Below are 55,811 nucleotides of genomic sequence, written 5' to 3'. Positions count from 1 at the left end.
ATGTCGTCCCACCGCTCGCTGAGGAGCGCCCGCTTCGTCCGCTCGTACAGTGCCCGGTCGTCGGCGTCGACGCGGAGACGGTCGCGGAGCAGCAGGTAGTCGTGGACCGCGGGCGCACCGCGCTCGTAGACGTGCACGTGGACGTCGCGTTCCGGGGTCCGCACCAGACGGTGGCCCGGTTCACGCACCCGGAGCTCGTAGCCGGTGGCCAGGAGCGGCTCGAGGTACGCGGCCTCGTCGGTGACGTCGGGCACGACGACGACCAGGTCGACGATCGGCTTGGCGGCGAGCCCGGGCACCGAGGTCGACCCGATGTGCTCGATCTGCACGGCGGACGACCCGAGTGCGGCGCTGATCCGTCGTCGGTGTGCCCGGAACGTCTCCGCCCACCTGGGATCAGGGTCGTGCAGTCCGACCCGCAGCGCCTCCGGCCCGCCGACGATCTCGACCGTCGTGACGTCCGGCCGGACGGGAGGCTCGACCCGCGTCCCGGGACCGGGTGCGGCCGTGGAGTCGCGGACCACGAGCGACGTCGCGAGTTCGACCCGGACCGGCCCGTCGTCCGCCGCTGGTCCGGTCCCGCCACCGGCGTGCTGACGGAGCGCCATCCGCGTCGCCCGCTGGGCCATCTCCTGCAGGGGCTGCCGGATCGTCGTCAACGCCGGACGGGCCCACCGGGCCGGTGCCACGTCGTCGAACCCGACGACCGACAGGTCCTCGGGCACCCGGAGACCGGACGCCCGTGCGGCGTCGAGCACCCCGAGGGCCTGCAGGTCGTTGCCCGTGACGATCGCGGTCGGACGGGGCTCGGTCGCGAGGAGCACACGGGCCGCGCGCTCGCCGTCCGCGCGGCTGAAGTCGGCGACGACGACGTGCCCGGCCGTCCGACCCGCCACCGCGGCCGTCCCGGCGGAGCCGGTCCGGGCCTCCAGGCCGGCCGCGGCGAGCGCCGCGCGGTGTCCGGCGAGCCGGTCCGCGGCGCAGCGCATCTCGAGGGGCCCGGCGATCGCGGCGATCCTGCGGTGCCCGAGGTCGAGCAGGTGCTGCGTCGCGGCGGCTCCCCCGGCGGTGTTCGTCGCACCGACCACCGGGACGTCCGCCGGGGGATCGCCGACCGGGTCGACGACGGTGAAGGGGATGCCGCGTGCGCGGAGCTGGTCGCGCCGGCCCGCGGTGAGGGCGGAGAACTGCAGGACCACCGCGACCGGGCGTCGGTGCAGCACACCGGCGATCCAGTCAGCACCGACGGCGTGGTCGGGGCCGAGTGCGGAGAGGGACAGCGCGTACCCGTGCTCCCGCACGACCTGCTCGACACCGCGGACGATCTCGATCGACCACTCGCTGGCCAGGTCCTCGACGACGAGCTCGACGAGGGAGCCCGGCTCGGGCGGACGGCCGCGCTGGGCGTAGCCGGAGGCGGCGAGCAGGTGTTCGACGCGCTCGCGGGTGGGGTCGGACACACCGGGGCGGCCGTTCAGGACCTTCGACACGGTGGCGAGGGAGACCGATGCCTGCCGGGCGATCGCGTCGAGGGTCGGCCGGGAGCCGGACCGGTCCGCAGCGCCGATGCTCATCCGCCGAGTATCGCAGCGTGGACGCTCGTCCGCCGGGTACCGCAGCGCCGAGCCGTCGCTGCCCCGCCTACTGGGGCAGGCACGGAGACCGGTCCACTCACCAGACTGGTGGTGAACAGCCCCGTCCACCCCGGGGGCCGAACGACGAACCGAGGCTGCGATGACCACCGATGCCCGCTCCGCCGACACCGACACCGACACCGGGACGGGGACCGGTACCGGTACCGGTACCGAGACCGTCGGGGCCGACACGGTGCCCGAGACCGAGCTCGACCGGGCTGAGACCGAGCTCGACAGCCAGGCGGAACTCGACAGCGAGACCGGCGCCGACACGGCCGGCGACGAACTCCTCGAGCACGCGCGCCTACGCAAGCACATCGCCGAGGCCGCCATCGACCTCATCCGCACCGGCGACACCCTGACGCCCACCGGTGACGCGGTGGCAGCGGCGGCGGACGTCGACCCGGACCTGCTGCAGCAGCACTTCCCGACCTGGGAGAGCCTGGTCGCGGTCGCGGTGATGCACTGGCACGAGACCCGCTTGGCGCCCCTGCTCGAGGACGCGGTCGACGTCGGCGCGGTCGCGTTCCTCGGCGGGCTCATCGAGGCGAACCTCGCCGACCCCCGGATGATGCGGCTGCTGGTCAGCACGTTGACGGCGGGCACGGACGTGTCGAACCCGGTGGGGCCGTTCTACCGGAACCAGTACGAGGGCTTCCACCGCACGGTCCGTCGCCTGCTCGAGCACGACGTGGCGACGGGGCGTGAACCGGCGGCGCTCGACCCGAAGCGGGCGGCGGTCCAGCTCCTCGCCCTGTACGAGGGGCTGCAGCTGCAGGCCCTGCTGCGGGACGGCATCGACGTCCTGGCCGCCTTCCGCGAGTCGACGTCGTTGCTCCGGCGTGGCTGGACGGCCGGGCCGGCCGTCCGACAGGAGGCCGCCGACGGCGTCTACGACCTCTGACCGGTGACGGACGGGAGGCGCGGTGCGAGCTCGCACCGCGCCTCCCGTCCGTCCGGGGGTTGCGCTCGGGCCGGTGCAGCGCATATGTTCTCGCTGACAACAAATCCGCTCGACGACGATCGGCAGACCCCATGGCAGTGCAGCCCACCCGCGACGACAAGTTCTCCTTCGGTCTCTGGACCGTCGGCTACAACGGCACCGACCCCTTCGGCGGCCCGACCCGCCCCCAGCTCGACGTGGTCGAGGCGGTCGAGAAGCTCGACGAGCTCGGCGCCTACGGCCTCACCTTCCACGACGACGACCTCTTCGCGTTCGGTTCGACCGACGCCGAGCGCCAGACGCAGATCGACCGCCTCAAGGGCGCCCTCGAGTCGACCGGCCTCGTCGTCCCGATGGTGACGACGAACCTCTTCTCCGCCCCGGTCTTCAAGGACGGCGGCTTCACCTCGAACGACCGCGAGGTCCGCCGCTTCGCCCTCCGCAAGGTGCTCCGCAACATCGACCTCGCCGCCGAGCTCGGCGCCGAGACGTTCGTCATGTGGGGTGGCCGCGAGGGCGCCGAGTACGACGCCGCCAAGGACGTCCAGGCCGCGCTCGAGCGCTACCGCGAAGCCGTCAACCTCCTCGCCCAGTACGTCACCGACAAGGGCTACGGCCTGAAGTTCGCGATCGAGCCGAAGCCGAACGAGCCCCGCGGCGACATCCTGCTCCCGACGCTCGGTCACGCCATCGCGTTCATCGACACCCTCGAGCGCCCCGAGCTGTTCGGTGTGAACCCCGAGGTCGGCCACGAGCAGATGGCGGGCCTCAACTTCACCGCCGGCATCGCCCAGGCGCTGTACTCGGGCAAGCTCTTCCACATCGACCTCAACGGTCAGCGCGGCATCAAGTACGACCAGGACCTCGTCTTCGGTCACGGCGACCTGCAGAACGCGTTCTCGCTCGTCGACCTGCTCGAGCACGGCGCCCCGCAGGGTGGCCGCGCGTACGACGGCCCGCGTCACTTCGACTACAAGCCGTCCCGCACCGAGGACATCACCGGCGTGTGGGAGTCGGCCGCCGCGAACATGCGCATGTACCTGCTCCTCAAGGAGCGTGCGCAGGCGTTCCGTGCCGACCCCGAGGTGCAGGCCGCACTCGAGGCCTCGAAGGTCGCCGAGCTCTCGCAGCCGACGCTGAACGCGGGCGAGTCGTACGACGACTTCCTCGCCGACGCTTCCGCGTACGAGGACTTCGACGCCGACGCGTACCTCGGCGGCAAGGGCTTCGGTTTCGTCAAGCTCCAGCAGCTGGCCGTCGAGCACCTGATGGGTGCTCGTGGCTGAGTTCGCCTCCAGCGCGACCGACCCCGGTGACGACGTGCTCGTCGCCGGGGTCGACTCGTCCACGCAGTCCTGCAAGGTCGTCATCCGTCGTGCCACGACGGGCGAGGTCGTCCGTTCCGGCCGGGCCTCGCACCCCGACGGCACCGAGGTCGACCCCGCAGCGTGGTGGACGGCCCTCGGCACCGCGGTCGCCGACGCCGGCGGCCTCGACGACGTGGCCGCGATCGGCATCGGCGGGCAGCAGCACGGCATGGTCGTGCTCGACGCCGACGGTCGCGTGATCCGCCCGGCCCTGCTGTGGAACGACGTCCGCAGTGCGGCCGCCGCCGCCGCCATGGTCGAGGAACTCGGCCGGGAGGCGTGGGTCGCCCGGACGGGTCTGGTCCCGGTGGCCTCGTTCACCGCCACGAAGCTGCGCTGGCTCCGTGACGCGGAACCCGACAACGCGGCCCGGGTCGCGGCCGTCGCGCTGCCCCACGACTGGCTGTCCTGGCGCCTCCGCGGCTACGGACCGGCGGACGAGAGCCCGCTCGGCCCCGACCTGGACGCCCTGGCCACCGACGGCTCGGACGCCAGCGGCACCGCCTACTGGGACCCCGCACGCCGCGAGTACGACCCGGAGCTGTTCGAGCTCGCCCTGGGCCGTCCGCTGCGCGGTGCGGAGACCGGTGACGACGGCGACGCGGTCGTCGTGCCGCGGGTCGTCGCCCCGTCCGAGGCAATCGGCATGCTCGAGCAGGCGATCGAGCTCCCGGGTGGCGCCACCGCTCCGGCGGGACTCGTCGTCGCACCCGGCGCCGGGGACAACGCCGGAGCCGCGCTCGGCCTGGGGCTGGCCGCGGGTGACGTCGCGGTGTCGCTCGGCACGAGCGGCACCGTGTTCGGTGTGACCGACACCGCGATCGAGGACCCGTCCGGCACGGTCGCCGGGTTCGCGGACGCGACGGGTTCGCGGCTGCCGATCGTCACGACGCTCAACGCGGCACGGGTGCTCGAGGTGATCGGCGGCCTGCTCGGCGTCGACCACGCCGAACTCGGGCGGCTCGCGCTCCAGGCGCCCGCCGGTGCCGACGGGCTCGTCCTCGTGCCGTACTTCGTCGGCGAGCGGACCCCGAACCGTCCCGACGCCACCGCCTCGCTGCTCGGGATGACCCCGGGGACGACGGACCGGGCGCACCTGGCGCGTGCCGCGGTCGAGGGCATGCTCTGCGCCCTCGCCGACGGCCTGGCCGCGGTCGAGCGCACGGGCGTCACGGTCGAGCGGTTGCTGCTCATCGGTGGCGCCGCACAGAACGAGGCCGTCCGGGCCGTCGCCGCGCAGGTCTTCGGCCGCGAGGTCCTCGTGCCGGAACCGGGCGAGTACGTCGCCGCCGGCGCTGCCCGACAGGCCGCGTGGGTCCTCACCGGGGACCTGCCCGGCTGGACGGTGCCGACGACGTCGATCCCGGCGGACCCGCACCCCGAGGTGCTCGAGCGCTACCGGGCCGCCGTCGGCTGACCGCGAGTCGCCACGTCGGCGGCGATCCGCAACGCCACGGCGTCGCGGATCGTCGCCGGCGTCGCGTCCGCGACCGTGTGCCCCACGTCAGTCCGGCCGCGCCGCCGGCTTCGACCGGACGTGCGCCCGCTCACCCTGCGGCCCGTACAGGCACAGGATCTCGGTGACCTGGTCGCTCACGTTGCCGACCCAGTGCGGCGTGTGGGTGTCGAACTCGACGACCTCTCCCGGGCCGAGGTCGAACACCTCGTTCCCGAGGACCAGTCGGAGCCGACCGGACAGCACGTAGAGCCACTCGTACCCCTCGTGCGTCTTGAGGGTGGTGTCCGTGCCGTGGTCGTGCGGCGCGATGAGCTGCTTGAAGGACCGCACACCCCCGGTCCGCCTGGTCAGCGGGATGACCACGCGGCCGCCGCGCCGCTCGGGCTTGAGGTGCACGCGTGGATCCCCCGTCGCCGGAGCGCCGACGAGGTCGTCGAGCGGCACCTGGTGGGCCCGGGCCAGCGGCAGCAGCAGCTCGAGCGTCGGCTTCCGCCGCCCGGACTCCAACCGCGAGAGCGTGCTCACCGAGATCCCGGTGCGTTCCGCGAGCGCGGCGAGCGTGGTGCCCCGGAGCGCCCGGAGCGCCCGGAGGCGTGGGCCGACCGCGTCGACGACGTCAGCCGTCGTCGGCTCGGTGGGGTTGGCCTCCCGTCCGCGTGTCATGCCCTCATGTTGCCAGAGCGGCAAGGGTTCTTGCCACGTTCGCACGGCGGAGCACAAGATCGTGCCATGTCCCCAGCACGAGACGTCATCGTCGTCGGCGGCGGTGCCGCCGGCCTGTCCGCAGCCCTCATCCTCGGTCGTTCGCGCCGGTCCGTCCTCGTCGTCGACGCGGGCGAACCGCGGAACGCGCCGGCCGAGGGCGTCCACAACTACCTGGGCCAGGAGGGCGCGAGCCCCTTCGACCTCGTCCGCACCGGCCGTGCGGAGGTGGCCCGGTACGGGGTCACCGTCACCGACGGGAGGGTGGTGTCCGCGTCCGCCGCACCCGTCACCGACGGCGATCCGCTCGGCTTCCACCTCACGCTCGACTCGGGCGAGGTCGTCTCGGCGCGCCGTGTCGTCATCGCCGGCGGTGGCGTCGACGTCCTGCCGGACGTCCCCGGCCTCGCCGAGCACTGGGGTCGCGGGGTCGTGCACTGCCCGTTCTGCCACGGGTGGGAGGTCCGCGACCGGCGGATCGGCGTCCTCGTGGCCACACCCGCGGGCGCCCACCAGGTGCAGATGTTCCGGGCGCTCAGCGACGACGTCACGGCGTTCGTGGCCGATCCGGCACTCCTCGACGACACTGTCCTCGCCGGTTTCACGGCCCGCGGCGTCAAGGTGGTCCACTCCACGATCGCACGCGTGCTGTCCGAGGGTGACACCCTGACCGGGGTGGAGCTGCCCGACGGGACGGTCGTCGGGCTCGACGCCCTGGCCGCCGCCAGCCGCCTCGAGGCCCGGGTCGACTGGGCCGTCGGCCTCGGCCTGACGCCTGTCGACCAGGAGGCGAACGGGACCCGCTTCGGCCGGGTGCTCGCGGTCGACGGCCTCGGGAAGACCGACGTGGCCGGGGTGTACGCCGCGGGCAACGTGGCGAACGCGATGCTGACGGTCATCGGCTCGGCGGCGGCGCGGGGCGGGGCGGGGCGACGGTCAGGCCGACGGTGTCAGCACGCTGTCGATGACCAGGTCCTTCGCCGGCCCACGGGCCTCCCAGCGGACGCGCCAGCCGTCGGACGTCCCGGTCAGGAGGCCCGTGTAGTCGTCCGGCGCACACGCGTGCTCGACCCGCGCACCCCAGACCCAGTCGTGGAACGGACGACCGTCGGCGAAGTGCACGTGCCACCCGCCGTCGCGGCCCGGTCGGACCGCGAGCGTCCGCCACACCGGGGTCGAACGGGCGCCGGACACCATCGTGCCGGTCTCGTGCCAGTGCACGGACCCGTCGTCGTCGACGCGCAACACGGTCGAACCCGTCACCGTGCCGGTCACGTCGGCGAGCCGGTCGTGCACCGTGCGGCGCAGGTCCCACCGCCCGAGCAGGTCGGTGGGCAGCAGGAGGGTCGTCGGCGGTGACGCCTCGGGCGGGAGCACGGCCGCCGTCACTCGACCCGGTACCCGGCCTGGGCGGCGAGCAGCGGCGCGAGCGTGTACAGCTGCTCGCCGCCGATCGTCGCACCGCGCAGCCCGTCGAGTCGCTCCACCCGGTCGAGGTCGGCGCCGCGGAGGTCGACGTCCTCGATGCGCGCGGCCGCGCCGGCGACCTCCCGGATCGAGCTGCCGGGGAAGGCGACCCGCAGCAGTCGGGCGTCGGCGATGTCGATCTCGTCGATGACGCAGTCGCGGAACACCACGTCCGTGAGGACCGATGCCCGGAGGTTCACGAACCCGAGCTTCATGCCGACGAACTCCACCGCGCTGAACGAGCCGTCGTACAACTCCGCCGACCCGATGCGCCCCCCGGCCACCCGGACCTCCCGCCAGGCACCGCTCTGCGCCCGGAGCACGGGGGCGTCGAGGACCTCGATGACGGTGTCGTGGACTCGGAACCCGCGGAGGTCGGCGCCGTCGGCGCGCAGGGTCCCGACCACGCACTCCTCGAGCTCGAGGTCGGGCAGCCGCTCGCCCACCACGTCGAGCAGCTCGATGTGCTTGCCGTCGATGCGGTCGCCGGTGAGCACGTCCCCCGGGCCGGGCGACCACGGTTCGAGGTCGGTCGGTTCGGTCAGGGTGATGCGGGGCGCCGAGACGCCGGACTTCCGTGCCATGCGCCCAGTCTGCCGCGGACCCCGGACAGTCGATTTGCCCGGTCGGCCACTACACCCTAGCCTCATGCACATGAGGATCATTATCAGCGCAGGGGTCGTCGCGGCTGCCCTCGTGCTCACCGGCTGCGCGAGCAGCACGTCGTCCGACGGACCGGCGTCGGGACCGACCGCGGGGACGACGGTGACCAGCTGTGGCACCGAGCTGAGCGTGCCGTCGCCGCCGGAGCGCGCGGTGACGCTGGAACAGGGCGCGACCGAGGTGATGCTCGCGCTCGGCCTGCAGGACCGGATGATCGGTACGAGCTACCTGACGGACGCCGTCGCTCCGGAGTGGTCGGACGCCTACGCGGGCATCCCCGTCCTGGCCGACCAGTACCCGACGACCGAACAGCTGCGCGAGGCCGATCCGGACTTCGTCTACTCCATGCGGGCATCGGCGTTCGCGTCGGAGGCGGCCGGGAACCGCCAGGAGCTCGTCGACCTCGGTGTCCCCGCCTACCTCTCCGCGAACGACTGCGAGGACCAGACACTCATCCCCGACGAGGTCGGCTTCGACGCGATCCTGGACGAGGTCTCCGACGTCGCCCGCGTGTTCGGCGTCGAGGAGCGCGGTCGTGCCCTCGTGGCCGAGCAGCGCGCCACGCTCGACGAGGTCACGGCCGCGGCCGCCGACACCGGAGAGCCCTCGGTCGTGTGGCTGTACTCGTCCGTGAACGGTGCGCCGGTGGTGGCCGGTGCGAACGGACTCGCCGACACGATGGGCAGTGTGGCCGGTGCCACGAACGCCTTCGCGGACCTCGACGCCCAGTGGGGCGAGACGAGCTGGGACGAGATCGCACAGCGCGACCCCGACGTCATCGTGGTCGCGGACCTGACCCGCGGGCTGCCCGGTGACAGTGCCGACGACAAGATCGACCAGCTCCGCTCGGACGCCGTGACGAAGGGGTTGCGGGCGGTGCAGGACGACCACCTCGTCCCCGTCCCCGCGACCGAGCTCGACCCCTCGGTCCGGAGCATCGACGCGCTCGAGACCGTCTCCACCGCCCTGACCGAGTACTCGGAGGAACGACGATGACCACGTCCGCCACACCCACCCCTGACGAGACCGAGCACGCGCTCCGACTCCTCGCCGCCTGGGACGTCCAGCAGGCCGCCTACATCACGAACCGCGAGCAGCGCTTCACGATCATGCTCGACGTCGTCGACCACGTCGTCCCCGAGGGCGGAGTCGTCCTCGACCTCGCCAGCGGACCGGGGTCGATCAGCCAGCGCGTCCTCGAACGGCGCCCGGACATCACCTGCATCGCGCTCGACCACGATCCCGTCCTCCTGGAGCTCGGGCGGACCGCGCTCGCCGGGCGCCGCGTGCGCTTCGTCGACGCCGACCTGTGGGACCGCGACTGGACCGCGGGACTCGACGGTGCGGTGCCCCACGCCGTGCTCAGTTCCACCGCACTCCACTGGTTGCCGTCCGACGTCCTCAGTCGCGTGTACAACGACCTCGGCGCGCTCCTCGCTCCCGGCGGTGTGGTGCTCAACGCCGACCACCTGCGCCACCTCGACGGTCGGACGCTGTTCGAGGAGCTCAGCGCCCGCGACGACGAGCGCACCCAGCGCACCGACCGAGCGGCGGGTGCGCTCGACTGGGACCAGTGGTTCGCCGAGGTCGTCGCCGCCGAACGGTACGGCCGGCTCGCCGCCGAGCGGGACCGTCGCTTCGCGGACCGCCCGCCGAACCCGGAGCTCAGCCTGGCGTTCCACGTCGCCGCCCTCCAGGTGGCCGGGTTCGCCGAGGTCGGGCCGGTCTGGCAGCACCTCGACGACTTCGTCGTCCTCGCCCGCCGGTGACCCCGCGAGCGCTCCGTGCGGCGGCCGTGCTCCCCGCCCTCGCGGTCGCGCTCGTGGTCGTCGTGGTCGCCGGCGTGACCCTCGCCGGTGGCTCCATCACCTGGACCGGGACGATCCGGTCGATCGGCAGCCACCTCGGCCTGCCCGTCACCCCGCTGTCACCGCTGGCGGACTCCGTCGTCTGGCAGCTGCGCCTCCCCCGCGTCCTGTTGGCCGCAGCAGCGGGCGCGGGGCTCGCCGTGTGTGGATGCGTCCTGCAGGCAGTGACCCGCAACGTGCTCGCCGAGCCGTACCTGCTCGGGATCTCGTCGGGCGCGTCCACCGGCGCGGTGCTCGTCATCGTCCTCGGCATCGGTGCGGGCTCGGTGACCCTCGCCGGCGGAGCACTCGTCGGGGGCCTCGTGTCGTTCGCGCTGGTGTTCGCCCTGATGGGTCGGGACACGGCGGACACGAGCCGCGTGGTGCTCACCGGTGTGGTCGTCGGTCAGCTCTTCGCCGCGGTGACCTCCCTGGTCGTGACGGCGTGGGGTGACGCGGACGCCACCCGCGGCATCACCTACTGGCTGCTCGGGTCCCTGGCCGCCGCCCGGTGGTCCTCGGTCGTGGTCTGCGTCGCCGTGGTGGCCGTGGCGACGGCGGTCTTCGTGCTCGTCGCCCCCGCTCTCGACGCCTTCGCGTTCGGTCACGACGCCGCCGTGTCCCTCGGCATCGACGTCCGGTCGCTGCGCCTGACCGTCCTCGTCGGTGCGGCCGCGACGACCGCGGCGGTGGTGGCGGCCGTCGGCGCGATCGGCTTCGTCGGGCTCGTCGTGCCGCACGCCGCGCGGATGCTCGTCGGACCGGGTCACCGCCTCCTGTTGCCGGTGTCCGCCCTGGGCGGCGGCGTGTTCCTCGTGCTGGCGGACCTCGTCGGTCGCCTGGCGTTCGCGCCGCACCAGATCCCGGTCGGCGTCGTCACCGCGCTCATCGGCGTCCCGGTCTTCCTGGTCGTCCTGCGACGGGGACGACGCGCATGACCCGCGAGCAGCCCGGGCGGACCGGGGGCCCGTCGTCCCTGGAAGCGCGAGGGGTCTCGCGCTCGGTCCGCGGCACCGCACTCATCCGGGACGTGGACCTGACCGCTCAGCGAGGCGGCGTCACGGGGATCGTGGGACCGAACGGGTCGGGCAAGTCGACGCTCGCCCGATGCCTCGCCGGGGTCACCGTTCCGGAGAGCGGGACGGTCCTGCTCGCCGGCGAGGACCTCCGGGGGCTCCGGCGCCGAGCGGTCGCCCGACGGCTGGCGTTCGTCGAGCAGGCGGGGCACACGGACATCGACCACCGTGTGCTCGACGTCGTCCGCCTCGGTCGGCTGCCGTTCCGTTCGCGGCTCGGCGGCCCGGACGCCGACGGTGACGACGTGTGCCGCGGAGCCCTGGCTGACGTGGGGATGGCCGGGACGGAGCACCGGCGGTGGAGCGGCTTGTCCGGTGGGGAACGACAGCGCGTCCAGGTGGCACGCGCACTCGCGCAGCAGCCCGAGGTGCTGGTCCTCGACGAGCCGCTCAACCACCTGGACATCCACCACCAGTTCGAGCTCCTCGACCTGCTCGCGAGCCGGTCCTGGACGGTCGTCGTCGTCCTGCACGACCTCGACCTGGCAGCCCGCTACTGCGACCACCTCGTGGTGATGGCCGGCGGCCGGGTCACCGCCTCCGGGCCCCCCGGCGCAGTCCTGACCACCGAGCTGCTCGAGCAGGTGTTCCGGGTGCGCGGCCGGGTCCACCGGGACACCGACTCCGGCACGTCCCGGGTCGACCTGACCGGCTCCTTCCCGGCCGCGTCCAGGCCGGCCTGAGCGCCCTCAGACCCCGGGATCGGCCGACCGTGCGGCGACGCGCAGGGCCTCAGCCATCCGACCGGTGAAGTCGATGAACAGCTCGAAGGACTCCGGCGACACCGCCTCCTCGAGCACGCCGCGGTAGGCCGCCCGCACCGCTCCGAGGACGGCGACGCCGTCGAGCGTCAGTTCGATCCGGACACTGCGCCGGTCGTCCGGGTTCCGCACACGGTCCAGGAGTCCCTGCCGGGTGAGCCGGTCGAGGAGTGCGGTGACCGCCCCCGTGCCCATCTCGAGGTACCCGCCGAGCTCCTTCGGTGTGCGGTCGTCGTCGATGGCACCGAGGAACTGCAGCGCGCGGAGGTCGACCGGATTGAGGTCGTGGCGGACCGCCAGGTGCTGCATGAGGTGCGCGTGCTCGACCTGCGCGCCGTAGAAGGTCGCCACGGCCTCGTCGAGGAGTCGGTCGAGGTCGGCGGTCGAGGGGCGCCGAGGAGGTGCGGTCACACCACGAGCATAGTCGACATCCGTTCATCACGAAGATTGACAAACTCGAAAATAGAGGCGTACAGTCGCTGTTACCTCGAATTTCGAGGCGTTACGATCAGGATGGAACCCCGGAACATGCGTCGCCCTACCCGCACCCTCGCTCGCCTCGGCACCTTCGCCGTGATCCCCGCCGCGCTGCTCGCCGCTGGCGTCGCCGTCTCCACGGCGAGCTACTCGGCCTTCTCGGCGACCTCCTCCGACGGTGCCGACAACTGGTCGATGGGCACGGTCGCGCTGACGAACGACGCCGCGAACGGCGCGCTGTTCTCCGCGTCGAACCTCAAGCCGGGGGCCACCGGCACGAACTGCATCGCGGTGACCTCGAGCGGCAGCCTGCCGAGCGCCGTCCGCATGTACGCCGAGGACGTCACCCAGACCAAGGCCCTGGCCTCGTCCGTGACCCTGCAGGTCAAGCAGGGCACCGGTGGCGGCTACGGCACCTGCGACGGCTTCACGGCGGCGACGGGCACCGAGGGCACCCTGTACGACGGATCCCTCGCGACCTTCGCGTCGACCCGCAAGGACTACGCTTCCGGCCTCGGCACCTGGAAGACCGCGGGCACGAAGCCCGAGACCCGGACCTTCCAGATCACCTACACCGTGTCCCCCGACGCTCCGGCTGCGCTGATGGGCGCCACCGCCAGCCTCGGCTTCACGTGGGAAGCCCAGAACCTCTAGCCCGCACCCGGGACCGCTCGCCCACCGGACAGGAGGATCGGGATGCGCTCGTCGTCGTGGATCCGTTTCACGGTGGTGCTGACCGCCCGCGGCGTCATCGCCACGCTCATCGGCATCGCGTTCTGGGGCGTCGCCCCGCTCGCGCTCGGATGGCACAGCACCACCGTGATGACCGGTTCCATGCAGCCGTCCCTGGTGCCCGGTGACGTCGTCGTGAGCAAGCCCGTCGCGACCGGTGCGCTCCGGGCCGGTCAGGTCCTGCTCTTCCCGGACCCCGACCACGCCGGCGTGCTGCGGTTGCACCGTCTGCAGGAGGTGGACGCCCACGGCGCCCTCGTCACGAAGGGGGACGCGAACCCGGAGGCCGACTCGACCGCCGTCGCACGGTCCTCGGTCGTCGGTGTCGGCTACCTGCGCGTCCCGCTCGTCGGGCTGCCCGTGGTCTGGGCCGCCGAACACCACACGGCGCGCCTGCTCGCCCTGGCCGCCACGCTCGCCGTGCTCACCGCGCTCGCCGTGACACCCGCCGTCCGTGCGCGGCCGGACACCCCGACCGGGCCCCTCCGGTCACACGGTCGCCACCGTGCCGGACGTCCGGGACGGCCGCGCACGACCGTCGCCGTCGCCACCGCCGTCGTCTGCGCCGTGGTCGGCGTCGCCCTGCCGGCGCCCGCGGCCGCTGCGGCCTTCGCGGCGACCACGACGACCGGGGCCAGTTCGATCGCCACCGCGGTGGCCACCCCGGCGACCGGGCTCACCTGCACGAACGTCGGCAACGCGGCGGTCGACGTGGGATGGGACTACTCCGGGGTCGCGCCCGAGCGGTTCTCGGTCCTGGTCGACGGGGCCGTGAGCGGGATCAGTGCCGCTGCCGGCGAGCACGACGTCATCCTCGGCGCGTCCGACTTCTTCATCTGGAAGACCTCGACCATCAGCGTCCGGACCGACCTCACCGACACGTGGACGGCCACGTCGTCATCCACCGTGCGGATCACCACCATCCGTCTGTTCGGACTCGGCCGCACCTCCTGCGCACGCTGAGCAGCGGCGCGACACCGGTCCCTCAGCGCACGGCCGGCCGTACGCCGCACGGTCGGGCGCGCGGCATGCCTCGAGCCCCCGTCACCGTCCGGCGGCGTGGTGCGCGGCGACCTGTGTCGGTGAGAGCACGGAGCCGTAGACCGCGGCGAACCGCATGGACCCGGAGAAGGAGTACGGACCCGCCCCCGGCCATCCGGCGATCGTGTCGTACCCGACGCGGAAGTACCCCGTGGCGTTCTCCGGCGTGGTGAACGCCGCGTTCGACGCCACGAGCACGCCGTCCGCGTACAGCCGCATCCCCGTGGTCGGCGACATGGTCGACACGACGTGGTGCCAGGCACCGTCGTTGTAGGACCTCGGTGACGTCACGACCTGCGTGGTGGTGTTGTACGTGCCGAACACGAGCTGTCCGCTGGTGTTGAGGTAGACCTGCCGGTCGTGTTGACCGGACGTGGTCACCTGGTTGCTGCCGAAACCGATGAGGAGCCCGCCCGCCACGCTGGTCCGGAACCACACCTCTTCACTGAAGGTGGTCGGGTTGCGGTAGGCGTTCGGCGTGGAGACGAAGCTCGTCGAGCCGTTGAGCACGTAGGCGCCACCGGCGTCCCGCGGGCAGGCGTTCGGGCTGGCCGTCGTCGTGGCCATCGCCCCCTGGTAGGTGCCGTTCGCACCCCTGCCGGACGAGTCGACGGCCGTTCGTGATCCCGCGGACTCGGACAGCTTGTACGCGAACAACGCGGTGGCGGCGTCGGCGTCGACGGCGCTCGAGCACGTGAAGTACGCGGCCGTGCCGGCGCTGTTCGTCCCGTTCGTCACCTTCGCGCTGAAGGCCGACCGGGTCGGGGCGAACTGGTTGAGGAGGACGACCACGGCGAGTGCGACGACCAGCAGCAGCGCGACGACCTTGCCGTCGCGGAGACGCCCGGGGTTCACGACGGCCGCACCGTCTCGACGCGGCCGACCGCCAGGCACAGCACGAGCGGGACCAGGCAGGCGGCGACGAGCACGGCCCATCCCATCGGGTCGAGGTCGATGGTCGACATGAGCTGGTACTGACCGTGGCGGTTCAGCTCGGTGATCGTCACCCGACCCACTTCGCCGTCGACGAGGTGGACGGCGTTCCCGCCGACCGCGTCGACCCGGACCGGGAAGACCCCGGACGACACCACGGTGGCCTCGACGGAGCCGGGCGACGTGCTGTTCGAGATCGTCGTGACGTTGACGAAGGGCTTGAGCAGGAAGGCGGCGTACGAGACGGTCAGGGACGCTCCGGCGATGCGGAGACTGCTCCGGGTGACCCGATCGGTGAACGCACTGGTCAGGGCCCAGATGAGCAGCGTGCCGACCAGGAGGATCGGGGTGGCCTTGAAGAGCCAGCCCAGGTGCGGGACGAGCAGGACCGGGGCGCCGATCAGGTCCTCCTGCGTCAGCGTCCACGGGTCGACCGCCCCGTTCACGTCGCCGCGGGCACGGATGCCGCCGTCGGGGTCGATCGCGACGATGCGGTGGGTGTAGACGACGTCGGGGTTCGCGGCGACGCTGTAGGAGACGATGTCCCCGACACGGAGCGACGACGCCTGGACCGGCATGTCGAGGACGAGCGTACCGACGGGGGCTGCTTCTCCCATCGACGGCGTCTCGACGACGAACCAGCGTCCGCCGTTGGTGAGGAACAGCATGGCCGCGGTGAGGAGGACCGCGGCGACCGCGGCGACGCCCCACGCCAGGACGGTCTCGGAGCGGCTGACCGCCCGCCCGCCGAGCAGCGGCCGGGGGAGCGTCCCGCTGAGCGGGATGGCCGACGTCTGGCTCATGTGCTGCTCCGTCCGGGTCGCTGCTGGTGGAGTGGGATGGCGACGCTCGACCGTAGGGGGGTCGGTCGAGCGTCGCCGGTCTGGGTGGTGTTGATCAGGCGGTGAAGGTCCACGTCATCGGCACGGAGGCGGCGAGGCCCTGGTAGGTGTTGCCGGCCGAGGAGTCGAGCGTGACCGCGAAGTTGAAGGGGACGCTCGTACCGGCGGCGGGAGCGGTGGGCAGCGAGATCGCGGCGCCGCCCTTGAAGCTGGCGAGGGTGCCGGAGAAGACCGTGGTGGAGCCTGAGGTGATGACGAGGTTCATCTTCGCGCAGAGGTCGGTCGCGGTGCCGTTCGACGTGCCGTTGACCGTCTGCGTGCAGGTGGCACCCGGGGTGAGCGTGAAGGTGTTCGCGGCGGCGGTGCCCGTGTTCTTGATCGTGATCGGGGTGTTGACCGTGTTGCCCGGCGTCATCGTGGTGCTGCCACCGAACTTGTTGATGGTCGAGCAGGTCGCGGAGTTGGTGGAGACCGAGCCGCCGTCGGTGCTGAGACACGTGACCGACGCGTTGGCGTTCTGCTCCTGCATGATCAGCGTGCCGCTGGCGGCGGTGTTGCTGCTGTTGGTGATGCTCGCGGCGAACCCGGAGAGGGTGCCGGTGAGCGAGAGGGAGAGGAGCACGGCGGCGAAGACGCCCGCGAGGAGCGCCACGGGGGCGAAGCGGAGGCGCTTCAGCGGGGAGGTGCGGAGCTGGTTGGACACGGGGTACCTCGATGTTTCGTCAGTCAGGGCGGACCGCAATCGTTCAGTGAAGTGATTGCTTGATCATCAAGATAGTGAGTCATTGAGCAAGTGGGAAGGCGGCGATCGTCCCCAGAGCGGGGGGCAGTGCAGGACGGGAGGCGCGACCGCGACCGCCACGGGCCCGCCGGCCCGGTACTCTGCCGCAACGAGAGAGACACGGAGTCGAGCTGGTGACGGAACAGGACGAGGACGGCACGACCGACCTGATGCTCGCGTTCGACGCCGTCGTCCGGGCCAACGCGAGCCTCGTCGGTCAGCTGAGCACCCGCGCCGGCGTGCACGAGAGCGGGCTGCGGGCGCTCGTCCTCATCAGTGACACCGGCTACTCGACCCCCACCGAGGTCGCCGGGTTCCTCGGCCTGACGTCCGGTGCGGTGACGAACATGATCGACCGGCTGTCGTCCGCCGGGCTGCTCGAACGCACGCCGAACCCGTCCGACCGGCGCGGCTCACTGCTCCGCCTCCGTCCGGCTGGCGAGGACGTCGTCGCCGACTACCGGCAGCGGTACGCAGCCATGCTCCGCGCCGTCGACACCCGACACGGCGGCGACCTGCACACGGTCCTCAACGACCTGGCCACCGGCCTGTTCGAACAGGCGGCGACCGCGGCACCGGCACCGGCACCGGCACCGGCACCGGACGAGCGCTCGCGCTGACCCGCGGAACACACCACGGGCGGACGACGACGGGCGCCGCGGTCGGCGAGGACCGAGGCGCCCGTTCCGTGTCCGGCCGGTCAGACGCCGGCCGTGCTCCGGATCCACGAGGACGCCTGCGCGAGCAGGGCGTAGTTCGACCCGGCGCGGGTGTTCGCCCCCGGATCGGCACTGTCACCCGTCGAGCAGACGCCGACGACCTTGCCGTTGACGATCAGCGGACCACCGGAGTCGCCGTGGTTCGAGGCCCCGGAGACGCCGGTCACGTGCTGCGCTCGACCCCGGAACGCGTCGGTGCTCGCCCCGGTCAGGGACACGGTCGCCTGGTACAGCCCGTCGGACTGCACGGCGTTCGCACGGAGGCCGTAGCCCTGGATCGTGCCGGTGCCGCTCGACTTCGCCGTCGCCGCGAGGTCGAGCTGCGTGTACGAGGACAGCGCGTACGCGGTGCGCAGGTGCACCAGCGCGATGTCACCGGCCGGGGCGGCGGTGACCCGGTCGACGGCGACCGGGGCCCCGCGGTTCACCGTCGAGTTCGAGTGGTAGACGTTCATCGCCCCGATGCCGTCGATGCAGTGCCGGGCGGTGAGGACCCACGACGCCGTGATCTGCTCGCCGGTGCACGTGCTGACGTAGCCCGCGGGGATGTCACCGCCCGAAGCCTCGAGCTGCACGATCGACGACGTCGTCGGCGCCTTCTCGCCGCCGACGACCCTCGTCGACGCGGTGAGCGCCGATGCCGGCGCGGCGGCGAACAGGCCGGCGGCGATCACGGTGGCCGCTACCGCGGCGGTGACGGACTTGTGCATGTCGACTCCTTCGTCGATGGGGAACGAGGCAGTTGCACACGGCAACTGCCTCGTATCCTCACCCCCGTCCGAGGGTCGCACCAGTCCGCTCTTCAGCGGACCTCAGCCGCGCAGCGGCGGCGCCTCGGGCACCCGGTGCTCGTCGGCGAAACCGGCCACGAGGTCACGCATGGCGTCCTCGGCACTGTGCCGGGCCTCCCACCCGAGCACGTCGCGCGCCCGGTCCGTGCGCATGACGGGCACGCCGGCCGCGATGTCGACCCAGCCGGCGTCGGTCGGCTGGAGGCGCAGTCGCCAGGTGAGCGTGACCAGTCCGCGCACGAGCCGCAGCGGCACGCGGACGGCACCGAGCATCCCGAGGACCCTGGCCATGCGCGGTGGGGTGAGCACGGGCGCGGCGGCGATGTTGAACGCTCCGCCGGCCTTCCGGTCGATCGCGCGCCAGTACGCGTCGGCGAGGTCGTCGGCGTGCACGGCCTGGAACACGAACGGGTACGGCAGGGGCAGCACGGCGAACCGCAGCCACCGGACGGCCCGCATCGGCACGAGGTGGCCGAGGAAGAGCCCGCGGATCTCGGCGGCGGCGTCGCGCTGGAACACCAGGCCCGGGCGCAGCCGCGTCACGACGACGTCCGGGTGCTCGCGCTCGAAGACGTCCATCGCGCGCTCGTTCTCGGCCTTGTGGACCGAGTACGTGGCGGTCGGGATGCCGTCGGCGGGCCAGGACTCGTCCACCGGGGTGCGCTTGCCGGCCACGTCCACACCACGGTACGCGCCGACCGACGAGGCGACGACGACCTGCGGCACGCCGGCTGCGGCGACGGCGGCGAGCACGTTCGCGGTCCCGGTGACGTCGGTGCGGTGCTGCGCCGGGATGTCGTGCGTCGGCTGCAGCGCCCAGGCGAGGTGCACCACGGCGTCCGCGCCGCGGAACACGGCGGCCAGCCGGTCCACGGCGTCGACCGCCCCGACGTCGACCGTGTGCCAGAGCGCGGCGTCGTAGGGCTCGGCCCGCAGGTCGGGCGGTCGCCGGGCGACCCCGACGAGGTCGGCGCCGGCGTTCCGGAACCGTCGGAGCAGTGCGCTCCCGACGTTCCCGGTCGCGCCGACGATGACAACCCTGGTCATGCCGCGGCCGAGGAGCCCGCGGGCAGCGCCGGGTCGAGCACGACCTTGATGCAGCCGTCCTCCTTCTTCTGGAAGACCTCGTACATGTGCGGGGCGTCCTCGAGCGAGACCTTGTGCGTCGTCAGGTCGAGCGTGCCGAGCGGGTCCGAGGGGTCCTCGACGAGCGGCATGAGGTCGTCGACCCAGCGGCGGACGTTGCACTGGCCCTCGCGGATCGTGATCTGCTTGTCGAAGAGCGTCATCATCGGCATCGGGTCGGCCATGCCGCCGTACACGCCACTCAGCGAGACCGTGCCGCCGCGGCGGACCAGGTCGATCGCGGTGTGCACGGCGTCGAGCCGGTCGACACCGGCGGTCTCGATCGCCTTCTGCGCGAGCTTGTCGGGCAGCAGGCCGGCGGCGCGCTGGGCGAACCCGGCGGCCGGGTTGCCGTGCGCCTCCATGCCGACGCCATCGACGACGGCGTCCGGACCGCGTCCGTCGGTCAGGTCGACGAGCTCGGCGACGAGGTCCTTCGACAGGTCGAAGGTCTCGATGCCGTACTTCGTGGCGAGGTCACGACGCACCTGCTCCGGCTCGACGGCGAGCACCCGGTAGCCGAGGTGCTTGCCGATGCGGGCGGCGAACTGGCCGACCGGGCCGAGTCCGAGGACCGCGAGCGTGCCGCCCTCGGGGACGTCCGCGTACTGCACGGCCTGCCAGGCGGTCGGGATGATGTCGCTCATGAACAGCCACTGCTCGTCCGCGCCGGTGTGCGGCACCTTGATGGGGCCGTAGTCGGCGTGCGGAACGCGGAGGTACTCGGCCTGGCCGCCGGGGACCTGGCCGTACATCTTCGTGTAGCCGAACAGGGACGCGCCGCTGCCGTACTCGGTCACCTGGGTGGTCTCGCACTGCGACTGCAGTCCGCGCTGGCACATGTAGCAGTGGCCGCAGGAGATGTTGAAGGGGATGACGACGCGGTCGCCGACCTGCAGGTTCGTGACGGCGGAGCCGACCTCCTCGACGATGCCCATCGGCTCGTGGCCGAGGACGTCACCCTTGTCGATGTACGGCCCGAGGACGCGGTACAGGTGCAGGTCCGAACCGCAGATCGCCGTGGAGGTGATCCGCACGATCGCGTCGGTCGGCTCCTGGATGGTCGGGTCGGGAACGGTCTCGACGGACACCTTCTCGGTGCCCTGCCAGGTCAGTGCGCGCATGTGTGCGCTCCTCTCGTCGCTGTCGCGGCCGGACGGGAGGCCCGACTCGCGTCGAACCCATCGGTACGCCTGGCGCCTCGGGGCCGCTCCCAGCGTGGTCCGGTCAGCGCACCGCGTCGGCGGGCCTCAGGCGTGCTCGGGACGGGGCGCGGCATCCGTCGACGTGGCCGGTGCCGAGGGGGCGACCCGTGCCTCCTGGGCGTGGCGGACCTGACGCTCCTCGGCCGCCGCCCGTGCGTCCCGGCGCCGCTCGGTGACGAGGACGGCCGCGAGCGCCAGCGCGGTCAGGACCGACCCGACCAGCAGTGCGGTCGCCGCCGGCGGGACCTGCGCGGCGTCGATGCCGGGCACCCCCTGGCTGAGCATGACGACCGCCTCGACGGACAGCACCGCGGTCGACACGACGAGCACGCCGACCCGGAGCCAGCGCGGCGACCGCCGGATGCCGGACGAGACCCCGACCACACCGGCCGTCCACAGCGAGCCGACGAGCAGGAACCCGATCATGACGACCGAGTGGAGCACCGGGTCGCGGGTCGAGTCCGCCGCGACGGTCCCCGTGTACAGCAGCCACGAGCTGCCGACGGCGAGGACCGCGGCGACCACCGGGAAGGCGAGTGCCTTCGTCAGCGGGTTGCCCGCGAGCCGTCCGAGTCGCTGCAACGGCACGGGCTCGAGTGTCCGACGGGCGAGCGTGACCGGCGCGCCGAGGACGAGCAGGAGCGGGGCGACCATGCCGATGACGACGTGCCCGAGGACGTGCGTGGTGAGGTCGTGGGCGCCGGCGTGTCCGAGCGGGCCGACGAGCACCGCGGCCACGGCGAGCAGCGCTGCGATCCACGCGACCGTGCGGGCGAGCGGCCACGGCGGGTTGCCGCGCCGACGCTGACCCGAGGCGCCGACGATGTACACCGCGCCGGCCAGGGTGAGGGCGATGAGGGTGAAGGTCCCGAGCATGCCGCCGTGAGAGTGCACCAGAGGGCTCCTGTCGTCGTCGGTCCATCCTGGCGGAGCAGGGCTCGACGTGTTCGGTGCCTGTCCGCGGAGCGGCGGTGGTCAGCCGCGCAACCGGTCCCGTTCCGCGTCCGGCAGGTGCTCGGTCGCCGTCTCCAGCGCCGCACGCCCGAGGAACCGTCCCTGCCGTTCGAGGAAGGCCACGAGCGCGTCCTGCGACGCCCGTTTCCCCGTCTCACGCAGCACCCGCCCGAGGGCCGACTGCACCACCTCACCCCGTTCGCGAACGAGTCGGCCGGCGACCGCCAGCGGGACCTCGGCGTCGCCCTGCTTCGCGAACGCCAGGGTCGCCACGACCGCGGCCCGGCGGACGAGTGCCACGTCGGACTTCGCGAGCGCGAACAACGGCCCGGTCGATCCGCCGAGCAACGGGGCACCGACGAGCTCCTCGGCCGCGAGGTCGACGAGTCCCGGGTCGTCGAGCCGCTCCGCCCGCAGGGCCGACAGGTACTCGTCGGTCAGGTCGGGGTCGGGGTGGGCACGGGCGGCCTGCAGGAGCAGCACGACCGCGACGAGCCGACCGCCCGGGTCGTCGCTCCAGAGCAGTGCCGACCGCTCCGCGGGGTCGAGGTCCGCGTACCGACGAGCCACCCGGCGCGCGGCCGCGACGTCGCCGTCGGTGCGTGCGAACGCGACGACGACGTCCTCGGCGGTGACGGTCATGCGAGGACCGCCGTGCGGAGGGCGACGAGACGTGGACGCATCCCCGCCAGCCTACGGTCGGCGGGGATGCGGGTCACCGGAAGTGCAGGATCGACAACGGGTCCTTCAGGGTGTTGTTCACACGGGTCTCGAGGTGCACGTGTGGGCCGGTGGACTGCCCGGTGTTGCCGGACTTCGCGATCTCGGTGGTGGCGGAGACGATCTGCCCCTTCTTCACCTGGATCTTGCTGAGGTGCGCGGTCAGGACCGTGGTCAGACCGTACGTCACGACGATGTAGTTGCCGTACGAGGCGTGGTTCTGGACGACGGTCGTCACGGTGCCCTTGCCCGATCCGTAGACTGGCGTGCCGACCTTCACCGGGGCGTCGGTGCCCTGGTGGTAGCGCGGGACGTGGCCGGCTCCCCGGTCGTCACCGTAGCGACCCGAGACCGCGGTGCCGTTGACGGGCCAGAGCAGTCCGGTCACCTTCTTGGTCGACCACACACGGGTGCCGGCCTTGCCGTAGAGCACGACGTTGCCGTCCACCTGCACCAGGAGCTGTCCGGCTCCGGCACGGCTCGTGTGTGACGCCCACAGGGCCTTCTTGTCGGCGCCGTAGACGACGAGGTTGCCGTCGGTCTGGACGGCAGCGTAGGCGCCCGGGTGCCCGGAGGTCTTCGACTCCCACGTCGCCCTGCCGCTGACGGCCTGGACGAGGTTGCCGTCCGACCGCATGGTGAGCGTGCGGGCGCTGCTGGCGTCAGAGCGCAGCACCGTGCCCGGCGCGATCACCTGGCCAGCGCCGACGGAGTCCTGGAACGCGGTCACCTGCCACACCACGCGGTCGGCGGTGTCCAGGGAGGTGATGACCCCGTCCGCACCGATCTGCAGCCGCTTGCCGACGCGACCGCTCGTGCCGTAGCGGGCGATCAGCTGTCCCTTGCGTTGGATGGTGACGACTCCGTCCTTGTTCACCACGGTGCTCGCTCCGGACCAGCCCGCCGTGCCGGAGGCCCACAGCACCTTCCGGCCGATGCCGTACTCGACGAGGTTGCCGTCGCCCTGCATGACGAGTTGGAACTGCCCGTTGCGTGAGGTGAGTGAGTCGCCCGGGTTCAGCCAGGTGCCGGCCTTCACCGAACCGGCGGAGGTCGCGGCACTGGCGGGTGCACTGACGACGACGCTGCCGGTGACGGCGACGACGACGGCGGTGACGACGGCCATGAGCCGCGTGGAGGTGGTTCTGCGCACGAAGATGGTTCCCCTGGTCGGTGGTTGCCCGCTGCATGCGGGAGATGGTCCTGGTGTCGGACGGTTCGGCGGCTCGCCCTGTCGAGCCGCCGAACGATGGTCACCTGTCCGGGAGACGAAGACAACCCCACTGCGCCTCCTCGGGGAACCCCAGTTCCGGGGGCAAGCGGCGTGTCCGCGGTGTCCGAGCGGCACCACGGAGCACAGAGCACGTGCTCGACACCGCTCACCACACGGGGCGGACAAGATGGGAGCATGTCGACGCCGGATCCCGCCTTCGTGCCACCTGCTCTGCACACGACCCGTCCGGACCTGCAGGGCACGTTCGGCATGACCGCGTCGACCCACTGGCTCGCGACGGCGACCGCGCAGTCGGTGCTGGAACGGGGCGGGAACGCCTTCGACGCCGCCGTGGCGGGCGCGTTCGTCCTGCACGTGGTCGAGCCGCACCTGAACGGCCCCGGCGGTGACCTGACGGCCGTGTTCGCGACGGCGGACGACCCGTCCCCCGTCGTGCTGGTCGGCCAGGGTCCCGCGCCGGCGGGGGCGACGCCGGAGCACTTCCGCGCCGAGGGGCTGGACCTCGTGCCCGGTGCGGGTGCCTTGGCAGCCGCCGTCCCGGGCGCGGTCGACGCCTGGCTCCTGCTCCTCCGCGACCACGGCACCTGGGAACTCGCCGACGTGCTCGCGCCGGCCATCGGCTACGCGCGCGACGGCCACCCGGTCAGCGCGGGGGTGGTCCGCACCATCGAGGCGGTCGCCGACCTGTTCCGGCAGCACTGGCCCACGTCGGCCGAGCGGTGGCTGCCGGGAGGCGCGGCTCCCCGCACCGGGGACGTCGTCCGCAACGAGGCGCTCGCCTCGGTCCTCGACCGGCTCGTCGCGGCGGGCGGCGCACCGGGCGCGGACGCGGTGACCGACGGGGCTCGGGCCCGGCGGATCGACGCCGCCCGACGGGAGTGGGCGGAGGGGTTCGTCGCGACCGCGGTCGACGCGTTCGTCCGCCGGCCGCACCGCCACTCGTCCGGCACCGACCACGCTGGCGTCATCCGAGCCGCCGACATGGCCGCGTTCCGGGCGTCCACCGAGCCCGCGACGACGGCGGAGTTCCGCGGCCACACGATCGCGAAGACCGGGCCGTGGGGGCAGGGTCCGGCGCTCCTGCAGGTCCTGCGGATGCTCGAGCCCCTGCCCGACGAGCGTCTCGACCCGTCCACCGAGCTCGGTGCCCACACGATCGTGGAGGCACTGAAGCTCGCCCTCGCCGACCGCGACGCGTACTACGGCGACGGCTCGGTCCCGCTCGACGTCCTGCTCGCCGACGCCACCGTCGCGGAGCGTCGGGCGCTCATCGGGGACACCGCGTCGGCCGAGTTCCGCCCCGGCCACGTGCCGGGCGTCGACCCGGTCCTACCGCCGCTCCGCACCAGCCACGACGCGACCGGTGCGGCCGGGGTCGGTGAACCCACCGTGCCCGGTGCGCGGGTGACGTCGCCTGACGAGACCGCTGCCGAGGTCCCGGTCGAGGACCGCGGCGAGCCGTTCGTCGCGCCCGACGGGGACACCCGCGGCGACACGTGCCACATCGACGTCGTGGACCGCTGGGGCAACATGGTCAGCGCGACGCCCTCGGGCGGGTGGCTGCAGTCGTCACCGACGATCCCGGAACTCGGGTTCTGCCTGGGCACCCGCCTGCAGATGACGTGGCTCGAGGAGGGCACGGCATCGACCCTGCGCCCCGGCGAGCGCCCGCGCACCACGCTCACCCCGACGCTCGTCCTGCGCGACGGTGTCCCGGTCGCCGCGCTCGGCTCCCCCGGGGGCGACCAGCAGGACCAGTGGCAGCTGCTGTTCCTGCTCCGCTGGATCGTCGGCGGGTACACGCCGCAGCAGGCGATCGACGCCCCTGCCCTGCACACCACGTCGTTCCCGGGGTCCTTCTGGCCGCGGACGTGGGAGCCGGCGGGCCTGGTGGTCGAGGACCGGCTGGGCGACGAGGTGATCGCCGGCCTGGAGGCCCGTGGTCACGTCGTCAGGCGCGCCGGCGACTGGAGCCTGGGCCGGCTGTGCTGCGTCACCCGGGACCCGGAGACCGGGGTCCTCGGCGCGGCCGCGAACTCCCGTGGCGCCCAGGGGTACGCGGCGGGGCGCTGACCTCGGGGTTGGGGGCGGACCTCGAGGCGGTCGGGACTCCGGCCGGTGGTCGTACTCGCCGGAGGCCGTGAACACGTCTCCGCTTTCGGCGGCGGCCGCGAACGAGAAACGGGAGTGGTCCGACGGCGTGGGAGGCAAGCCCGGCCTCGCTGCCCGCAAAAGCGTCTGACATAACATACGTTATCGGCGCGGCGTTGCCTCGTTGCTGGTGTCAGCACACAACTGATGGGACCGGTTCCGTCGCCCTTTGAGGTCAGCGCATGTGTGTCGTCGCCCCCCAGAGCCGCTGCAAACTTCTCGAGGTGGGCGCGCAGTTCGTGGACGCGAACCCCGCTGGACCGATGAGACGGGGCCGGTGACCTCGGTGGACAGCGACCCTGATGCCGCCATTCGCGTTGCCGGGTAGAAGCGGGAGATGCCCTACTCCGTGATCCAAGTTGCTCAGGTGCCGGCGTCTGTTGATGAACATCCGGCGTCGAGCCCGTGGGACCGGCGCCTCAACGACGCGCTCGGCATCACGGCGTTCGGGCTGTACCAAGTCGAGCTGCCGCCTGATGGTGAGACAGTCCCCCATGATCACCGGGACGATGGCGCAGAAGACGCTTACGTACTTGTCGGCGGCTCCGCAGCCCTCTTGGTCGACGGTGATCAGGTTCCGCTACGGACTGGCGATGCAGCAGCAGTGACACCCGAGTCCAGACGATGGATCCGTGCCGGCAGCGATGGCTGCACCATCATCGCCGTGTGCGCGTGACTTAGGCGTAGGAGGATGTGCTCTGCGAGCCGGACGTGGTCCTCGTGCATTGCTGCACTTCTGGCAGCTTCGGGTATCAGCACACTGCTCACCCGCCGCCGGCGGAGCGCCTGAAAGCTCTGACCCGCCCCGCCAAGCCGACGCAAGCGACTCAGCTCTCCTGCAAAAGAGGACCGGGGTGCCTTGTCACCGATCACCGTGGTCCGAGTTGAGGCCTCCCAATTACGGTCGCGCGCTGTCCTATTTCTCGCAATGCCCCGGGCAGGGGGGGGTGCGGAGCACCGGTCGCCCGGTGCTCCGCACCCTGTCCGCTGCGGGCCGCCCGTCAGTGGCGGCGCCGCAGGGTCAGCGCCCCGAGGCCGGCGAGCAGCAGCAGGACCGCCGCCAGTGCCGGGGACGCCGGATTGCCCGCGCCCGTGTACGCCAGGGTGCCGGCGGTGTTCGCCGTCGCCTCTACCCCGGTCGCTGCGGCTGCTGCCGGAGCGGAGGACACGAGGGTCGGGGTCGACCGGACTACGTCGGCCGTAACGACCGGGGCGGTGCCGGTGTCGACGAGCGGCGTGGTGCCGGTGTTCGGGATGGTGCCGACGACCGGGGTCGTACCGGTGTCGGGGATGTTGCCCGTGCCACCGGGCGCGGTTCCGGTGTTCGGCGTCGAGCCCGGGATGGTGCCCGGCGTGGTGCCGGGATCGGTACCCGGGGTGGTGCCTGGCGTGGTGCCGGGGTTGGTGCCCGGGGTGGTGCCGGGGTTGGTGCCCGGGGTGGTGCCGGGGTTGGTGCCCGGGGTGGTGCCCGGGGTGGTGCCGGTGGCCGGGGTCGTGATGCCGTCACCAATGATGCCGATGCCGTTGTCACCGACCGTGATGGGGACGTTCACCACCGGGATGATCTGCGTCCCGGACCCGACACCGCCATCGCCCGAGGTGGTGCCACCCGCAGCCGGAGCGATGCCGGTCGTCGGGGTCGAGCCCGTCGTGCCACCGGTGCTGGTGCCGTCGCCGATGACGCCGATCCCGTTACCGCCGATCGTCACGGGGGCGTCGATGACGGGGATGATCTGCGTGCCGGAACCGATGCCATCCGAACCAGAGGTCGTGCCACCGGCCGCCGGAGCGGTGCCGGTCGACGGGGTCGAGCCGGTCGTCGTGCCGCCGGTGCTGGTGCCGTCTCCGACGACACCGATCCCGTTGCCGCCGACCGTCACCGGGACGTCCACCACCGGAGAGACCTGCGTGCCGGAGCCGATGCCGTCCTCACCCGACGTCGAGCCACCGGCAGCCGGAGCAGTCCCGATCGTGGGAGTCGTGCCCGTCGTGCCACCGGTGCTGGTGCCGTCACCGATGATGCCGATCCCGTTGCCGTCGACCGTGACCGGGATCGAGACGACCGGGGTGACCTGGGTGCCGGAGCCGATGCCGTCTTCGCCCGAGGTCGTCCCACCAGCCGCCGGAGCAGTCCCGGTCGTGGGAGTCGTGCCCGTCGTGCCACCGGTGCTGGTGCCGTCACCGATGATGCCGATCCCGTTGCCGTCGACCGTGACCGGGATCGAGACGACCGGGGTGACCTGGGTGCCGGAGCCGATGCCGTCTTCGCCCGAGGTCGTCCCACCAGCCGCCGGAGCAGTCCCGGTCGTGGGAGTCGTGCCCGTCGTGCCACCGGTGCTGGTGCCGTCACCGATGATGCCGATCCCGTTGCCGTCGACCGTGACCGGGATCGAGACGACCGGGGTGACCTGGGTGCCGGAGCCGATGCCGTCCTCACCCGACGTTGTCCCACCAGCCGTAGGAGCAGTACCGGTCGACGGGGTCGAACCGGTCGTCGAGCCACCGGTGCTCGTGCCGTCACCGACGACACCGATCCCGTTCCCCGTCACCGTGATCGGGACCGAGACGGTCCCGAGCAACTGCGTGCCGGAGATGAGCCCGTCCGCCCCGGAGGTCGAACCGCTCGTCGTGCCACCGGCCGGAGCAGCCGGGGCCGCGGAGGTCCCGATGGCCGATCCGTCCCCGAGCGCGCCGATCCCGTTGCCCGAGACCGTGACGGGGACCGTGACGTCCGGCAGGACCTGGGTGCCCGATAGCACCCCGTCCTCCCCGGAGGTCGAAGCGGTCGTCGTGTCACCGGCCGGAGCTGCCGGAGCCGCCGGAGCCGGAGCCGACCCGGAGGTCGAGCCGGTGGCGGCAGCGTCACCGAGGACACCGACGGCGTCGCCGGTCGCCGTGACCGGCACGTCCACCGCACCAGTGACCTGGGTGCCCGAGAGCACCCCGTCCTCGCCGGACGTCGTCGGCGCCGGAGCCGGAGCAACGGGAGCCGGAGCCGGAGCCGCGGGGGCCGGTGCGGCCACCGCGTCCCCGAGGACACCGACGGCGTTGCCGGTCACCGCGACGGGAGCGCTGACGTCGGGTACGACCTGGGTGCCGGACGCGATGCCGTCGACCCCACTCGTGGCGGGAGCAGGTGCCGGCGCTGCGGGTGCTGGTTCCGCGGGCGCAGGTGCCGCCGGAGCCGGAGCCGGAGCTGCCGGTGCGGCAGCGGTGGATACCGCGTCGCCGACGATGCCGAAGGCGTTGCGGGTGACGGAGACGGGCGCGTCAACGGTCGGCGCGACCTGGGTTCCGGAGACGGTGCCGTCCTCGCCGGTGGTCGTCGCCGCGTTCGCGGCGACGGCTCCACCGAAGGTCAGCCCGCCCACGCAGAGGGCGAAGAAGAGCCCTCGGGAGACGTTCTTGTTCATGGTCGTTCACTCCTGATCGAGATGGATGGTCGACCGCACACAGAGGCGGTCGATGGCGCGTCCTGCCATGACGGGCAGGTGCGCCGATCTCAATCGGGAGCGACGTCGTGGTCACCGACGAGCGATGCCGGGACGGCGTCGTCGGAGACCGAGCCGCGGAGGCCCGCGGCGAGGGGGGAGATTTGGGCCTCGGTGCCGACGGTGCCGAGGATGTTCGCGCCAGCGGAGCTGCCGGAGGTGCTGCCGCCCGTGGTGCCCTCGGTGCCGCCGTCGAAGGGCGTGTGCACCGGTGCGCCGCCGACCGGGAGAATGAGCGCTTCACCGCCGACGGTGATCACGGCGGAACCGTGCGTCGGGGCGGCCGTGGCAGCCGCGGACGCGGCGACGGGACCGAAGACGACGGCGCTGGTGTCGGCGGTGCTGTGGGCCAACGTCGTGGCGTCCTCCGCCTGGACGGCGGGGGCAGGGCCGGCGATGGTGCCGGTGGTGCTGCCGTCGGTGAAGCGGACTGGCGTCCGGTCGCTGACCGGGGCCGTGGTCGCGACGGGCGTCGGGCCGGAGACAGGCTCGGCGCCGGAGCCAGGGACCACCGGGAGCGATGGGACATCGACGCCGGGAAGCGAACCTCCGGGCAGGACCGGGCTGCCGGGCAGAAGCGGACCGGACGGCAGTCCGCCGACGATGTCCGGGACTTGGTCGACGACGGTCGGGACTTCCGCGACGACGCCGGGGACCTGCGTGAGGACGCCGCCAACGGTGCCGAGCGTGTCGTCGACGACGCCGGTGACCGGGGCCGTGACGCCGCCAAGCGTCTCGTCGCCAAGGAGTCCACCGACGACCGGGAGGCTCCCGACCACCCGGTCGACGATGTTGACCACTGCGGTGACGGGGCCACCGTCGGCGACCGTCCCGACGGCCCCGGTTACGGGGTCGAGGACGGTAGCGGCGGTGCTGGTCACCGGGCTGAGCACCGCACTCGCGGTGTCGGTCACCGGGCTGAGGACCACACCGACGGTGTCGGACACCGGACGGGAGGCTCCGCTCACGGCCGCCTTGACGCCGTCGGTGACCGACGTGGTCGGGCGGGCACCGCTCGGGGCGTGCGTACCGGCGGGGGTCGTACTCGGCGTCGCCGGGGCGTGTGCCGCCGGTGCGCTGGTGGTCGGGGCGCTCTGAACCGGTGCGCTCTGGGCCGGGTTCGGGGCGTGCTGGGCCGGAGCCGGCTGACTTGGCGCGGCAGGGCTGGCGGCGACCGGTGCTGCCGGGGCCTGTGCGGGCGCTGCGGGTGCAGGCGCTGTGGGTGCCGGCGCTGCCGGGGCGGGCGCTGCGGGTGCGGGAGCTGCCGGAGCGGGTGCTGCCGGGGCCGGCGCGGGGGGCGCGACCACGGTCCGGACCGGTGCGACGGCGGTGTCGAGCACCTGGCCGACTCCGCTCGACACGCCCTGCACGGCCCCGCCGACGGTCGACGTGACGCCGCCGACAAGCCCGGTGCTGCGCTGCTGCGTGGTGGTCTGAGATCCACTCGTCGACGTCAGCCCGAGGAGCGAGCCATCTGCCGCTGCGGCCGGGCGAGCGCCCAGGAGCAGCGAGAGCAGCACGACCGCTGCAGCGACCCCGGAGCCCAGGAGGGCCCACCGGATCACCGCCCGCAGGGGTGCACGCATCGACGCGTCCATGCGCTCACCTCCTGATCTCGGCTGCGCACGTTGAATGGTTGATCGGCACGGTACCCCTCGACGGCCGAGTGCGCGAGATGTTCTCAAGAAAAAGTCAGGATCGTGAGGGCAGGCGAGGAAAGGCAGCCTGGTGCCACGGGTTGAGCGTGACCCGCCCGCGATGAGCCGGCCAGCCTCGAGGAGCCTCGTCGTCAGCTCGACGCGTCTTGTTCTTGCGCGACGTCATGCCGTGCAAGAACGAGGGTGGTGACATCGTCGTCAGGGCTGCGTTCGGCAACGAGGGCGCGCACTCGAGGAAGAAAGTCGTCCGGAGCAGCCCAGTACATCTCGGCGAGCCGATCAAGCGACGCGAGTGTCCCGTCAAACAGGTCGAGCACGCCGTCGCTGCAGACAACCAGCGCGTCCCCGGGTTGCAGGACCAGGAACCCAGAGGAGCGGCGCATCGCGCCGGGATGCAGCCCGAGTGGGAGGTCCCGTGATCGAAGCAGCCGCACCGGGTGCCCGTGTGCCGAGAGATGCATCGCGATGCCGTGACCGGCATCGCCGAAGTCCACCCACCCCGTGGATGTGTCGAGATGTGCGTGGAACGCGGTGGCGAATGACTCCGCTCGCACGAGCGCTGGCCCGATCTGTCGGTCCGTGGCAGCGATCACATCGGCAGCGGGCAGTTCCAGGTCTTGAGCAAGGAACGCCGCACGAATGGACGCGGCATGCTTGGCCGCCTCCACGCCTTTGCCCATCACATCAGTGAGGGTGATCGCCGCCCCGTTCGTCGTGGGCGTCCAGTCGTAGAAGTCGCCGCTGGCACCACTGAACGGGATCACTTCGGCGCGCAGGTCGTAGCCGGGGAGCTGAAGCGAATCAGGTGTGAGCGTGCTGGCGTCGGTTCCCGAGCCAGCGTCGCTGCCGTCATTGCTGAGGATCCGGCCTGCCCACGTGGCGAGGTCCTGCAGCAGGATGACATCGCTATCGGCCAGGACCCGCGGGTGAGTGTCCATGACACACACCGATCCAACTCGTGTGCCTCGCACACTGACTGGTGCGCCAGCGTAGAAGCGCATTCCGAGCGTCTGCACCACCGGCAGCGTCGCGAACCGGGCATCGGCGCGAGCGTCAGGCACCAAAGTGGGCTCGTCGTGGAGCACGGTTTCCGCGCAGAAACTCCCCCGTGCGGGTATCTCCCGACGACTGGTCGATGTCTGTGGGGTGAGGGTGTGCACGGTGTCGTCGTCGACGAGGTTCAAGAACGCCATCGGCGCTCCAAACACGTCCCGCGCCAGCCGAGCAACGCGGTCGAATCGCTCAACGGGGTCTCCCCCGATGACGTCGAGCTCGTGCACAAGCGTTGCCCGAACCGTCACGCCATCCACACCGCCACTGTAAGCGGCCCGCGACGAGCTCGAGTCACCATGCCGGGCACCATGGCGCTACAAGCGCAGTGCTATCACTGCGCAAGCAGTACGCCCGACCGATGACGGAGGTGCCAACGCCACGGCGGTGTCCGAAGCCTCACTGCTTCACCTTCGGCGATCACGCAGGGATGGACAACTGGTGTCCTCGCGCGCGCGGAGGAGTAAGCGGCGGCGTGGCGTGACGAATCAGGAGCCGCGCCACGCCGCCTTCGCTCCGGTAACCAACCGGTGCGTGACGTTGACGGTAGCAGTTGGACGGAAACGGCACGGTGCGACGTTGCAACCAACCGTCGAGTCGTAGCTGACCGAAATCGTTACCGAAAACGCTTGGCGCTGAGCTTCGGGCTGGCAGGATGAGAGTGCCCCAGGGAGGAATCAGGGTTCTGGGAAGGGAGGGCGGGGGCCTCACCAACCCCCGTTCTCCGTCCCCATCACAAGCACGGTCGCGTACGGGAGTCAGCGGGTCAGGGTCTCGCGCGGACTCTCGCCGTACGTCGCTCGATACAGCGCGCTGAAACGTCCGGGATTGCTGAAACCCCAGGCTGCCGCGACGGCGGTCACTGAATCACCCCGAGTGGGGTCCGCCGACAGCAGAGCCCTTCGGGTGCCGGCAACACGAGCGAGCCGCACGTACTGCATGGGTGACTGGCCACGTTCCCGTTGGAACGCCAGTGACAGCCCTCGTTGCGACAGCCGGGCTGCCGAGGCGATGTCCTGCGACGTGATCGATTCCTGAAGGTGATCGTCGATGTAGGCGATAGCGCGTCGCACCGCGGCACTCGGCATCGCAGCGGAGCGGATCGGCGTTTCGACGAGGCCGAACGCAGTGATCGCGCTGACAACCAGGTACCGGGACGCTTGATCGCGGAGCAGCTCATCGGCGTAGATCTCCGGTGTCTCAAGGACCTGGTGCCGGTATTCCTCAACGGTCCGGCGCCACAACCAGTGCTGCGCGGCATCGAGAGGGCGTACCGCGCCCTCTCGCAGCTGGACATGCTCGACGTCCCACAGCTCGCTCGCGATTTCTTGGAGCAGCCCTGCCGAGAACGAGCATGTCGAGACCGTGGCGTGGTCGATGCTGAACTGTAATCCCTGATCAGGTGGCATCAAGAACGCTTCGCCCTGACCGATCACCTGCTCTGAGCCCCACGGGTTGTACGCGTAGGTGCCTGACTCCACCTGGACGAGCATCACCTCATCAGTGGCATCGAGATCGACCTGCAGCTTGGCGCCGAGCTCCAAATCGGCGATCGTGACGGCATCGCCGCCGACAACCCGCTGACGGTACGACAACGCCCCCGCGGACAGGGCTGCCGTGTACCCAAAGCTCTGACTGATCGCCTGAGCTGCTTCATCAGCGTTCGTCGTCGCAACGTCGACGAAGGTAGGCACGCTCACAGCAGGGGTTCTACCACGAATCGCGCCGAGCATCCCCTTGCCCGGACGCCTTCACGTCCCGCGCCTTGAGCCTGCAACCGTTCGAGAAACGAACAAACTTTCGCCTTGCGAGAGCTTCCCGCTGCTGACAAGATCACCGAAACATCGCTGACGGGGGTCGTCGGAGATCCTCACCAGATCGCCACGGCAGCAGGAACCAACCACTCCTGCCACCGTCGGCGAACAGGGATCAGGAGCAACGATGTCAGGACAGTCCACCGCGCCCGCTTCTCGGCGCACCAAGATCTTCGCCCTCGCAGCCGGCGGTTCTCTCGTCGTCGGTGGGGTTGGATTCACCCTCGCCGCGTGGACGGACACGGAATGGGTGTTCGGCGGGAACGGCGCTGGAGGCGCTGGGGTTGGTACATCCACGTTCGAGGTCGAGCAAAGCGTCGCCGGAGCACCCTTCACGGCCGGATGGACCCAAGCGGAAACGAACCCGGGCCAGGGCATGACCTTCACAGCAGACGCGCTCGCGCTGTCGCCGGGCGAAGCGTCGTACGCTGCGGTGGCGCTCCGCACGGTTTCGGGATCCGTTGCAGGAACGCTTCGCCTCGAGTCCGCGACGCCCGCGGCCGGCATCACGACCGCTGACGCGGACGAGATTCTGTGGGATGCACTGCAGGTTCGCGTCGCTACGACGGCGACGTCAGCATCCTGCAGCGCAGCGACGTTCAACGACCCCGCAGCCGTCATCGCAAGCGGTTCCCTGGGGACGGCAGGGGCTACGGTGACGCAAGCGCTGGCAGCGAATTCGGGATCCGCCCAGGCGTACTGCTTCGAGGTCTCCTTGCCCACCAGTCCTGCCCTGCCAGCGGGCTTCGAACTCGATGCCCTGCAAGGGCGGACTGTGGCACCGGCGTGGGAGTTCACGGCCGAATCAGCGTGACCCAGGTGAACACCGAGCTCGCCTCCACCGCCGCACCGAGGCAAGCACCAGCGAAGCGAACGCTGCACGATGTCGTTCGGACAAGTGTGGTCACCGTCAGCGGCATCATCGGGCTCATCTGCATCGCGTGGTGGGCAGTCGCCACGATTGCTGGCCTGTCACTCATCGTCGTGACGACTGGATCGATGAGTCCCACGATCCCCACAGGAGCTGTCGTCGTCGCTCGCTCCGTGGCAGCGAGTGAGATACAGACGGGACAAGTCGTTACGGTCCCCCGACCCGGCTCCGTGCTGCCCGTCACTCACCGAGTGATCGCCGTCGGCGACGTCCCTTCCGACCGGGAGGCACGCTCGCTGACCCTGCGCGGGGACGCGAACGCCACACCCGATCGCGCCCCCTACGTCGTACGCGACGCGCAACTCACGATCGCCTCAGCGCCCGCCGTCGGTTCAGTCCTCCAGGCCCTCGACAGTCACCTTCTGCGCGGGCTGCTCGTTGCGATGGTCGGAGTCGTGATCATTTGGGCGTTCTGGCCACCACGACGCGGGCCAGACGTAGCATGACCGGTTCACGGCGGATCGGTGTCCTCGCAGGCGGCGCTCTCATGTGCGGTGTGATCGGGATCCTCAGCGCCACGTCTGCTGCCGCGACGGTCTGGCACCCTGCGCCAGAAACAGGGACCCCTGGTGGGCTCACACTCGACACCGACCGCAGCCACCTCGACATCCCCGACCTCGCACCAGGTCAACCTGCGTTCTGGCAGATTCACACCCGCGTCGACCGTGACGGGACCGTGCGACTCGACCTCGACGTCCGGAAGGACGGCGACCTCGTCGCCCACCCCCGCGGCCTTCAAATCGCCGTGACCGCGTGCGATGAGGAATGGCAGGAGATGCGATCCGCTCCTTGGTGCGCCGCCCCCCACCCGATCGTCCGCCCGAGCCCTACCTCGCCGGCCGGGCGCACCGCGCTCACCGTCCCGCATCCCCGTGCGGACGGCGAGACGTTCCTCCTCGTCGAGTTCTCACTTCCTGACACCGCTGCTGCCGCCAGCGACGAAAGCCTCATGGGACTGACCGCGACCGTCGGCATCGGGGTCACCGCAACCACCGACACTGGCTCCCTTCCAGGCTCTCTAACGCCGGACAACAACGGTGCGGAGCGTCCAGCGGTCTCATCGACGCGTCCTGCTCCGTCCGTCCTGGCATGGACCGGCACTGGGGTCGTCGTGCCGTGCCTGATCGGTGTGGCCCTGATCATCACCGGATTCACGTTGCGACAACGACGGTTCCGGGGCGCATCATGATCGGCGCACGCTCCTGGCGGCAGCGTGTATCCGGTCGGGGAGCTCGAGGGATCGCCGTTGTTGCCACCGTCGCAGTGCTGGCGATCGTTCTCCCTGGAGTCACATCGACCACCGCGTCGTGGAATGACCAGGAGTGGACGCACGGCGACATCGGCACCTCGGCATTCCGATGCGGATCCGACTCCGATTACACGACGCAGTCGTCAAGCCGCTTCGTCAGCGGCACGCTCACCGGCGTCGACCTCGACACCGTCGCCGGCGTGCACGGCCTCGACGTGACCAAGCCCAGCACCAGCAGCGCGACCGTGGATCCGGTGACCGCTCCGGAGATCACCAGCACCCCGACCGTCGCCGCGTTCGGGAACCCGTTGAACGTCGACGTCCTCGGCGATGTCCTCGGACTCGATCTCACCGGGCTCGGCGTCGGTCTCCCCGCCGGCTCCGCCGGCGCGGTGAACCAATACGCGAAGGCCACTGCCACGGGCCAATCGGTGGCAGCCTCCGGCCTCGTCAACGATTCTGGCGGTGTCCTTGTCACCGACTCGACGCCTCCCGACCGTCTTCCAGAGCCGGCATCGCTGACCCTGAGCCAGGCACTCCCCGCACTGAGCGGAGTCAGCGACGTCGGCCTCGAGGTCGGCGCCGTCGCATCAAGCGCAGAGCTCGACGGCTGCGCCCTGCTGCGGGACGCAATTTGGGGCGGCGCAAGCACCAACGTGACGGGAAGCAGCCCCGCCGGCTCCGCTGATGCCATGACGGTCAGCTCCGTCTCGCGAGCCGCGGCTCTCCCCGCAGGTGTGCATCTCGTCCGGGACTACGGGGTCGCTGGTCTGGGGCTGCGCGTCGAGAGTCCTCTCGTCGGATCGCTCGTCAGCAGTGTCGACACCACGGTGACGACCCTGCAGAGCTCTATCGCACAACTCTCCGGCACGAACGGGCTCCTCTCCCAGGCCCTTCAGCAGAACATCGTCGGAGCGCTCACCAACGGGCTTCGCTTGGGCACCGTCTCCGGCACCGTCACTGTCGATGGAGCCGACGTCGCCGGAGCGGTCCGCCCTCTCCTCACCGAGACCCTCACGGACGGGACCGTCAGCGTCGAATTGTCCTCAGGCAAGATCCGCGTCGACCTTGCCCACTTGCTCGGGGACAGCGACAGCGGCCTCAACGGTCTCCCCCCGAACACCGAACTCGTCATCAACGCAGCGGTCCTCGACGGCATCTCCACCCGCGTCGGCACACTCCTCGACGCCTGGACAGGCCGCGTGACCACAGCACTCATCACCGCCCTCAACACGCTTCAGGTTCGCGTCGCCCTCGACGTCGACCTCAACCTCATCACCGCGCCACTGGTGCAACTCAACATCCGCATGAACAGCGGAGTCGAAGCCATCATCAACCGCCAGTCCAACCTGACCGTGGGCACCACCCTGCTCGGGCTGAACCTCGGCCTGCTCACCGGCGTCGTCAGCGCACTGGTATCCGGACTCCTCACCAGCCTTCCCACCGTCATCGTCTCCACATTGACCTCGACACTCTTCACGACGGTCAGTTCGCTCGGCAGCACCATCGCCGCTGCCGCTCGGCCACTTCTCGGCGCGATCGGCAGCGTCACCGACCGCCTCCCGAGCCTGCTTTCCATCACGGTCAACGCGCACGACGACAAACCCGGAACTCGGAATGGAACAGCTGTACGAAGCGGTGCCTACACCGTCACAGCGCTCCGCATTCGCCTCCTCAGCGCGCTGCTCCCCACCGGCACAGCGGGCATCGACCTCGCGAAGTCAACCGTGGGCCCGGCCGTGATAGACCTCCGCCGGACGAGCACATCACCCTCTTAACGACGCGAATTCTGCTCTCAAGTCGACCACCGGCGATGGTGGCAACGTGATGACCACGTCCACAAGCCGGCCGCTTGTCACTGGTGCGGTGAACATCGCCGGGACGCACACCCAGGCCGCACCTCCGGCCAGGAAGAGGGACACATGTCACCTGCAGATTGCGACCGATAGCGCCGGATTGCCTTTTCGCAATCGCGCTCGCACGCGAACTCGTCATCTCCACCCGCGAGGTCACCCGAAGATCCCTGACCCTGCGGATGAAGCACTCGGCAAATCGTCCCCTACACGGCCCGCGCGGGTCATATCCGACAAACACATATACATCGGCATTGCCAGTCGGGGCTGCGAGGCTCGGCCGCGTCTAGAAGGCGCGGATGCCGAAGCGGCGGGTGACGGTTCGGAAGTCGGGATCCTCGAGCGTGATCGCCTCACTGCTGGTGACCGTGAGGTGGCTGTCGGTTCGGTCGAGCCACAGCGCGCGGCACCAGGATCCGCCGTGCTTGCTACCGAAGTGGATGCCGAGCGGACGTGAGCCGTCGTCGAGGCGTGCGTCATGCACGATGTCGGCAACTGCGGTGGTGAGCGCGCGGTCGTCTCCGCGAAGCGCGGCGGTGGTGAACGCCGCGTAGCCGCCCACCAGGAGGTGCGTTCGAAGGCTCGACTCCAGCGCACTGATTGAGTCCGGGTGCTCAATATCGACAAGCCACCCCTCCGCCGGGTGCTCAATCACCAGTGTCGTGCGGTCGTCGCGCCATGACCGGGGCAGGGTGCCGGTCTGCATGAAGGCGCGTTCCTCCCAGTCCGCGGCAACGTCCGCAAGGAACTCCTCGAGCGTCAAACCAAGGGCTGCCGCGTCGGTTTCGAGGGCGCTGCCGGTCCCAAGCGGCAGCTTGAATCCCGCGAGGACCTCCGCGAACGCGCCCGATCGGGAGTCAGCTGTGTAGAGGGTTGCGGTGTCAACGGAGTCGTACCGGCCCCAACTGGAGCGTTCCGTTTGGTGTGATCCGGCGTCCCGTCGGGTTGGCGCGGAGATGGGGGCGTAGGTGTTCTTCGCGATTCGATACCCGATGTCGCCAGCTGATGGGAGGAGGCGCAAGCCTGTGGTGGTGCAGGTCCGGGGAGCGCGGACGCTCACGCGTCGACAGTGCCGTCGATGAAGGACTGGGCGGCGCGGCCGAGTTGAGCGGCGTCGTCATCGCGGATCGCAGTGAGCGGGGTGCGCTCTCCGAGGAAAGGGTTCGCGCCGATGAACCACGCGCGGGCGACGTGTGCACCCTCGTGTTCGGCGACGACGCTCCACGTTCGAGACATCAGGCGGAGACGGCGCTCGAAGTCAGCGCCGGGACGTGGGCCATCGTCCTTGCCCCACTTGATCGGGAGCTTCCGGTCCTTGCTTCCGGTGGCCGCAGCTACCAGCGTCGGTCCGAGAGCACCATTGAGCTCGCGAACGAGCTCATGGATGTCGAGCCGAGTCACCCGCCCGTGCTGAACCTCCGCTGCAACCGTCATGCCACCAGTTTTACACCCAACTGATCGGTTCGGCCAGCTCCGACTCATGAGTGACGAGCAGTGCGCCAGGCTGATCCCCGCTCCTACCCGCCGGTAACAGCCCAACGCTGCCACCGATGACACGGAGCGGCGAGTGTCTAGTCCGAAGGGCGGGATTTCCGACTGATGCACGCGTCAGTCATCGGCTTGCCCGCCTGCTCCGATTTGTTCGCCTCTATCACCTTCAAGTTCAGGCCTCGGTGTTGTTTTGGGGTATACCCCAGTGCGACAGTGCTCAGGCGCCCATGCCGTGTTGCTCTGGAGTGGTATCGCGCTCCTCTGCAACAGATGTGCGCAAGCGTCTAGACCCGTTGCAGCAGCAGCAACATCGGGAACCGACCAAGATGCAGGTGAGCACCAAACCGACAGGGACTCGACTTCGAATCGCTCCCGTAAGACCGGCCAGGGTGGTCCGTGCCACTGCTCTTCGGGTGAGTATGGGGTGGGCCGCCCTGGCCGCAGCAAGACTCTGGAGGCAGCTCGATCGGGCCTCCTGTGCGGCGAGGGCGCCTGCCACTGGTTCGGGTCTAGGGCAGGCACCCTCGCGCTGCGACGCCGTCGAGCTCCAAACGATCCTCTCGACGAGGCCAGCCCGGTAACAGGGGGTCGAGCTCCCGCGGCCCGCGGTGCAGCGAAGGCGAGATTACGTCACCCTTTCTCGGGGCGCCAGGGTCCATGCAGTCGGGTAGCTTCCGCGAACACCTTGGTTATTCGTCTACGGGCGCTGCAGCCTGCGCTTGATGCCGGTACAAGGTCGCCCGCGACCACCCCACCAACTCCGCGGCATCCGCGGCAGTGTGGCCAGCGGCTCGTGCTTCGTTCACGATCGCGAGCTTCCGAGCGATGATCTTCGGATCCGACGGCGGACGCCCGAACCGGGTCCCTGACTCCCGCGCTGCAGCGATGCCGGCGGTGACCCGTTCGACGATGAGCTCGCGTTCGTACTCCGCCAGGGTCGCCATTAGGTTCAACATCAGCCGACCCGTCGACGTCGCCGGGTCGATCCCGTCCGACACCGACCGGACACCGATGCCCCGCTCCCCCAACATCGCCACCGTGCTCAATACGTCGACGAGCGATCGGCCGAGCCGATCAACCCGCCACACCACGACCGTGTCGCCGGCAGCGGCGTGCTCGAGCAGCCGGCCCATCCCAGGACGAGCAGCAGCTTCCTTTCGGCCCGAAGTGACATCAGCGAAGATGTCCCGCTCCTGCACCCCCGCCGCGACCAACGCATCAACTTGCAGTGTCGCGTCCTGTGCTCCAGTGCTGATACGCGTATACCCGAGCAGTCTCACCATGCAAGTGTCTCAGAAAACCCTATGACCACCCGCTGAAGCACCAACCGCGTCGAGACGACTTTTCGAGACAATCCAGACGCGCAGAAACACTGGACTCGCTCGAGCCGCCAACTGTCTCACGACTGCGTCTCAAAAACCTATAGTTTTCCGAGGCGGACCGGAGTTTAGCGGCGCTCGGACTCACGGCGGTGATGCAGGGACCAGCTAAAGCCAACGGTTACCTGCCGGCCCTTCCTCCGACTACTGCTCGAGGTGCGTCATGAGGACGACGATCGCGGCTGCGATGCCGCCTCCCGTGACGAGAACGGTGACGGCGAAAGGTAGTGCGCCGGACGGCAGGGAAACGCGATCAGTATCTGCGTCGATGAGCGTGCGGTGAACGGCCTGGTGTCGTCGATGAGCGGCAATCAAGACTGCAACTGCGGCGGCGAGGCCGAGGCCAGCGGGCACGATCGCCCAGGGGCCCAGTACCTCGGGCAGGATCCGCACTGCGACCAGGGCTGCGACGGTGATCGCCAACCCGGTTCTCCGCCACGCGAGGGCGGTGCGTTCCGGCTGCAGCCCAGGGTCGAAGACCTGCCGGCCCGAGTCGGTCACCGGAACACGACACCGAGGAAGATCAGCACCCCGACCACGATCACCGCGATCCCGATCGGCAGCGCGAGCGCTGCGGCCGGCAACGATGTGCCCTGGCGCAGGGCTCGCTCTGACCGGACCCATCCGATCCACGCCTGCAGTGGGGTGAGGATCCCGGTGACGATCAGCAGCAGGGACGCTGCAAACCGGAAACCGGGTTGAATGCTCAGTCCGAGCGCCTCCAACGCGACTCCACCGGCGAGCAGCGCGAGCGCGGTGCGGATCCACGCGAGGAAGGTCCGCTCGTTCGCGAGACTGAACCGGGCATCCGGCTCCGCCCCGTGTCGGTACACCCCGCGTGGGAACCGTCGGTCCTTTACCGGGGACAGATCCTCAATGCTCACGCCATGCCTTCCAGCCGAGCCGCCCCGTCGTTCATCCCGCGGGAGACGGTGCGGAAGCCGGCGTTCCCCATCGATGAGTCCGGCGTGTTCTGTGAACGAGCGGCGTTGCGGTAGCGGTTGCAGTACGAGTCATGGCACAGGTACGAGCCGCCGCGCATCACCCGCGGCGCATCTGGGCGGACGGCACCAGGTCCGGCAGGGTCGGACGCCGTTCCGGATGCAGCGTCGCGGGCGTAGGTGCCGACGTCGAAGGCGTCGGCACACCACTCCCACACGTTTCCGACCGTTTGCCACAGCCCGTAGCCGTTCGGCTCGTACGTCCGTACCGGCGCCGTCGTCAGGAACCCGTCGTCCAGCGTGTTCGAGGTCGGGAACGAGCCCTGGAAGATATTCACCCGCCAGTCCCGCCCGTCGCCGTCAGCGGCGCCGAGGTCGTCGCCCCACGGGTACCGGGCCTGGTCGAGACCGCCGCGCGACGCGGCCTCCCACTGCGCTTCCGTCGGCAGCGCCCGACCTGCCCAGTCGCAATACGCCTGAGCGTCGTTCCACGAGACATGCACCACCGGGTGGTCGCCCAGCCCGTCGATGCAGGAGCGTGGACCGCCCGGGTGACGCCAGTCCGCACCGCGGACTCCGAACCACCACGGCGTCTGGGGCGGCTGTCCCAGGATGTCCGCATCGTCGGCGTCGAGAGCGAGGTGGAACACGGCCGAGTAGCCGAACGTCTCAGCCTCGGTGCGGTACCCGGTGGCGTCGATGAAACGGGCGAAGTCGTCGTTGGTGACACTCGTGGTGTCGACGTCGAACGCGGACACCGTCACCGGATGCACCGGGGTTTCACCATCGCCCCACTTCCCATCGCCCTGCCCGTCACCCATCAGGAACGTCTGCGCAGGTATGGAAGCCCGACGGATCGTGTGACGGATGGTGCTGTCCTGGGTTCCGGCCGTGTCCATCGCGACAAGGGGCAGCCGGGAACCGGTCAGCAATGCCGAGCGGTCGGTAGGTGCGCAGCAGTCGTGTGCGCGGTCCGCTGAGTTCTCGGTCACGGTCTCATTCTCCGTTCTGGTCGACGGCACTAGTACTCAGGCCCATCCCGCGGTGCAAGACCGCAAAGAGCAGCGATCCGACGCATCGGCGTGGGCGTGGGGATACTGGACGCGAACGTCCCGTCCGGGCGGCGCCCATCAGTCGTGACCGTGGTGCTCGTGCAGGGTCCGTGGTTCGACCAGGCGGGGCATGACGGGGTGGCCGAGAGCTTGAATCCCTCGGCCACCGCCGCGTCATGCTCGTTCGTCGACCTCTTCAAGGCTGCGGCCGTCGCCGGTCTCGGGGAGCATCTTTCCGATGAACACCAGCGCGAGGACGCCGACGACGGCGAAGATCGCGAAGCTGAGAGCCCCACTGAACGCGAGGAGCGACGGGAAGGTCTGCCCGACGACGAAGTTGGCGAGCCAGTTCAGCACCAGGACCAGGCCGGCGGCGGTTCCTCGGATCGCGGACGGGAACAGCTCGGAGATGACCACGCGCACGCACACACCCCAGGACAGGGCGAACGCGGACAGGAACACGATCATGCTGACGAGGGTCACCCAGGCGCCGGTCGGCGACGGGTCCGGTTCGACGGTGGTGTAGATCGACAGGGCTCCCATCGCGGCGATCATGCCGATGGTGCCGATGGTGAGGAGTCGCCGACGGGGAATCCGGTCGACCAGCGTCATGCCGAGGAGCGTGAAGAGGACGTTCGCGACACCGACGGAGAGGTTGGCGGTCACGGCTGCGGTCTCGCCGAATCCTGCGTGCACGAGCGTGGTCGGGGCGAAGTAGAGGATCGAATTGGTCCCGACGAACTGCACGAGGACAGCGAGCCCGATCGCAGCCCAGGTCCGAGATCGAACCGCCGGCGCGAACATACGTCGGATCACCTCGCCGGTACTGAGACCCGAGCGAGCGTCTGCGGCGTGCGCACGCTCGAGGTCGGCGACCTCGATGCTCGCCGTGTCCGGGCGCCCGAGGCGGCCGAGCGAGGAACGCGCGTCATCGGATCGTCCGTGAGCGACGAGCCAACGCGGCGTCTCGGGCATCAGGGCGAGCCCGACCACGAGAATGAGTGCCGGTGCGATCGAGAGGCCGAGCATGAGCCGCCAATCGCCGGAGGGCTGGAGGCCGTAGCCGACGAGGTAGGCGACGAGAACACCGGTGACGACGGCGAGCTGGCCGAGCGAGCCGATCTTCCCGCGGTGCCGTGTGGGCGCTACCTCGACGAGGTACACGGACACCACGACGGCGGATGCGCCGACGCCGAGACCCATCACGAGGCGTGCGATGACCAGGACCACGACGCTCGGAGCGAGCGCTGCGACGAGGCCGCCGACGGCGAAGACGATGCCGGTGATGAGGATCACCGGCTTCCGTCCGAGGCGGTCGGCGAGCCGTCCAGCGGTCCCGACGCCGATGGCGGCGCCGAGCAGCAGGGAGCTCACGACGAAGCCCTGCTCCGCCGGGGTGAGGTCGAACTCACCGTGGATGGAGAGCATGGCGACGCCGATGATGCCGGTGTCGTAGCCGAAGAGCAGTTCGGCCAGGGCGCCGAAGGCGTAGATGAGCCAGGGCGTGCGCTGCTTCGTCGCAGACATGGTGGTCACGTGATGGTCCTCAGTTCGTCTCGGTCTGGGTGATGGTGGGATGCGGTGCTGACACGGTGGGGACGGCCGGAAGCGCGTCGACCTCACGGTCACGGTGAGCGGGGAGTTCGACCTCGCCGCGTCGGACCGGGTCGTGTGTGTCGTCCATCCAGCGGTCGAGGGTGGTGGCGAAGGTCCTGAGCACGGGCGCGTACTCGGGCTGCGCCGCCACGTTGGTGAGTTCGTCTGGGTCGACGCGGCGGTCGTAGAGTTCCTCGCGAGGGCGGGGTTCGAGGTGCGCGTCGCCCATCCCTCGCCTGGTGGGGCTGTTCTCGAGGTCGAGCGACAGGGTCAGCTTCGGGCCATCGGTGAAGTTGCGGATGTACGCGAAGTCGCGGGAGCGGACGGCGCGTATCGGGTCGTACGCGTCGTGGTGGCTCTTGACCGTCACGACTGCACGGTCTTCGTCCGGCACGCCGTCAGCGAGTACCGGGATGAGGCTCTGCCCCTCGAGTCCGGCGTCGAGGTCGCCGCCGGCGAGTTCGAGGAGCGTCGGGACGATGTCGAGGTGGCTGACGAGTTGCTCGCGCCGCCCCGGAGCGACGTTCCACGCCGTCGGGGGGCGCACGATGAACGAGACCCCGGTACCGGCGTCGTAGAGCGTGCTCTTCGCGCGGGGGAACGCCGCCCCGTGGTCCGTGGTGAACACGACCAGGGTCGTCGCCGGGTCGAGCACCTCGTCGATGCGGCGGAACAGCGTACCCATGGCGTCGTCGAACTGCGCGATCGAGCCGTGGAACGCGGCGATGTCCTCGCGGGTGTCGGCGTTGTCCGGGAGGTAGTCCGGCACGTCCACCGCCGCGGGATCGGCGGGCGTGTAGTCCTCGGCCGGCCACGGGCGGTGCACCTCCCACACGCCGACCGTCAGGAACAGCGGTTCACGTTCGGCCCGCGGTGCGAGGTCCTCGAGCCACGCCGATGTGGCGTCGACTACCTGGTGCGCTCGGGGCAGGAACCCGACGCCGCCGACCTCGTCGAAACCGAGCACGGACGGGTCGGCGTTCTCATGCTGCAGGCCGATCAGTGTGGACCGGTAACCGAGCGGGCGGAGGCGTTCCGGAGCCGTGAGGACGTTGTGGCGGTACCGCCACTGGTGGTGCGCGAGGCCTTGGACGCCATGTCGATGCGGCGCGAGGCCCGTGAAGAGCGATGCGCGGGCCGGCGAACACAGTGGTGCTGCCGCGTGAGCGTTGTCGAAGACGACACTGCGGTCAGCGAACGCCTGGATCTCGGTGCTCGGCACCGAGGGCATGCCGTAGACGGTGAGCCACCGGCCGAGGTCGTGCCCGTGCACGAGCACGATGTCTGGGCGGGTTCCTTGGACTGCGGCCACGGATGATGTCCTTTCGGCGACGCTGACGATTTGCTGGATCGATCTACTAGATCGATCCAGCAGACCCTACTCTCGTTGGAGGGGGACCGCTACCGCTGCCGTGCGGGTGTCTCGGATCAGGGATCCTGGTCGTCCGCGCATCCGCAGGACGAGCGGACGAGAAGCTGAGGCGTCAGGAGTTCGGTCGTCGGCTCGGCTCCCGCTCGGAGCCCTGTGAGCACGTCGACCGCGTACGCGCCGAGCCGTCCCGGGCCGACGGAGACGCTGGTCAGCGGTGGGTCCATGACGGCGCCGGCCGCGAGTCCATCGAACCCAACCATGGGCACGCTCGCCGGCGCTCGACCAGCCGTGCGGAGCGCTGCCGCGAACCCGAACGCGATCTCGTCGCTGTGACAGATGACCGCGTCGAAGCTGACGCCGCTATCGAGGAGGACCCGGCCAGCGTCCCGCCCCGTTCCGAGAGAGGTCCGCCCGTCGAGGTCTGCGACGAGAGTTCCTCCCGCTGCCGCCAGTTCCTCTCTGACGGCAGCGATCCGCTCCTTGCGGGCGGAACCGTGGCGCGGTCCCCCGAGGTAGACCAAACGTCGATGCCCGTGGTCGATGAGGTGACGCGCTGCGAGGTGACCGCCGACTCGGTCGTCGGGCCCCAGATACGCAATTCCATCCTCCGGACGACGGGTCACTGCGAGGACTGGTAGGCCTCCTGCATCGATCGTCGCAGTACCCGCCTCGGTCTGCACGGGAACGACCACGAGCGCGTCGACGCCCCGTTCAATCATGCTGCGGACCAAAGCCTCCTGCCGGCCGGGTCGGTCGAAGGTGTTCGTGACGAACGCGAGGAGGTCGTCGCGCTCGAGACGTTCCTCGAACCCGACGGTCATCTCGGCGAAGAACGGATTAGTGAGGTCCGTCACGATCAGCCCGAAGGTAGAGGTGTTCTGCATCCTCAGGGATGCCGCACCGCGATGGTAGACGTATCCCAACTCGTGCATGGAGGCGCGAACACGATTGCGGGTCGCCTCGCTGAGCCTTCCCTCGTCTCGGACCACGAGGGAGGCGGCGGCTCTCGAGACCCCCGCGTGGCGAGCGACGTCAGCGAGGGTCACACGGGGCACCGTCGGATCGTAACCGACCCTGGTCCCCCACCGATGCGGCACGGGGCGCACTTTCTTTCATGACCCTTCCGTCGCGCGACTAAAGCACTCGCGACCGGGTGGTCGAGGAGGTCGGCAGATGTCATCACCGCTGTCACCCTGGGCCAGGACGGACAGCGCGGCACCGTGGGTTCTGTTCCTCCGGGTCAGGTGAATGCGCAGCATCTCCCGCAGGAGAAACCGTCGCGCTGCAGCACCGGTGTCGCACCTATCCCGACGTATTCAGTCGGCGATGCTGCGGACGCCGATGAACAATCCGGGCGGCGGTGCTGTGTAGGGCAGCGGGTCGCCTGGCTCCGTGGTTCCGGACGTCTTGGCGAACGGTCCCGCGGAGCTCAGCAGGACGCTCATGTGGTGATCGGCGTGGTCACGCCACCACACGCTCATCCCGGTCGCTCCGTCGCCCCGAAAGTGCTCCCAGGTGCGCCAGAGGGCATCGAGACGCGCGACGGCTTCAGGGTGCATCCACCAGCGGGGGTCCCACCGGAAGTCGCCCTTCGGGCTGACCTCGCGGCGGTAGGTGACGATCAGGAACTCTCGCACGAACTCGTCGGCCGAGCCATAGAACGTCTCCGGCTCCTCGAGCACCTCGTCGGCCTCGTCGACGTCGTCGCCGTGGCCGTGGCCGTCCCACTCCGCGACGGCGCTCATCGGTTGTCCTCCGCCTCGATCGGCTGCACCGTCGAGGCGTTCAGCCACGGGTTGCCCCCCGCCGGCAACGGCGACGCCAGCGGCGACGTCGACCCCGTGCGCTCGGCCCGGGCGGCGTCCTCGTATGCGGTGATCGACGCGCGGACCTTCTCGGCCTCCGGGCCTTCGTACCAGGGTGCCGTCTTCACCATTGAGGACCGCAGACCCGACGCGATCAGGATCGCACGTCCCCGGGGTAGCCCTGCGAGCTCGGATGGGTCGAGGATGCGGCGGCGGGTGTTCTGCACGCTCGTCGACCGGACGCCCTTGTTCATCGAGTACGAGATGGTCTCGTGGTCGTAGTCGCCGATGAGCTCCGACAGCTCCCGTAGCCACTCGGTCTCCTTGACACCGCCGAGGTACACGACGTCGTTGGCGGCGCTGAACAGCTTCCGCATGCCGGCGAGGGTGAACACGTCGACGCCCTGGTACCAGGACTGGAAGATCGACACGATCGGGATCCCGCGCGACCCGTAGTGCGAGTAAAGATCCGGGAGGTCCTTCCACCGGCACACGTTCGCGGCCTCCTCGAGGATGCACAGCAGCGGCGTGGCCATGCGGCCACCGGCCTGCGTCTTCGCCAGGCGCTCGCCTGCCTCGACGACGGCGACGGTCAGCGCGGTCACCAACGGTGCGGCCGTGCCCTCACCCTCCTTGGAGAGCGAGTAGAGGGTGTCGGTGCCGCGCACGAACTCGTCCGGGTTGAACTGCGGGCGGCGGTCGCCGCGCATGTTCCCGCCGACGGGCGTCACCCACCGGCCGATGCGGCTGTTCTGCAGGCAGCCCGCCATCTTCCGAGCCGTGCCGTACACACCGGCACGCTGCCGCTCAGGGGCGCGCGTCTCCGACTCGACGGCGTCCGCCACGAGCGGGTACCCGCCGCTTCGGAGGACCGACACCATCTCGCGGTTGTCGGGGTCGGTCAGCCACGTGAACACGTCGGTGATCGCGCGCCCGTCGAGGGCGGCAGCGAGCAGCATCCCGGCGAGGAGGTTCTTGCCGGCGGGGTCGAAGTACGCGTCGCCCTCGTCGCCGGGCTCGCGGGAGCCGGCGGCGAAGTGCCCGGCCAGCTTCGCGGCCGTGGTGTCGTCGGTGACGTAGGAGAGCGGGTTCCACCACCAGGTGGGCTCCTCGTCGACGACCTGCTGCGGGTCGAACACCCACGTCGTGCCGACCTCGTCGCGCAGCTTGCGGGTCGTCTCGACGGTGTCGGGCTTGTTCGACGTCGTCAACAGGGCGCCGGGAGCGGCGAGGATCGCCGGGACGACCAGCGCGGTCGTTCTCCCGACGCGGGGGCCGGCGATGCCGATCGTGACGTCCTCCCACGATGCGTAGAGCATCGTCCCGGAGCGCAGGTCCCTGGCGAGCGGGACGCGACATTCACCGAGAGCGCCGTCGAAACCGATGTCCACTCGACGGTGCCCTTCTTGATCGGTCAGAGCGTCGGGACGACCACCGCGCGGCCGGACAGTTCGCCGGCCTCGAGCTTGCGGTACGCCTCGAGCGCGTCGGCGAGGGCGTACCGCTCGACGTCCGGCTCGATCTGCCCCGCGCGGTACATCGCGACGACGTCGTGCAGGTCCTCGATGGTGCCCCAGTAGGTGTTCGTGATCGTCGACTCGTACGGCGTCGAGAAGAAGTCCCACTCGGTGGTGCCGCCGGCGATGCCGACCACGGTGAAGCGACCACCGACGGCCATCGACGCCTGAGCGGTCCGGATGGTCGGGGTCGCGCCGACGAAGTCGAACGCCGCGTCGACGCCCTTGCCGCCGGTGATCTCACGGATCCGCGCGACCTGGTCGGGACCGCCGGGGACGGTGATCGCGCCGCGCTCGGCAGCGCGCGCCATGGCGTCCTCCTTCATGTCCGTCGCGATGACGGTCGCGCCGGTCAGCGCGGTGAGGATCTGGACGGCGATCTGCCCGAGGCCGCCCAGACCCACGACCAGCGCGTACTTCCCGCCGCCGGCCAGGTTCGGCAGGGAGTTCTTGACGGCGTGGTACGGCGTGAGGGCCGCGTCGCTCAGGGGTGCGGCCGCGACGGGGTCGGCGTCCCCGAGCGGCACGAGGTTGCGGGCGGGGACGGTCACGTACTCCGCCATTCCGCCGTCGCGCCCCAGGCCGATGGCCATGTACGGGTTCGTGGCGGCGTTCTCGCAGTACGTGTCCTGCCCCTTCGAGCAGTACCGGCAGTGGCCGCAGCCGACCGGGCCGTAGACCAGGTACGCGTCGCCCTCCGTGAAGCCGGTGACGCCGTCCCCGACGGACTCGACCCAGCCGGAGTTCTCGTGTCCGAGGACGAACCCGGGCCGCTGTGCGCCGGGCTGCCCCTCCTGGAACTCGCGGTACACGGCGACGTCGGAGTGGCAGGCTCCGGCACCGGCGACCTTGAGGAGCACCTCGCCGGGCCCGGGCGCGGGCTTCTCGACCTCCGTGAGGGAGGGGAACGTCTGGTACTGCTCGAACACGACTGCACGCATGCCGTAAAGCTACACCTGTCGTCCATCTCGGCGGAGCGGCACCGGGGCCGTGGGACGAGCAGCGGTGACATTCTGCGTCCCGCCTGTGCAACGGTTGCGAGAACGAGCGTTCTCCGGTTGACTCGGCATCGAGGGTCACATCCGGCCCGCACCCCGAACGAAAGGAGCGGCCATGCCCACGCGCACCGCACGCACCGCCTGGAACGGCGGCCTCAACGACGGTTCCGGCCAGGTCGAACTCTCCAGCTCGAAGGTCGGCACGTACGACGTGTCCTTCCCGAAGCGCGCCGCCGACGAGGCCGGTGGCACCACCAGCCCCGAGGAGCTCATCGCCGCAGCGCACTCGTCCTGCTACGCCATGCAGTTCTCCGCGATCCTCGGCGAGGCCGGCGGCACGGTCGAGTCCCTCGACGTCAAGGCCGACGTCTCGCTCGGCCCGGACTCGGCCGGCGGCTTCAAGCTCACCGGCATCGTCCTCACCGTCTCCGGCGAGGTCTCCGGCATCGACGAGGCGGCCTTCCTGAAGGCCGCCGACGAGGCCAAGGCGACCTGCCCGGTCAGCAAGGCCCTCACCGGTGTCGACATCGAGCTGCACGCCACGTTCGAGCAGTAAGCACCGAGCACGCTCCTGATGCAAGGCCCACCCACCGGTCCGGTGGGTGGGCCTTGCGTCCGTCTCCCCGGTGACGGGATGCACAATGGTGCGATGGCCGAACCGCTCCTCCCCGGCCCGCGGCCGGGCCGTCCACCCCGACCGCACTCCAGGGCCCGGAGCGTCGCCCAGCACGACATGCGCGACGTCCGCGCCCGACTGCGCGGCACGATCTACGAACACGTCGAGCCGGACACCCGGTCGCTGCGGGAGCAGTACTCCGCCCGGCAGATCGTCGACTTCTGTCTCGACCTGGCCGAGGTGATGCTCGCCTCCGGGGCCGACACCCGGAGCGTCGAGACCGCCGTCATCGCGGTCGCCACGAAGTGGAACCTCGCACCGCTCGACCTCGACTTCTCCGGCAGCGCCGTGACGATCCAGTACTCCCCCACCGACGGCCCACCGCTCGTCAAGGTCCGCAGCACCCGCTCGGACGGCTCCGACCTCGCCCGCCTGGCGTGGGCGAACCAGATCGTCGACGACGTCATCCACGACGACCGGGACATGACCAGCGCCGTGAACGCGCTCGTGGCGGTGCTCCGGATGCCGCCGCGGTGGCCGATGTGGCTCGCCGACGTGGGGTTGTCGGTCCTCGGCACCTCGATCGCCATGCAGGCGGGCGGTGGCTGGCGGGCCGGCCTCGGGGCGTTCGTCCTCATGCTCGGCATCATCGTGTCCGGGCGGTGGCTGACCGGGCGGGGCTACCCGCAGTTCTTCGTGTCCGGCGCGCAGGGCGCCGTGGCGTCGGTGATCGGCACCCTGGCGATCGGGGCCGGCGTGCTCACCCCGACCGGGGCGGCGACGATGGTGGCCGCGCTCGTGGTGCTCCTGCTCCCGCACGTGCAACTCGTCACGTGGGCGCAGGACGCGATCTCGGGGTTCCGCGCGATGGCCGTGGCTCGGGCCTTCACCATCGGCATGCTCATCGCGGCGATCGTCGTGGGGGTGCCGGCCGGCATCGCGCTGACCCACTGGCTCCGGCTCGAGGTCGACCCGTCGGGCATCGTCACCCAGGCCCTGCCGCTCTGGGCCTCGCTGTCCCTGACCGTGGTGTCCGCCGGGGCGAACTGCTTCGTGCAGCAGGCGAGCGCGCGGGTGATCCCGGTCGCCGTGGTGCTCTCGGTCGCGGCGGGGGCGGCGCTCTGGCAGCTCAAGGCGTTCGGGCTGCCGTTGCTCGGGGCGACCTTCGTCGCGTCGGTACTGCTCGGCGTGCTCTCGACCTACGCGGCCGTGCGGATGCGGACCGCCGTGGCGGCCATCGCGGTGCCGGCGTTCTGTGGCGCACTGCTCCCCGGCGTCGCGGTGTCGAACGCACTGCTCAACGTGATGAGCGGGTCGTCGAGCTCGGTGCTCGACTTCGGGTCGGCCGTCACGGTCGCGCTCGCTATCGGCGCCGGACTCGTCCTCGGCGGGCTGTTCGCGACGCCGGGTGCCCGCCGAGCGCTCCGTCGCGGGCGTCGGGTCGAGGTGCACTCGGTCCACAGCGACACCACCGCGATGCCGGTCATCCGCGACTCGGGCTACGACCCCGGGAACGGGTCCGTCCCGCGCTGGTGACGCGCCCGCGGTGCCGCCGGAGACCGCGTCACGCAGCCGAACCTCGCCCCGGCGGACATCGTCCGGGCTCCTGGCCACGGGACCTGTCCGCCAGCGCGAGGCTCGGCGCGGGCATGGCCGCTAGCTCGCGTCCGAGACCGCGCTGGAGACGGCGGTCGGGGCGTCGTACTCGCCGTCCGGGATGGCACGGAGCGCCTCGAGCACGTCGTCGGGAGCGTTCTCCTTCTCGGCGGTCGACACGACGTCGTCCTTCGAGGCCGGGTAGTCGATGCCGCTCAGGTACTTCTGGATCTGGATGGGGTTCGGTGCTGCCACGATCGGTTCCTTCCGTTGGGCCTCCCGGCCTACCCGGGCGCACCTCGGCACCGACCCAGCGGGTGCGGCCAGCGGCCAGCGCCCGCTCGCGTCACGCGACGGACGTCAGGCCGACCAGTTGTCGTCGTCCGACCAGGACACGTCGGACCAGGTCGACAGCCGGCGCTGCGCGTGTGCCTCGTACCGTTCCATCCAGCCGCGCTCGAGCCGCGCCACCGCACGGTCGAAGGCCGCCACGAGGTCGAGTTCGCTGCGCAGGAGCGCCTGCAGCTGCAGCCCCTCGTACAGGGCGATGAGCTGCTCCGCCCCACGGCGCGGGTCCATCGTGTGCGGTGCACGCCCGACGGCGATGTCGTGCTCGAGGCCGCGCTTCACCTGCGCGAAGAAGAGCTGGTAGCGCGAGCGGAGGTACGTCGACATCGGGTGCTCCGGGTTGCCCGCGACACTGAGGAGCGCGACGAGCAGGCGCATGAGCGCCGGGTCCTCGGCGTTCGAGGCGACGATCGCGCGGAGGAGGTCGACCGTGCTGCCGTCGCCGACCTCGCGGGTGACCTCGTCCATCCGGGCGCCGTTCCAACGGTCCACCGCGGCCAGGACGAGTCCGTCCCACGAGGGGAAGTGCTGCTGCAGCTCGTACGTGCTGATGTCGAGGCGCTCGGCCACGTGCTCGGGACGGGCCTCGTGGAACGGAACGTCGCGGAGCAGGTCGACCGTCGCCCCCACGATCCTGATCCGCAGGTGCAGGGTCGCCGCAGCCGCAGCGGCAGCCATCGTGTCGGCGCTGGTGTCCTCGAGCATCGTGCCCTCCGTGTCCGGGACGCGCACGGTCAGGTCGTGGCCGGAGCGTCCGGGGGTGCGGACGTCCTGTCCGCACGTCGATCCTCCCGTAGATCCGGACCGGCGAGCATCCCCGGTACGGGGGTCGGCAGGATGGGGGACAACGGAGTACGCGACCGAGGCACTCCGGGCGCGTGCGTGTCCCGGCCGGATGTGTGACGATGCCGCCATGTCCCCGAACGACTCCACCGCCCACGGGCTCGCGACGATGGCCTCCGCCGGCTTCGAGTTCGGCAGCACGCCCGAGCAGGTCGCGCACGATGTCCGCACGATGTGGGAGTTCCTCGGCCGGCCGGACGGCGCGTTCGAGGCCGCCGCCGCCGCGATCGCCGTCCTGCCGCAACGACCCGAGGTCCCGGTCGCGCTGCAGGCCCGGCGCCGCGAGTTCGAGCAGGCCGTCGGCATCAACCCGGTCGAGGTCGAGTTGGCGGCCGCCCTCGCGGCCCGGGAGCTCCTCGAGACGATGGCGCGGACCTGCGGGACGCGCTGACCGCGTGACGGGAGGCCCGTGGCTGGCGAGCCACGGGCCTCCCGTCCGTCACGGCGTGACCGCCGGAGCGCTGACTACGGCGTCGGCATGCCGCCGTCGACGTGCAGCGTCTCGCCCACCACGTAGGAGGACTCGCCGCTGGCGAGGAACACGTACGCCGGCGCGAGCTCGGCGGGCTGGCCCCAGCGACCGAGGTAGGTCTGCTCGCCGGCGGAGGGCAGCGCCTCCGGCGGCTGGCCGCCGGCCGGCTGCAGCGGGGTCCAGATGGGGCCCGGGGCGACGGCGTTGACGCGGATGCCCTTCGGGGCGAGCTGCGCGGCGAGCCCCTTCGCCATGTTGTTCACGGTCGCCTTCGTGGCCGCGTAGTGCACGAGGTGCGGCGACGGCGCGTAGGCCTGGATCGACGTGGTGTTGATGATCGTGGAGCCCGGCTTCAGGTGCGGGACGGCCGCCTTCGTGATGCGGAAGGTGCCGTAGACGTTCGTCTTGAACGTCTCGTCGAACTCGTCGTCGGAGATCTTCGTGATGTCGTCGACGTTCTGCTGCTTGCCGGCGTTGTTGACGAGGATGTCGAGGCCGCCGAGCTCCTGCACGGCCGTTTCGACGAGCTGCTCACAGAACGACAGGTCGGTGATGTCCCCGGGGATCGCGACGGCCTTGCGACCGGCCGCCTCGATGAGCCCGACGATGCGGTCGGCGTCCTCCTGCTCCTCCGGCAGGTAGACGATCGCGACGTCGGCACCCTCGCGGGCGTAGGCGATGGCGACGGCCGCGCCGATACCCGAGTCGCCACCGGTGACGAGTGCCTTGCGGCCCTCGAGTCGTCCCGAGCCGCGGTAGGTGTCCTCACCGTGGTCGGCAGGCGTGTTCTCCGCCATCTCGGCGTCGGTGCCGGCACCCTCGAGGTACTGCTCGTCCGGCTTCTTGTCGGCGTAGAGCTTCGTCGGGTCCTGCATGGTGTACTGGTCGATCCGCTGGTCCGTCATGCGCCAGACGGTACGCAGCCGGGCACCCGCTCCCGTTCAGGCGGATGTCCCCCGCCGCGCACTCCGGATGGACCCCGACGGAGCCGGCCGGGGTCTCCGCCGATCAGACGGGTCGGTACACCGAGATCGGCGGGGCGTCGTCGCCCTGGTCCTCCGCGTCGCCGGTGCGCGTCCAGGTCCGGCCGTCGTGCTCGAGGGAGTCGGGCAGGTCCCCGTGCACGATCATCCGGACGGGCGGCGCATCGCCGTCGATGAGGTCGACGCCGTGCGCCGCGTTGTCCCCCGTGCTGTCCACCACGTACTCCGCCATGCCGACGACGCTACGCGGAGCCGGGCGCGTGCGGTCGGGGGACTCCCGGGCTCGGTGCGTCGCGCCTCCCGTCCCGGCGTTCCGGCGCGGGTGACGTGTCCCCACCGGAAGATCACGGTCCGGTGACGGTGCGGCCCCGTTTCGGTAACACCCGTCGTGCATCGGGGCACGGGCAGCTAGCGTCGAGCGAGTGACCCCCAGGACCGTGATGGCGATCGGCGCCGTGGTGCTCGCCCTCGTGGCGGGTGGCGCGTCGGTCGACCGCCTGCCCGGTCACGACGAGGACCGAGCGGCAGCGGCCGAGCCCACCTCGACGCCGACCCCGGTCCCGAGCTGGCGCCCCGTCTCCGCGGCAGCGCTGCGCACCGTCGACGCCGTCGAGCTGGGTGCCGAGTCCATCGTCCTGCGCTCCGACGACCGCACCGTGTCGGTCGTGTCGATGCGCGACGCCAAGCACACCGTCGGGGTCCTCAACCGCCTGCTCGGGACACCCGCGCGCACGCAGACCGCGGTCGGCGATGCCGGCCGGTGTGTCCCCGCGAGCACGACCTCGACCTGGGGCGGCGCACTCCGCGTGGCAGCGCTTCGCGAACCCGCGGCCGCCGGCAACCGGGTCGAGATCCGGGTCCTGCGCGACCACGTCCGGTCACGCCTCGGGTCGCCCGTCGAGCTGTCCGGCCCGGACGGGGTGCAGGTCGGCGACGACGTCCGCTCCCGCATCGAGCACGCCCCGGCGGACGAGCGTGAGTCACTCGGGTCCGAGGACGCCGAGGCGTGGCAGCTGCTGCTCGCGCCCGGATGGCCGTCCGACCACGACGATGACGGCGACAACGGCGTGTCCGTCCTGACGCAGGAGTCCACCGTGACCGTCATCGGGTCGCCGATGCCGGTCCACGCGAC

General features: G+C 70.8%; 54 protein-coding genes and 1 pseudogene (2 of these 55 cut by a window edge). 21 read left to right on the top strand and 34 right to left on the bottom strand.

All coding sequences use genetic code 11. The features are described 5' to 3' along the window. On the bottom strand, positions 1 to 1,574 hold the 5' portion of the coding sequence (locus DEJ18_RS15895) for a GrpB family protein (RefSeq protein WP_181434274.1). 85 nt of this gene lie to the left of the window's left edge; 1,574 of the gene's 1,659 nt are visible here — the first part of the coding sequence; the start codon lies at positions 1,572 to 1,574; its stop codon lies off the left edge, out of view. A 160-nt stretch (positions 1,575 to 1,734) separates the two neighbouring features. Here DEJ18_RS15895 and DEJ18_RS01300 point away from each other — a divergent pair, with 160 nt between their 5' ends. The 3 genes from DEJ18_RS01300 to xylB all read left to right on the top strand — a co-directional run bounded on the left by DEJ18_RS01300 (position 1,735) and on the right by xylB (position 5,361). Next, complete coding sequence (locus DEJ18_RS01300; protein ID WP_111211411.1) at positions 1,735 to 2,538, top strand: TetR family transcriptional regulator C-terminal domain-containing protein; 804 nt, start codon at positions 1,735 to 1,737, stop codon at positions 2,536 to 2,538. Positions 2,539 to 2,669: 131 nt separating this feature from the next. Then, entirely contained in the window at positions 2,670 to 3,863 is a 1,194-nt protein-coding gene (gene xylA / locus DEJ18_RS01295) for a xylose isomerase (protein ID WP_111211410.1), read from the top strand. Next, positions 3,856 to 5,361: a xylulokinase gene (gene xylB, locus DEJ18_RS01290; protein WP_258377009.1), complete on the top strand. Its 1,506-nt coding sequence runs from the start codon at positions 3,856 to 3,858 to the stop codon at positions 5,359 to 5,361. The genes xylA and xylB overlap by 8 nt, the downstream gene beginning before the upstream one ends. 87 nt (positions 5,362 to 5,448) lie before the next feature. Here xylB and DEJ18_RS01285 read toward each other — a convergent pair whose 3' ends face one another. After that, a complete protein-coding gene (locus DEJ18_RS01285) occupies positions 5,449 to 6,066 on the bottom strand; it encodes a helix-turn-helix domain-containing protein (RefSeq protein ID WP_111211409.1) in 618 nt (205 codons plus the stop codon). A gap of 6 nt (positions 6,067 to 6,072) precedes the next feature. Here DEJ18_RS01285 and DEJ18_RS15955 point away from each other — a divergent pair. Further along, a pseudogene (locus DEJ18_RS15955) lies at positions 6,073 to 6,993 on the top strand (NAD(P)/FAD-dependent oxidoreductase); the annotation flags it as partial. Between the two features lie 48 nt (positions 6,994 to 7,041). On the opposite strand, the gene DEJ18_RS15950 reads toward DEJ18_RS15955, so the two are convergent. Next, positions 7,042 to 7,380, bottom strand: coding sequence for a DUF6314 family protein (locus DEJ18_RS15950; RefSeq protein ID WP_502866273.1), 339 nt, complete (start codon positions 7,378 to 7,380; stop codon positions 7,042 to 7,044). A 110-nt stretch (positions 7,381 to 7,490) separates the two neighbouring features. Next, positions 7,491 to 8,156 carry a pentapeptide repeat-containing protein gene (locus DEJ18_RS01275; protein ID WP_146241631.1) on the bottom strand — a complete coding sequence of 222 codons (666 nt, stop codon included), beginning with the start codon at positions 8,154 to 8,156 and terminating at the stop codon, positions 7,491 to 7,493. Between the two features lie 70 nt (positions 8,157 to 8,226). On the opposite strand from DEJ18_RS01275, the gene DEJ18_RS01270 reads away from it, so the two are divergent. Genes DEJ18_RS01270 through DEJ18_RS01255 form a run of 4 tightly spaced genes read left to right on the top strand, consistent with a single transcriptional unit; the run spans position 8,227 to position 11,841 of the window. Continuing rightward, a complete protein-coding gene (locus DEJ18_RS01270) occupies positions 8,227 to 9,231 on the top strand; it encodes an ABC transporter substrate-binding protein (protein ID WP_111211458.1) in 1,005 nt (334 codons plus the stop codon). Next, positions 9,228 to 10,004, top strand: a complete 777-nt coding sequence (locus tag DEJ18_RS01265; protein ID WP_111211407.1) for a class I SAM-dependent methyltransferase — start codon at positions 9,228 to 9,230, stop codon at positions 10,002 to 10,004. The genes DEJ18_RS01270 and DEJ18_RS01265 overlap by 4 nt, the downstream gene beginning before the upstream one ends. Further along, entirely contained in the window at positions 10,001 to 11,020 is a 1,020-nt protein-coding gene (locus tag DEJ18_RS01260) for a FecCD family ABC transporter permease (RefSeq protein WP_258377008.1), read from the top strand. Before DEJ18_RS01265 ends, DEJ18_RS01260 begins: the two co-directional genes overlap by 4 nt. Beyond that, positions 11,017 to 11,841: an ABC transporter ATP-binding protein gene (locus DEJ18_RS01255; RefSeq protein WP_111211406.1), complete on the top strand. Its 825-nt coding sequence runs from the start codon at positions 11,017 to 11,019 to the stop codon at positions 11,839 to 11,841. Before DEJ18_RS01260 ends, DEJ18_RS01255 begins: the two co-directional genes overlap by 4 nt. Before the next feature lie 6 nt (positions 11,842 to 11,847). Here the strand turns inward: DEJ18_RS01255 and DEJ18_RS01250 are convergent, their stop codons facing one another. Then, positions 11,848 to 12,330, bottom strand: a complete 483-nt coding sequence (locus DEJ18_RS01250) for a MarR family winged helix-turn-helix transcriptional regulator (RefSeq protein ID WP_258371189.1) — start codon at positions 12,328 to 12,330, stop codon at positions 11,848 to 11,850. A gap of 117 nt (positions 12,331 to 12,447) precedes the next feature. On the opposite strand from DEJ18_RS01250, the gene DEJ18_RS01245 reads away from it, so the two are divergent. Both DEJ18_RS01245 and DEJ18_RS01240 read left to right on the top strand, forming a co-directional pair. Beyond that, positions 12,448 to 13,050, top strand: coding sequence for a hypothetical protein (locus DEJ18_RS01245; RefSeq protein WP_111211456.1), 603 nt, complete (start codon positions 12,448 to 12,450; stop codon positions 13,048 to 13,050). A gap of 42 nt (positions 13,051 to 13,092) precedes the next feature. Continuing rightward, complete coding sequence (locus tag DEJ18_RS01240) at positions 13,093 to 14,091, top strand: signal peptidase I (protein WP_111211405.1); 999 nt, start codon at positions 13,093 to 13,095, stop codon at positions 14,089 to 14,091. Positions 14,092 to 14,172: 81 nt separating this feature from the next. Here the strand turns inward: DEJ18_RS01240 and DEJ18_RS01235 are convergent, their stop codons facing one another. The 3 genes from DEJ18_RS01235 to DEJ18_RS01225 all read right to left on the bottom strand — a co-directional run bounded on the left by DEJ18_RS01235 (position 14,173) and on the right by DEJ18_RS01225 (position 16,647). Next, positions 14,173 to 15,024 (bottom strand): LamG domain-containing protein, encoded by an 852-nt coding sequence (locus tag DEJ18_RS01235; protein WP_111211455.1) that lies wholly within the window; start codon positions 15,022 to 15,024, stop codon positions 14,173 to 14,175. Then, positions 15,021 to 15,905: a S26 family signal peptidase gene (locus DEJ18_RS01230; RefSeq protein ID WP_111211404.1), complete on the bottom strand. Its 885-nt coding sequence runs from the start codon at positions 15,903 to 15,905 to the stop codon at positions 15,021 to 15,023. The genes DEJ18_RS01235 and DEJ18_RS01230 overlap by 4 nt, the downstream gene beginning before the upstream one ends. 94 nt (positions 15,906 to 15,999) lie before the next feature. Beyond that, positions 16,000 to 16,647: a COG1361 family protein gene (locus DEJ18_RS01225; protein WP_111211403.1), complete on the bottom strand. Its 648-nt coding sequence runs from the start codon at positions 16,645 to 16,647 to the stop codon at positions 16,000 to 16,002. 212 nt (positions 16,648 to 16,859) lie between these two features. On the opposite strand from DEJ18_RS01225, the gene DEJ18_RS01220 reads away from it, so the two are divergent. Beyond that, positions 16,860 to 17,345: a MarR family winged helix-turn-helix transcriptional regulator gene (locus DEJ18_RS01220; protein ID WP_284178057.1), complete on the top strand. Its 486-nt coding sequence runs from the start codon at positions 16,860 to 16,862 to the stop codon at positions 17,343 to 17,345. Between the two features lie 80 nt (positions 17,346 to 17,425). On the opposite strand, the gene DEJ18_RS01215 is transcribed toward DEJ18_RS01220, so the two are convergent. The 6 genes from DEJ18_RS01215 to DEJ18_RS01190 all read right to left on the bottom strand — a co-directional run bounded on the left by DEJ18_RS01215 (position 17,426) and on the right by DEJ18_RS01190 (position 23,392). Beyond that, on the bottom strand, positions 17,426 to 18,154 hold the full coding sequence (locus DEJ18_RS01215; protein ID WP_111082264.1) for a S1 family peptidase: 729 nt from the start codon (positions 18,152 to 18,154) through the stop codon (positions 17,426 to 17,428). 102 nt (positions 18,155 to 18,256) lie between these two features. Then, positions 18,257 to 19,282, bottom strand: coding sequence for an NAD-dependent epimerase/dehydratase family protein (locus tag DEJ18_RS01210; protein WP_111211402.1), 1,026 nt, complete (start codon positions 19,280 to 19,282; stop codon positions 18,257 to 18,259). Further along, a complete protein-coding gene (locus DEJ18_RS01205; RefSeq protein ID WP_111082262.1) occupies positions 19,279 to 20,484 on the bottom strand; it encodes a zinc-dependent alcohol dehydrogenase in 1,206 nt (401 codons plus the stop codon). Before DEJ18_RS01205 ends, DEJ18_RS01210 begins: the two co-directional genes overlap by 4 nt. Positions 20,485 to 20,610: 126 nt before the next feature. Further along, complete coding sequence (locus DEJ18_RS01200; RefSeq protein ID WP_146241630.1) at positions 20,611 to 21,459, bottom strand: cytochrome c oxidase assembly protein; 849 nt, start codon at positions 21,457 to 21,459, stop codon at positions 20,611 to 20,613. Positions 21,460 to 21,540: 81 nt separating this feature from the next. Continuing rightward, entirely contained in the window at positions 21,541 to 22,161 is a 621-nt protein-coding gene (locus DEJ18_RS01195) for a DNA alkylation repair protein (protein ID WP_111211401.1), read from the bottom strand. A 73-nt stretch (positions 22,162 to 22,234) separates the two neighbouring features. Beyond that, on the bottom strand, positions 22,235 to 23,392 hold the full coding sequence (locus DEJ18_RS01190; RefSeq protein ID WP_146241629.1) for a peptidoglycan DD-metalloendopeptidase family protein: 1,158 nt from the start codon (positions 23,390 to 23,392) through the stop codon (positions 22,235 to 22,237). A 255-nt stretch (positions 23,393 to 23,647) separates the two neighbouring features. Here DEJ18_RS01190 and DEJ18_RS01185 point away from each other — a divergent pair, with 255 nt between their 5' ends. Continuing rightward, complete coding sequence (locus DEJ18_RS01185; protein WP_111211399.1) at positions 23,648 to 25,546, top strand: gamma-glutamyltransferase family protein; 1,899 nt, start codon at positions 23,648 to 23,650, stop codon at positions 25,544 to 25,546. A gap of 415 nt (positions 25,547 to 25,961) precedes the next feature. Then, positions 25,962 to 26,300 (top strand): cupin domain-containing protein, encoded by a 339-nt coding sequence (locus DEJ18_RS01180; RefSeq protein ID WP_111211398.1) that lies wholly within the window; start codon positions 25,962 to 25,964, stop codon positions 26,298 to 26,300. A gap of 325 nt (positions 26,301 to 26,625) precedes the next feature. Here the strand turns inward: DEJ18_RS01180 and DEJ18_RS01175 are convergent, their stop codons facing one another. The 4 genes from DEJ18_RS01175 to DEJ18_RS01160 form a co-directional block, all read right to left on the bottom strand. Beyond that, complete coding sequence (locus DEJ18_RS01175; RefSeq protein ID WP_284178053.1) at positions 26,626 to 29,037, bottom strand: hypothetical protein; 2,412 nt, start codon at positions 29,035 to 29,037, stop codon at positions 26,626 to 26,628. An 89-nt stretch (positions 29,038 to 29,126) separates the two neighbouring features. After that, positions 29,127 to 30,713: a hypothetical protein gene (locus DEJ18_RS01170; protein WP_181434273.1), complete on the bottom strand. Its 1,587-nt coding sequence runs from the start codon at positions 30,711 to 30,713 to the stop codon at positions 29,127 to 29,129. Positions 30,714 to 30,904: 191 nt separating this feature from the next. Continuing rightward, positions 30,905 to 32,083, bottom strand: a complete 1,179-nt coding sequence (locus tag DEJ18_RS01165) for a SpoIIE family protein phosphatase (RefSeq protein WP_111211395.1) — start codon at positions 32,081 to 32,083, stop codon at positions 30,905 to 30,907. 498 nt (positions 32,084 to 32,581) lie between these two features. Further along, on the bottom strand, positions 32,582 to 33,523 hold the full coding sequence (locus DEJ18_RS01160) for an AraC family transcriptional regulator (RefSeq protein ID WP_181434272.1): 942 nt from the start codon (positions 33,521 to 33,523) through the stop codon (positions 32,582 to 32,584). A 241-nt stretch (positions 33,524 to 33,764) separates the two neighbouring features. Between DEJ18_RS01160 and DEJ18_RS01155 the strand changes: the two genes are divergently transcribed. From DEJ18_RS01155 to DEJ18_RS01145, 4 genes are read left to right on the top strand one after another with little or no spacing between them, the layout of a single operon-like run. Beyond that, positions 33,765 to 34,451 (top strand): acyl-CoA dehydrogenase, encoded by a 687-nt coding sequence (locus DEJ18_RS01155; protein ID WP_111211393.1) that lies wholly within the window; start codon positions 33,765 to 33,767, stop codon positions 34,449 to 34,451. Further along, complete coding sequence (locus DEJ18_RS15945) at positions 34,424 to 35,014, top strand: signal peptidase I (protein ID WP_502866251.1); 591 nt, start codon at positions 34,424 to 34,426, stop codon at positions 35,012 to 35,014. Before DEJ18_RS01155 ends, DEJ18_RS15945 begins: the two co-directional genes overlap by 28 nt. Positions 35,015 to 35,064: 50 nt before the next feature. Then, a complete protein-coding gene (locus DEJ18_RS01150) occupies positions 35,065 to 35,757 on the top strand; it encodes a hypothetical protein (RefSeq protein ID WP_181434270.1) in 693 nt (230 codons plus the stop codon). Beyond that, complete coding sequence (locus DEJ18_RS01145; protein WP_181434269.1) at positions 35,754 to 37,595, top strand: choice-of-anchor G family protein; 1,842 nt, start codon at positions 35,754 to 35,756, stop codon at positions 37,593 to 37,595. Before DEJ18_RS01150 ends, DEJ18_RS01145 begins: the two co-directional genes overlap by 4 nt. A gap of 361 nt (positions 37,596 to 37,956) precedes the next feature. Here DEJ18_RS01145 and DEJ18_RS01140 read toward each other — a convergent pair whose 3' ends face one another. From DEJ18_RS01140 to DEJ18_RS01085, 12 genes are all read right to left on the bottom strand, one after another. After that, on the bottom strand, positions 37,957 to 38,730 hold the full coding sequence (locus DEJ18_RS01140) for an RES domain-containing protein (protein WP_111211390.1): 774 nt from the start codon (positions 38,728 to 38,730) through the stop codon (positions 37,957 to 37,959). After that, positions 38,727 to 39,104: a hypothetical protein gene (locus DEJ18_RS01135; protein WP_111211389.1), complete on the bottom strand. Its 378-nt coding sequence runs from the start codon at positions 39,102 to 39,104 to the stop codon at positions 38,727 to 38,729. Before DEJ18_RS01135 ends, DEJ18_RS01140 begins: the two co-directional genes overlap by 4 nt. A gap of 746 nt (positions 39,105 to 39,850) precedes the next feature. After that, positions 39,851 to 40,444 (bottom strand): recombinase family protein, encoded by a 594-nt coding sequence (locus DEJ18_RS01130; RefSeq protein WP_220034354.1) that lies wholly within the window; start codon positions 40,442 to 40,444, stop codon positions 39,851 to 39,853. A gap of 240 nt (positions 40,445 to 40,684) precedes the next feature. Continuing rightward, positions 40,685 to 41,041 carry a DUF202 domain-containing protein gene (locus DEJ18_RS01125; protein ID WP_111211388.1) on the bottom strand — a complete coding sequence of 119 codons (357 nt, stop codon included), beginning with the start codon at positions 41,039 to 41,041 and terminating at the stop codon, positions 40,685 to 40,687. After that, positions 41,038 to 41,424 carry a YidH family protein gene (locus DEJ18_RS01120; RefSeq protein WP_258377005.1) on the bottom strand — a complete coding sequence of 129 codons (387 nt, stop codon included), beginning with the start codon at positions 41,422 to 41,424 and terminating at the stop codon, positions 41,038 to 41,040. Before DEJ18_RS01120 ends, DEJ18_RS01125 begins: the two co-directional genes overlap by 4 nt. Then, positions 41,421 to 42,380 (bottom strand): formylglycine-generating enzyme family protein, encoded by a 960-nt coding sequence (locus tag DEJ18_RS01115; RefSeq protein WP_111211387.1) that lies wholly within the window; start codon positions 42,378 to 42,380, stop codon positions 41,421 to 41,423. Before DEJ18_RS01115 ends, DEJ18_RS01120 begins: the two co-directional genes overlap by 4 nt. A gap of 327 nt (positions 42,381 to 42,707) precedes the next feature. Further along, positions 42,708 to 44,060: a sugar porter family MFS transporter gene (locus tag DEJ18_RS01110; RefSeq protein ID WP_258377012.1), complete on the bottom strand. Its 1,353-nt coding sequence runs from the start codon at positions 44,058 to 44,060 to the stop codon at positions 42,708 to 42,710. Between the two features lie 19 nt (positions 44,061 to 44,079). Then, positions 44,080 to 45,441: a sulfatase family protein gene (locus tag DEJ18_RS01105; RefSeq protein ID WP_146241627.1), complete on the bottom strand. Its 1,362-nt coding sequence runs from the start codon at positions 45,439 to 45,441 to the stop codon at positions 44,080 to 44,082. Positions 45,442 to 45,557: 116 nt separating this feature from the next. Next, positions 45,558 to 46,547, bottom strand: a complete 990-nt coding sequence (locus tag DEJ18_RS01100; RefSeq protein ID WP_181434268.1) for a LacI family DNA-binding transcriptional regulator — start codon at positions 46,545 to 46,547, stop codon at positions 45,558 to 45,560. Positions 46,548 to 46,817: 270 nt separating this feature from the next. Then, positions 46,818 to 47,246, bottom strand: a complete 429-nt coding sequence (locus DEJ18_RS01095) for a DUF4913 domain-containing protein (protein ID WP_111211383.1) — start codon at positions 47,244 to 47,246, stop codon at positions 46,818 to 46,820. Then, complete coding sequence (locus tag DEJ18_RS01090) at positions 47,243 to 48,697, bottom strand: type IV secretory system conjugative DNA transfer family protein (protein ID WP_258377004.1); 1,455 nt, start codon at positions 48,695 to 48,697, stop codon at positions 47,243 to 47,245. The genes DEJ18_RS01095 and DEJ18_RS01090 overlap by 4 nt, the downstream gene beginning before the upstream one ends. A gap of 23 nt (positions 48,698 to 48,720) precedes the next feature. After that, complete coding sequence (locus DEJ18_RS01085; RefSeq protein WP_111211382.1) at positions 48,721 to 49,764, bottom strand: NAD(P)-dependent alcohol dehydrogenase; 1,044 nt, start codon at positions 49,762 to 49,764, stop codon at positions 48,721 to 48,723. Between the two features lie 172 nt (positions 49,765 to 49,936). Here DEJ18_RS01085 and DEJ18_RS01080 point away from each other — a divergent pair, with 172 nt between their 5' ends. Both DEJ18_RS01080 and DEJ18_RS01075 read left to right on the top strand, forming a co-directional pair. Continuing rightward, the gene (locus tag DEJ18_RS01080) at positions 49,937 to 50,377 is read left to right on the top strand and encodes an OsmC family peroxiredoxin (RefSeq protein ID WP_110825588.1); all 441 of its coding nucleotides are present in this window, start codon (positions 49,937 to 49,939) and stop codon (positions 50,375 to 50,377) included. A 93-nt stretch (positions 50,378 to 50,470) separates the two neighbouring features. Then, positions 50,471 to 51,973: a threonine/serine exporter family protein gene (locus tag DEJ18_RS01075; protein ID WP_111211381.1), complete on the top strand. Its 1,503-nt coding sequence runs from the start codon at positions 50,471 to 50,473 to the stop codon at positions 51,971 to 51,973. 120 nt (positions 51,974 to 52,093) lie between these two features. Here the strand turns inward: DEJ18_RS01075 and DEJ18_RS01070 are convergent, their stop codons facing one another. Together DEJ18_RS01070 and DEJ18_RS01065 are read right to left on the bottom strand one after the other, a co-directional pair. Further along, on the bottom strand, positions 52,094 to 52,288 hold the full coding sequence (locus tag DEJ18_RS01070) for a DUF2795 domain-containing protein (protein ID WP_110903840.1): 195 nt from the start codon (positions 52,286 to 52,288) through the stop codon (positions 52,094 to 52,096). Positions 52,289 to 52,393: 105 nt separating this feature from the next. After that, positions 52,394 to 53,086 (bottom strand): TetR/AcrR family transcriptional regulator, encoded by a 693-nt coding sequence (locus DEJ18_RS01065; protein WP_146241626.1) that lies wholly within the window; start codon positions 53,084 to 53,086, stop codon positions 52,394 to 52,396. Between the two features lie 208 nt (positions 53,087 to 53,294). On the opposite strand from DEJ18_RS01065, the gene DEJ18_RS01060 reads away from it, so the two are divergent. Beyond that, complete coding sequence (locus DEJ18_RS01060; RefSeq protein ID WP_111082255.1) at positions 53,295 to 53,615, top strand: hypothetical protein; 321 nt, start codon at positions 53,295 to 53,297, stop codon at positions 53,613 to 53,615. Positions 53,616 to 53,689: 74 nt separating this feature from the next. On the opposite strand, the gene DEJ18_RS01055 is transcribed toward DEJ18_RS01060, so the two are convergent. Together DEJ18_RS01055 and DEJ18_RS01050 are read right to left on the bottom strand one after the other, a co-directional pair. Further along, positions 53,690 to 54,601, bottom strand: coding sequence for an SDR family oxidoreductase (locus DEJ18_RS01055; RefSeq protein ID WP_111211380.1), 912 nt, complete (start codon positions 54,599 to 54,601; stop codon positions 53,690 to 53,692). Between the two features lie 103 nt (positions 54,602 to 54,704). Then, the gene (locus DEJ18_RS01050; RefSeq protein ID WP_111082253.1) at positions 54,705 to 54,911 is read right to left on the bottom strand and encodes a hypothetical protein; all 207 of its coding nucleotides are present in this window, start codon (positions 54,909 to 54,911) and stop codon (positions 54,705 to 54,707) included. 190 nt (positions 54,912 to 55,101) lie between these two features. Between DEJ18_RS01050 and DEJ18_RS01045 the strand changes: the two genes are divergently transcribed. After that, on the top strand, positions 55,102 to 55,811 hold the 5' portion of the coding sequence (locus DEJ18_RS01045; RefSeq protein ID WP_146241625.1) for a hypothetical protein. 13 nt of this gene lie beyond the right edge of the window; only the first 710 of its 723 coding nucleotides appear in the window; it begins with the start codon at positions 55,102 to 55,104; its stop codon lies off the right edge, out of view.

Source organism: Curtobacterium sp. MCSS17_015 (assembly GCF_003234265.2).
Taxonomy (GTDB): Bacteria; Actinomycetota; Actinomycetes; order Actinomycetales; family Microbacteriaceae; genus Curtobacterium.
The sequence above is the reverse complement of the archived record's forward strand: the minus strand, read 5'-3'. Positions and strand labels throughout refer to the sequence as shown.

What these genes read in the sequence shown, in the direction of transcription:
- DEJ18_RS01300 (WP_111211411.1), top strand. Translation starts at nt 1,735, where the DNA reads ATGACCACCGATGCCCGCTCCGCCGACACCGACACCGACACCGGGACG.
- xylA (WP_111211410.1), top strand. Translation starts at nt 2,670, where the DNA reads ATGGCAGTGCAGCCCACCCGCGACGACAAGTTCTCCTTCGGTCTCTGG.
- DEJ18_RS01285 (WP_111211409.1), bottom strand. Translation starts at nt 6,066, where the DNA reads ATGACACGCGGACGGGAGGCCAACCCCACCGAGCCGACGACGGCTGAC.
- DEJ18_RS01275 (WP_146241631.1), bottom strand. Translation starts at nt 8,156, where the DNA reads ATGGCACGGAAGTCCGGCGTCTCGGCGCCCCGCATCACCCTGACCGAA.
- DEJ18_RS01270 (WP_111211458.1), top strand. Translation starts at nt 8,227, where the DNA reads ATGAGGATCATTATCAGCGCAGGGGTCGTCGCGGCTGCCCTCGTGCTC.
- DEJ18_RS01265 (WP_111211407.1), top strand. Translation starts at nt 9,228, where the DNA reads ATGACCACGTCCGCCACACCCACCCCTGACGAGACCGAGCACGCGCTC.
- DEJ18_RS01255 (WP_111211406.1), top strand. Translation starts at nt 11,017, where the DNA reads ATGACCCGCGAGCAGCCCGGGCGGACCGGGGGCCCGTCGTCCCTGGAA.
- DEJ18_RS01245 (WP_111211456.1), top strand. Translation starts at nt 12,448, where the DNA reads ATGCGTCGCCCTACCCGCACCCTCGCTCGCCTCGGCACCTTCGCCGTG.
- DEJ18_RS01240 (WP_111211405.1), top strand. Translation starts at nt 13,093, where the DNA reads ATGCGCTCGTCGTCGTGGATCCGTTTCACGGTGGTGCTGACCGCCCGC.
- DEJ18_RS01230 (WP_111211404.1), bottom strand. Translation starts at nt 15,905, where the DNA reads ATGAGCCAGACGTCGGCCATCCCGCTCAGCGGGACGCTCCCCCGGCCG.
- DEJ18_RS01215 (WP_111082264.1), bottom strand. Translation starts at nt 18,154, where the DNA reads ATGCACAAGTCCGTCACCGCCGCGGTAGCGGCCACCGTGATCGCCGCC.
- DEJ18_RS01210 (WP_111211402.1), bottom strand. Translation starts at nt 19,282, where the DNA reads ATGACCAGGGTTGTCATCGTCGGCGCGACCGGGAACGTCGGGAGCGCA.
- DEJ18_RS01205 (WP_111082262.1), bottom strand. Translation starts at nt 20,484, where the DNA reads ATGCGCGCACTGACCTGGCAGGGCACCGAGAAGGTGTCCGTCGAGACC.
- DEJ18_RS01195 (WP_111211401.1), bottom strand. Translation starts at nt 22,161, where the DNA reads ATGACCGTCACCGCCGAGGACGTCGTCGTCGCGTTCGCACGCACCGAC.
- DEJ18_RS01185 (WP_111211399.1), top strand. Translation starts at nt 23,648, where the DNA reads ATGTCGACGCCGGATCCCGCCTTCGTGCCACCTGCTCTGCACACGACC.
- DEJ18_RS01180 (WP_111211398.1), top strand. Translation starts at nt 25,962, where the DNA reads ATGCCCTACTCCGTGATCCAAGTTGCTCAGGTGCCGGCGTCTGTTGAT.
- DEJ18_RS01175 (WP_284178053.1), bottom strand. Translation starts at nt 29,037, where the DNA reads ATGAACAAGAACGTCTCCCGAGGGCTCTTCTTCGCCCTCTGCGTGGGC.
- DEJ18_RS01170 (WP_181434273.1), bottom strand. Translation starts at nt 30,713, where the DNA reads ATGGACGCGTCGATGCGTGCACCCCTGCGGGCGGTGATCCGGTGGGCC.
- DEJ18_RS01155 (WP_111211393.1), top strand. Translation starts at nt 33,765, where the DNA reads ATGTCAGGACAGTCCACCGCGCCCGCTTCTCGGCGCACCAAGATCTTC.
- DEJ18_RS01145 (WP_181434269.1), top strand. Translation starts at nt 35,754, where the DNA reads ATGATCGGCGCACGCTCCTGGCGGCAGCGTGTATCCGGTCGGGGAGCT.
- DEJ18_RS01135 (WP_111211389.1), bottom strand. Translation starts at nt 39,104, where the DNA reads ATGACGGTTGCAGCGGAGGTTCAGCACGGGCGGGTGACTCGGCTCGAC.
- DEJ18_RS01130 (WP_220034354.1), bottom strand. Translation starts at nt 40,444, where the DNA reads ATGGTGAGACTGCTCGGGTATACGCGTATCAGCACTGGAGCACAGGAC.
- DEJ18_RS01115 (WP_111211387.1), bottom strand. Translation starts at nt 42,380, where the DNA reads ATGGACACGGCCGGAACCCAGGACAGCACCATCCGTCACACGATCCGT.
- DEJ18_RS01110 (WP_258377012.1), bottom strand. Translation starts at nt 44,060, where the DNA reads ATGTCTGCGACGAAGCAGCGCACGCCCTGGCTCATCTACGCCTTCGGC.
- DEJ18_RS01095 (WP_111211383.1), bottom strand. Translation starts at nt 47,246, where the DNA reads ATGAGCGCCGTCGCGGAGTGGGACGGCCACGGCCACGGCGACGACGTC.
- DEJ18_RS01085 (WP_111211382.1), bottom strand. Translation starts at nt 49,764, where the DNA reads ATGCGTGCAGTCGTGTTCGAGCAGTACCAGACGTTCCCCTCCCTCACG.
- DEJ18_RS01080 (WP_110825588.1), top strand. Translation starts at nt 49,937, where the DNA reads ATGCCCACGCGCACCGCACGCACCGCCTGGAACGGCGGCCTCAACGAC.
- DEJ18_RS01075 (WP_111211381.1), top strand. Translation starts at nt 50,471, where the DNA reads ATGGCCGAACCGCTCCTCCCCGGCCCGCGGCCGGGCCGTCCACCCCGA.
- DEJ18_RS01065 (WP_146241626.1), bottom strand. Translation starts at nt 53,086, where the DNA reads ATGCTCGAGGACACCAGCGCCGACACGATGGCTGCCGCTGCGGCTGCG.
- DEJ18_RS01060 (WP_111082255.1), top strand. Translation starts at nt 53,295, where the DNA reads ATGTCCCCGAACGACTCCACCGCCCACGGGCTCGCGACGATGGCCTCC.
- DEJ18_RS01055 (WP_111211380.1), bottom strand. Translation starts at nt 54,601, where the DNA reads ATGACGGACCAGCGGATCGACCAGTACACCATGCAGGACCCGACGAAG.
- DEJ18_RS01050 (WP_111082253.1), bottom strand. Translation starts at nt 54,911, where the DNA reads ATGGCGGAGTACGTGGTGGACAGCACGGGGGACAACGCGGCGCACGGC.